The 57,671-nt window shown below is 60.5% G+C and carries 49 protein-coding genes and 1 pseudogene (1 of these 50 running past the window's edge); 18 read left to right on the top strand and 32 right to left on the bottom strand.

The genetic code is table 11. The features are described from left to right. The 4 genes from L6D82_RS22060 to L6D82_RS22045 all read left to right on the top strand — a co-directional run. A protein-coding gene (locus L6D82_RS22060; protein ID WP_085746866.1) for a type I restriction-modification system subunit M crosses the window boundary here: on the top strand, positions 1–1,209 show its 3' portion. The gene continues 261 nt to the left of window position 1, outside the view; 1,209 of the gene's 1,470 nt are visible here — the last part of the coding sequence; its start codon lies beyond the left edge, outside the window; the stop codon is at positions 1,207–1,209. Further along, positions 1,206–3,548: a restriction endonuclease subunit S gene (locus L6D82_RS22055; protein ID WP_236191638.1), complete on the top strand. Its 2,343-nt coding sequence runs from the start codon at positions 1,206–1,208 to the stop codon at positions 3,546–3,548. Before L6D82_RS22060 ends, L6D82_RS22055 begins: the two co-directional genes overlap by 4 nt. A gap of 245 nt (positions 3,549–3,793) precedes the next feature. Further along, the gene (locus L6D82_RS22050) at positions 3,794–4,264 is read left to right on the top strand and encodes a cysteine hydrolase family protein (RefSeq protein ID WP_236191682.1); all 471 of its coding nucleotides are present in this window, start codon (positions 3,794–3,796) and stop codon (positions 4,262–4,264) included. Positions 4,265–4,402: 138 nt separating this feature from the next. Continuing rightward, positions 4,403–4,771 (top strand): DUF6124 family protein, encoded by a 369-nt coding sequence (locus L6D82_RS22045; RefSeq protein WP_085746864.1) that lies wholly within the window; start codon positions 4,403–4,405, stop codon positions 4,769–4,771. Positions 4,772–4,866: 95 nt separating this feature from the next. On the opposite strand, the gene L6D82_RS22040 is transcribed toward L6D82_RS22045, so the two are convergent. Further along, on the bottom strand, positions 4,867–5,445 hold the full coding sequence (locus L6D82_RS22040) for a GNAT family N-acetyltransferase (protein ID WP_085746863.1): 579 nt from the start codon (positions 5,443–5,445) through the stop codon (positions 4,867–4,869). Positions 5,446–5,588: 143 nt separating this feature from the next. Here L6D82_RS22040 and rimJ point away from each other — a divergent pair, with 143 nt between their 5' ends. Both rimJ and L6D82_RS22030 read left to right on the top strand, forming a co-directional pair. Then, positions 5,589–6,176 carry a ribosomal protein S5-alanine N-acetyltransferase gene (rimJ, locus tag L6D82_RS22035; RefSeq protein WP_085746862.1) on the top strand — a complete coding sequence of 196 codons (588 nt, stop codon included), beginning with the start codon at positions 5,589–5,591 and terminating at the stop codon, positions 6,174–6,176. A gap of 67 nt (positions 6,177–6,243) precedes the next feature. Next, entirely contained in the window at positions 6,244–7,677 is a 1,434-nt protein-coding gene (locus L6D82_RS22030; protein WP_236191636.1) for an ArnT family glycosyltransferase, read from the top strand. A 64-nt stretch (positions 7,678–7,741) separates the two neighbouring features. Here the strand turns inward: L6D82_RS22030 and L6D82_RS22025 are convergent, their stop codons facing one another. Both L6D82_RS22025 and pmrG read right to left on the bottom strand, forming a co-directional pair. Then, positions 7,742–8,563, bottom strand: a complete 822-nt coding sequence (locus L6D82_RS22025; RefSeq protein ID WP_236191634.1) for a phosphatase PAP2 family protein — start codon at positions 8,561–8,563, stop codon at positions 7,742–7,744. Further along, positions 8,560–9,231, bottom strand: a complete 672-nt coding sequence (gene pmrG / locus L6D82_RS22020) for a lipopolysaccharide core heptose(II)-phosphate phosphatase PmrG (RefSeq protein WP_236191632.1) — start codon at positions 9,229–9,231, stop codon at positions 8,560–8,562. The genes L6D82_RS22025 and pmrG overlap by 4 nt, the downstream gene beginning before the upstream one ends. Before the next feature lie 244 nt (positions 9,232–9,475). Here pmrG and L6D82_RS28720 point away from each other — a divergent pair. Continuing rightward, positions 9,476–10,489, top strand: a pseudogene (locus L6D82_RS28720) (methyl-accepting chemotaxis protein); the annotation flags it as partial. Between the two features lie 42 nt (positions 10,490–10,531). Next, entirely contained in the window at positions 10,532–11,395 is an 864-nt protein-coding gene (locus L6D82_RS28715; RefSeq protein ID WP_371321019.1) for a methyl-accepting chemotaxis protein, read from the top strand. Between the two features lie 95 nt (positions 11,396–11,490). Here the strand turns inward: L6D82_RS28715 and L6D82_RS22010 are convergent, their stop codons facing one another. Next, positions 11,491–11,718 carry a FitA-like ribbon-helix-helix domain-containing protein gene (locus L6D82_RS22010; RefSeq protein WP_236191629.1) on the bottom strand — a complete coding sequence of 76 codons (228 nt, stop codon included), beginning with the start codon at positions 11,716–11,718 and terminating at the stop codon, positions 11,491–11,493. Positions 11,719–11,881: 163 nt separating this feature from the next. Between L6D82_RS22010 and gliR the strand changes: the two genes are divergently transcribed. Beyond that, on the top strand, positions 11,882–12,910 hold the full coding sequence (gene gliR, locus L6D82_RS22005; protein WP_236191627.1) for an AraC family transcriptional regulator GliR: 1,029 nt from the start codon (positions 11,882–11,884) through the stop codon (positions 12,908–12,910). Here gliR and L6D82_RS22000 read toward each other — a convergent pair. The 7 genes from L6D82_RS22000 to mdaB all read right to left on the bottom strand — a co-directional run bounded on the left by L6D82_RS22000 (position 12,907) and on the right by mdaB (position 19,886). Next, entirely contained in the window at positions 12,907–13,275 is a 369-nt protein-coding gene (locus tag L6D82_RS22000; RefSeq protein ID WP_007953815.1) for a glyoxalase superfamily protein, read from the bottom strand. The two genes, gliR and L6D82_RS22000, sit on opposite strands and share 4 nt — an antisense overlap. Positions 13,276–13,392: 117 nt before the next feature. Further along, the gene (locus L6D82_RS21995; RefSeq protein ID WP_236191625.1) at positions 13,393–14,850 is read right to left on the bottom strand and encodes an N-acyl-D-amino-acid deacylase family protein; all 1,458 of its coding nucleotides are present in this window, start codon (positions 14,848–14,850) and stop codon (positions 13,393–13,395) included. 1 nt (position 14,851) lies between these two features. Next, a complete protein-coding gene (locus L6D82_RS21990) occupies positions 14,852–15,712 on the bottom strand; it encodes a MurR/RpiR family transcriptional regulator (RefSeq protein WP_007953817.1) in 861 nt (286 codons plus the stop codon). 15 nt (positions 15,713–15,727) lie between these two features. Then, positions 15,728–17,077, bottom strand: a complete 1,350-nt coding sequence (locus L6D82_RS21985; protein WP_236191623.1) for a GntP family permease — start codon at positions 17,075–17,077, stop codon at positions 15,728–15,730. A 249-nt stretch (positions 17,078–17,326) separates the two neighbouring features. After that, complete coding sequence (locus tag L6D82_RS21980) at positions 17,327–18,220, bottom strand: NAD-dependent epimerase/dehydratase family protein (RefSeq protein WP_236191621.1); 894 nt, start codon at positions 18,218–18,220, stop codon at positions 17,327–17,329. A gap of 103 nt (positions 18,221–18,323) precedes the next feature. Further along, positions 18,324–19,235: a LysR family transcriptional regulator gene (locus tag L6D82_RS21975; RefSeq protein WP_236191619.1), complete on the bottom strand. Its 912-nt coding sequence runs from the start codon at positions 19,233–19,235 to the stop codon at positions 18,324–18,326. Between the two features lie 60 nt (positions 19,236–19,295). After that, positions 19,296–19,886 carry an NADPH:quinone oxidoreductase MdaB gene (mdaB, locus tag L6D82_RS21970; RefSeq protein ID WP_236191617.1) on the bottom strand — a complete coding sequence of 197 codons (591 nt, stop codon included), beginning with the start codon at positions 19,884–19,886 and terminating at the stop codon, positions 19,296–19,298. A gap of 203 nt (positions 19,887–20,089) precedes the next feature. On the opposite strand from mdaB, the gene L6D82_RS21965 reads away from it, so the two are divergent. Further along, on the top strand, positions 20,090–20,404 hold the full coding sequence (locus L6D82_RS21965; RefSeq protein WP_102718607.1) for a putative quinol monooxygenase: 315 nt from the start codon (positions 20,090–20,092) through the stop codon (positions 20,402–20,404). Here the strand turns inward: L6D82_RS21965 and L6D82_RS21960 are convergent. After that, a complete protein-coding gene (locus tag L6D82_RS21960) occupies positions 20,394–21,158 on the bottom strand; it encodes a sulfite exporter TauE/SafE family protein (RefSeq protein ID WP_236191615.1) in 765 nt (254 codons plus the stop codon). The genes L6D82_RS21965 and L6D82_RS21960 overlap by 11 nt on opposite strands. An 82-nt stretch (positions 21,159–21,240) precedes the next feature. On the opposite strand from L6D82_RS21960, the gene L6D82_RS21955 reads away from it, so the two are divergent. From L6D82_RS21955 to L6D82_RS21935, 5 genes are all read left to right on the top strand, one after another. Next, positions 21,241–22,122 (top strand): LysR substrate-binding domain-containing protein, encoded by an 882-nt coding sequence (locus L6D82_RS21955; protein ID WP_236191614.1) that lies wholly within the window; start codon positions 21,241–21,243, stop codon positions 22,120–22,122. Between the two features lie 45 nt (positions 22,123–22,167). Continuing rightward, positions 22,168–22,743: an NAD(P)H-dependent oxidoreductase gene (locus tag L6D82_RS21950; RefSeq protein ID WP_236191612.1), complete on the top strand. Its 576-nt coding sequence runs from the start codon at positions 22,168–22,170 to the stop codon at positions 22,741–22,743. 51 nt (positions 22,744–22,794) lie between these two features. Further along, positions 22,795–23,172, top strand: a complete 378-nt coding sequence (locus L6D82_RS21945) for a MerR family transcriptional regulator (RefSeq protein WP_134021789.1) — start codon at positions 22,795–22,797, stop codon at positions 23,170–23,172. 146 nt (positions 23,173–23,318) lie between these two features. Then, positions 23,319–23,828 (top strand): flavin reductase, encoded by a 510-nt coding sequence (locus tag L6D82_RS21940; RefSeq protein ID WP_129972413.1) that lies wholly within the window; start codon positions 23,319–23,321, stop codon positions 23,826–23,828. Positions 23,829–23,883: 55 nt separating this feature from the next. Then, complete coding sequence (locus tag L6D82_RS21935) at positions 23,884–24,159, top strand: helix-turn-helix domain-containing protein (RefSeq protein ID WP_236191610.1); 276 nt, start codon at positions 23,884–23,886, stop codon at positions 24,157–24,159. Between the two features lie 50 nt (positions 24,160–24,209). On the opposite strand, the gene L6D82_RS21930 is transcribed toward L6D82_RS21935, so the two are convergent. The 7 genes from L6D82_RS21930 to L6D82_RS21900 form a co-directional block, all read right to left on the bottom strand. Next, the gene (locus L6D82_RS21930) at positions 24,210–24,767 is read right to left on the bottom strand and encodes a chorismate--pyruvate lyase family protein (RefSeq protein WP_236191608.1); all 558 of its coding nucleotides are present in this window, start codon (positions 24,765–24,767) and stop codon (positions 24,210–24,212) included. A 74-nt stretch (positions 24,768–24,841) separates the two neighbouring features. Further along, the gene (locus L6D82_RS21925; protein WP_129972415.1) at positions 24,842–25,207 is read right to left on the bottom strand and encodes an ArsR/SmtB family transcription factor; all 366 of its coding nucleotides are present in this window, start codon (positions 25,205–25,207) and stop codon (positions 24,842–24,844) included. Positions 25,208–25,337: 130 nt separating this feature from the next. Then, entirely contained in the window at positions 25,338–26,789 is a 1,452-nt protein-coding gene (locus tag L6D82_RS21920) for an efflux transporter outer membrane subunit (protein ID WP_236191605.1), read from the bottom strand. Between the two features lie 9 nt (positions 26,790–26,798). Continuing rightward, positions 26,799–29,876, bottom strand: coding sequence for a MexW/MexI family multidrug efflux RND transporter permease subunit (locus tag L6D82_RS21915; RefSeq protein ID WP_064593301.1), 3,078 nt, complete (start codon positions 29,874–29,876; stop codon positions 26,799–26,801). After that, positions 29,873–30,973 carry an efflux RND transporter periplasmic adaptor subunit gene (locus L6D82_RS21910; protein ID WP_085607993.1) on the bottom strand — a complete coding sequence of 367 codons (1,101 nt, stop codon included), beginning with the start codon at positions 30,971–30,973 and terminating at the stop codon, positions 29,873–29,875. Before L6D82_RS21910 ends, L6D82_RS21915 begins: the two co-directional genes overlap by 4 nt. Positions 30,974–31,108: 135 nt before the next feature. Next, positions 31,109–32,266 carry an acyl-CoA dehydrogenase family protein gene (locus tag L6D82_RS21905; RefSeq protein WP_236191602.1) on the bottom strand — a complete coding sequence of 386 codons (1,158 nt, stop codon included), beginning with the start codon at positions 32,264–32,266 and terminating at the stop codon, positions 31,109–31,111. A gap of 230 nt (positions 32,267–32,496) precedes the next feature. Further along, on the bottom strand, positions 32,497–33,402 hold the full coding sequence (locus L6D82_RS21900; RefSeq protein ID WP_276574280.1) for an NAD(P)-dependent oxidoreductase: 906 nt from the start codon (positions 33,400–33,402) through the stop codon (positions 32,497–32,499). A gap of 125 nt (positions 33,403–33,527) precedes the next feature. Here L6D82_RS21900 and L6D82_RS21895 point away from each other — a divergent pair, with 125 nt between their 5' ends. Continuing rightward, a complete protein-coding gene (locus L6D82_RS21895; protein WP_011332342.1) occupies positions 33,528–34,664 on the top strand; it encodes an LLM class flavin-dependent oxidoreductase in 1,137 nt (378 codons plus the stop codon). A gap of 36 nt (positions 34,665–34,700) precedes the next feature. Here the strand turns inward: L6D82_RS21895 and rfbA are convergent, their stop codons facing one another. The 5 genes from rfbA to L6D82_RS21870 are packed head-to-tail and all read right to left on the bottom strand — an operon-like array spanning position 34,701 to position 41,081. Continuing rightward, on the bottom strand, positions 34,701–35,624 hold the full coding sequence (gene rfbA, locus L6D82_RS21890) for a glucose-1-phosphate thymidylyltransferase RfbA (protein ID WP_011332341.1): 924 nt from the start codon (positions 35,622–35,624) through the stop codon (positions 34,701–34,703). Positions 35,625–35,666: 42 nt separating this feature from the next. Continuing rightward, entirely contained in the window at positions 35,667–36,749 is a 1,083-nt protein-coding gene (gene rfbB / locus L6D82_RS21885; RefSeq protein WP_236191599.1) for a dTDP-glucose 4,6-dehydratase, read from the bottom strand. 54 nt (positions 36,750–36,803) lie between these two features. Next, a complete protein-coding gene (locus L6D82_RS21880; RefSeq protein ID WP_236191598.1) occupies positions 36,804–38,981 on the bottom strand; it encodes a prenyltransferase/squalene oxidase repeat-containing protein in 2,178 nt (725 codons plus the stop codon). 22 nt (positions 38,982–39,003) lie between these two features. Then, positions 39,004–40,254, bottom strand: a complete 1,251-nt coding sequence (locus tag L6D82_RS21875) for a glycosyltransferase family 28 protein (RefSeq protein ID WP_039772933.1) — start codon at positions 40,252–40,254, stop codon at positions 39,004–39,006. Beyond that, a complete protein-coding gene (locus L6D82_RS21870; RefSeq protein WP_236191597.1) occupies positions 40,251–41,081 on the bottom strand; it encodes a DapH/DapD/GlmU-related protein in 831 nt (276 codons plus the stop codon). Before L6D82_RS21870 ends, L6D82_RS21875 begins: the two co-directional genes overlap by 4 nt. Before the next feature lie 707 nt (positions 41,082–41,788). Between L6D82_RS21870 and L6D82_RS21865 the strand changes: the two genes are divergently transcribed. Then, on the top strand, positions 41,789–42,133 hold the full coding sequence (locus L6D82_RS21865) for a cupin domain-containing protein (protein ID WP_236191596.1): 345 nt from the start codon (positions 41,789–41,791) through the stop codon (positions 42,131–42,133). Between the two features lie 94 nt (positions 42,134–42,227). Here the strand turns inward: L6D82_RS21865 and mmsB are convergent, their stop codons facing one another. Then, positions 42,228–43,115 (bottom strand): 3-hydroxyisobutyrate dehydrogenase, encoded by an 888-nt coding sequence (gene mmsB, locus L6D82_RS21860; protein WP_236191594.1) that lies wholly within the window; start codon positions 43,113–43,115, stop codon positions 42,228–42,230. A 9-nt stretch (positions 43,116–43,124) separates the two neighbouring features. Next, positions 43,125–44,651, bottom strand: coding sequence for a CoA-acylating methylmalonate-semialdehyde dehydrogenase (locus L6D82_RS21855; RefSeq protein ID WP_011332335.1), 1,527 nt, complete (start codon positions 44,649–44,651; stop codon positions 43,125–43,127). Positions 44,652–44,800: 149 nt separating this feature from the next. On the opposite strand from L6D82_RS21855, the gene L6D82_RS21850 reads away from it, so the two are divergent. Further along, positions 44,801–45,748, top strand: a complete 948-nt coding sequence (locus tag L6D82_RS21850; RefSeq protein ID WP_039772937.1) for a LysR family transcriptional regulator — start codon at positions 44,801–44,803, stop codon at positions 45,746–45,748. Here L6D82_RS21850 and yfiB read toward each other — a convergent pair. The 6 genes from yfiB to recC form a co-directional block, all read right to left on the bottom strand. Beyond that, entirely contained in the window at positions 45,745–46,245 is a 501-nt protein-coding gene (gene yfiB, locus L6D82_RS21845; protein WP_170844893.1) for an outer membrane lipoprotein YfiB, read from the bottom strand. The genes L6D82_RS21850 and yfiB overlap by 4 nt on opposite strands. Further along, the gene (gene dgcN / locus L6D82_RS21840; RefSeq protein ID WP_236191592.1) at positions 46,245–47,513 is read right to left on the bottom strand and encodes a diguanylate cyclase DgcN/YfiN; all 1,269 of its coding nucleotides are present in this window, start codon (positions 47,511–47,513) and stop codon (positions 46,245–46,247) included. Before dgcN ends, yfiB begins: the two co-directional genes overlap by 1 nt. After that, entirely contained in the window at positions 47,510–48,085 is a 576-nt protein-coding gene (gene yfiR / locus L6D82_RS21835; RefSeq protein ID WP_134021779.1) for a regulatory sequestration protein YfiR, read from the bottom strand. The genes dgcN and yfiR overlap by 4 nt, the downstream gene beginning before the upstream one ends. A gap of 119 nt (positions 48,086–48,204) precedes the next feature. Continuing rightward, positions 48,205–50,313 (bottom strand): exodeoxyribonuclease V subunit alpha, encoded by a 2,109-nt coding sequence (gene recD / locus L6D82_RS21830; protein WP_236191590.1) that lies wholly within the window; start codon positions 50,311–50,313, stop codon positions 48,205–48,207. Then, positions 50,310–53,999 (bottom strand): exodeoxyribonuclease V subunit beta, encoded by a 3,690-nt coding sequence (gene recB / locus L6D82_RS21825; protein ID WP_236191589.1) that lies wholly within the window; start codon positions 53,997–53,999, stop codon positions 50,310–50,312. The genes recD and recB overlap by 4 nt, the downstream gene beginning before the upstream one ends. Continuing rightward, positions 53,996–57,448, bottom strand: a complete 3,453-nt coding sequence (gene recC, locus L6D82_RS21820; protein WP_236191588.1) for an exodeoxyribonuclease V subunit gamma — start codon at positions 57,446–57,448, stop codon at positions 53,996–53,998. The genes recB and recC overlap by 4 nt, the downstream gene beginning before the upstream one ends. Positions 57,449–57,671 lie beyond the last annotated feature (223 nt).

Here is a 57,671-nt window from a genome sequence, read left to right as displayed (position 1 = left end):
CCTCAGTTGCAGAACCTGCACGAGTACAGCAACACGCCCTCAGCCTTCGTGGTGCGCAGCGTGTTTGAAGACGCCTACAACTACATGAAGTCCGGGCAGTTGCTGCGCCAGGTGATCAACAAGATTCAGGAAGGCGTGGACTTCAACAAGGCCCAGGAACGTCACGAGTTCGGTAACCTCTACGAGCAACTACTGCGTGATCTACAGAACGCAGGTAACGCTGGTGAGTTCTACACACCCCGTCCGGTCACCGAGTTTATGGTGCGGATGGTCGATCCGAAGTTGGACGAAAAAGTTATGGACCCGGCCTGCGGCACCGGTGGTTTTCTCACCTGCGCCATCGAGCACAAGCGCAGCCGCTATGTAAATACCGCCGAGGACGAACGCATCCTGCAGGCCAGCATCTTCGGCGTGGAGAAAAAGCCGCTGCCGCACCTGCTGGCTACCACCAACATGATCCTGCACGGCATCGAGGTGCCCAGCCAGATCCGCCACGACAACACCCTAAGCAAACCGCTGATCAGCTGGGGCCCGAGTGAGCGCGTGCACTGCATCGTCGCCAACCCGCCGTTCGGCGGCATGGAAGAAGACGGCATCGAAACCAACTTCCCAGCCGCCTTCCGCACCCGCGAAACCGCCGACCTGTTTCTGGTGCTGATCATGCAACTGCTTAAAGACGGAGGCCGCGCCGCCGTGGTGCTGCCCGATGGCTTTCTGTTCGGCGAAGGCATCAAAAGCCGCATCAAGGAAAAGCTGCTGACCGAGTGCAACCTGCACACCATCGTTCGCCTGCCCAACGGCGTGTTCAGCCCCTACACCGGCATTAAGACCAACCTGTTGTTCTTCACTAAGGGCACGCCAACCAAACAGGTGTGGTTTTACGAACACCACTACCCGGCCGGCGTGAAGAACTACTCCAAGACTCGCCCCATGCGTATCGAAGAATTCGCCGTGGAAGAAGCCTGGTGGGGCAGCGAGGCCAATGGCTTTGCCGCTCGCGTGGAGAACGAATTCGCCTGGCAGGTCAGCGTCGAAGAGCTGCAAGCCCGCAACTGGAACCTGGACTGCAAGAACCCGCATATCGGCGAACAAATCAGCCACGACCCGGAGGAGTTGTTGCGTGATTACGCCAAGCTACAAGGCGAAATCAGCGACCTACGCGATCAGCTTAAGGCGGTGTTGGCCGAAGCCCTGGAGCGCCAGATATGACCGCGCTGCTCATCGACAACCTGCCGCTGCTGGCCGGTGCACCCAATGGCATCAAAAAGTTGCGCGAGCTAATTCTGGAACTGGCGGTGCGTGGCAAGTTGGTGCCGCAAGATCCTAGTGATGAGCCGGCCAGTGAGTTGCTCAAGCGCATTGCTGAGGAAAAGGCGCGGTTGGTAGCTGAGGGCAAGATCAAGAAGCAGAAGCCGCTGGCAGAGGTTGGCGAGGAAGCAGAAACGTTTGAATTGCCAGCAGGTTGGAAGTGGAGTTCATTAGCGCAAGTAGCATTTGTTAACCCTCGTAATGCTGCAGCAGACTCACTTGAAGTCTCGTTTGTGCCTATGACTTTTATTGGCACACGCTTCGATGATCAGCATGGGCAAGAACCTCGCCTCTGGGGTGAGGTGAAACAAGGTTTCACGCATTTTGCCGAAGGCGATATTGGTGTGGCGAAGATCACACCATGCTTTGAAAACAGCAAAGCATGCGTCTTTTCCAACCTAATGAATGGCTTGGGCGCGGGCACGACTGAGTTGCATATTGTTCGCCCTGCTAACGGAACCCTTGATCCTAGGTACGTACTGGCCTATCTGAAATCGCCACAGTTCTTGCTTGTTGGCGAAACCAAGATGACAGGGACAGCAGGTCAGAAACGATTGCCCAAAGACTTTGTTGAGGCAAATCCGTTTCCACTGCCCCCTCTCGCCGAACAACACCGCATCGTTGCCAAAGTCGATGAGCTGATGGCCCTGTGCGACCGGCTGGATGCCCAGCAGGCCGACGCCGGAAGCGCCCACGCCCAACTGGTAAAAGCGCTGCTCGACAGCCTGACCCAAGCCAGCGACGCTACCGACTTCGCCACCAACTGGCAACGCCTGGCCGAACACTTCCACACCCTGTTCACCACCGAACCCAGCATCGACGCTCTCAAACAAACGCTGTTGCAACTAGCCGTGATGGGCAAACTGGTGCCGCAAGTCTCTAGTGATGAACCGGCCGACGAGCTACTGGCGCATTTGGCTAAAGATCGAAGTGATTACGCAGCTGTACACAAGATTGCTGTGACGAAGCCAGAGCCAATATCCGAGTACGATCAGAGAGTCTCTCTACCCGCAGGATGGGCATGGACACGCCTCTGCTCTATGTTCAGGGTAATTACAGATGGCGACCATCAATCACCACCGAAATCCACTGACGGAATTGCATTTCTAACTATCGGAAACGTGACCAAAGGACATCTTGATTTCTCAAATTGCCGTTTCGTACCACAGGATTACTTCAATCAAATCGCGCTTTACCGTCGCCCAGAAATAGGCGACATCCTTTATACAGTTGTCGGGGCGACGTATGGCCGGCCCATAGCAGTTGATAGCCCACGGGATTTTTGCGTACAACGCCATATTGCGATCCTCAAAGGTAGCGAACTGCTTAACTCTGCATTTGCCTGTTATTTACTGTCCTCCCCGTGGGTATACGAGCAAGCAACTCAAAGCACGACCGGCACAGCACAACCTACAATCCCGTTGCGACCGTTACGCAACTTTCTCGTCATGCTGCCACCGCTTGCAGAACAACACCGCATCGTCGCCAAAGTTGATCAGCTCATGGCACTCTGCAATCAACTCAAAACCCGCCTAACCCAGGCTCGCCAGTTGAACGAACAGTTGGCCTGCACCCTAGTCGAACGAGCCCTTTCCGAAGACGGCCAACGGACTACCATTCCCACAGACCGTCAAGTAGCCCGTACCTTACTCGCAGCAGAAATTACTCATCGACTGCATAGTCAACGTACCTTCGGCCAACGCAAGCTGCAGAAAGTGATTTACCTAGCCGAGCACGTGGCCAGAATCGCAGCCATCCAAGGTGATTACCTGCGCGACGCCGCCGGCCCCCACGATCGCCAGTTGATGAATAAGGTTGAAGGAGAGCTGCAAAACAATCAGTGGTACGAACGCATCGAGCGCGAGACTGTTGGCCATGCTTACCGCCCGCTTTCGCAAGCAGGGCAGCATCGGCAGGCGTATAGCAGCGCCTGGTCGGCCGCTGAGCGCATCACGATTGAGCAGGTCATTGAGCTAATGCGGGACTGGGATACGGACCGTTGCGAAATGACTGTGACGCTCTATGCCGCCTGGAACGACTTCATCCTAGAGGGCCGACCGGTTACCGATAAAGACATCGTGAACGAAGTCATGCATAGCTGGAACGACACGAAACTGCGCTTTGGCAAAACCGAATGGTTGGCGATACTCGCAGAGATGAAAAAGCACAAAATCCTGATGCCCACCGGCTTTGGTAAGCGCACTAAGGGTGGCATGCTCAGCTTGCCCGGTTTCGAGTAAACAGATGATCCTTTTGAGCACCCTCTGCAAGATACGGGTACGAAGCATATTGCTCGATCCAACCTCTCGCGGCATTCCAATTGGTATTCCAAAGAAATTTACAAACTAACGTTAATTAATTAAATCAAATACCTAATAACCCAATTCAGATTACCCCGGCCCACCAACTCTCAACGACAAGGCCCGCCCAGTGCGGGCCTTGTCGCATCTGGAGATTCATCCCGGGAGACCTCATGCGCTAGGCACTGCTGATCATCGACGTCCAACCCTGCTTCTCCCCGCCCCAATGGCTGATCGACAGCATTCAATCACTGATCGGCAAACTGCCAAGCGTCGCCACGGTCGAGCGCCATGATGAAATCCGCACCCCCTTCCAGCGTCAGCTCGGCTGGCACCCGCCAGCGGATTACGACAGCCTGATCGCCGCAGACCGCATCTTCATCAAGTACGGCAACGCACCCTCCCCGGACACCCTCGACTACCTGAAAAGCCTGAATCTGGATCGCGTGCTGGTTTGCGGCTTGCAAACCGAAACCTGCTGCCTGGCTGCCGGGGTTGCGTTGTTCGATGCCGGTTTGCAGCCGACGTTGCTCACGGATCTGACGGTGGGTTCGTCGCTGGATCGCTCGGGCGGGCTGGGTGTGCGGTTGTGGGAACATCACTTCAAGCACACGCTGACGTCGAGTGAACTTCGCTCCTGTCTGCAGGCGTCCTAGGAAATTTCCCGCAACCCGCGTCGACTTCCATGAACTGGTTCAAGATGCTTCCAAACGCTAGTCTTCGCGCTCCGCTGCAACCCGGCAAATGGTTTACCAAAGGAATTCGCCGGGAGCCTGAAACCATGGAGCCTCGTCATGAAAAAAGACACCCGAAGCCTGCCTGATCAAACACCGCCTCACGAAACCGAATCGAAAGAACCGGCTGTGCTTGCCCAGCCTCAGGAATACGTGAGAAAGCCGCGTCGCACCCTGCCTTTCAACGAGATTTTCTCCGTGCGCACCGACGTGGACACGGCCACTCTGCTGACCCATGCCTGCGAAACCCTTGCGGCGCTGAACATGGTGACGGCCAACATCGCCGATGATTTCACGGGCTCTCAGCGCAGCCGGTTGCTGGCGATCCGGCAGTTGTCGATCATGACTGAAATGCTGGTCAATCGCGCCGTGGAGAACCTGGATCCGGTGAATCTGGTGCCCCGTACGACGGCGCCTGTCGTGCACTGAAAAACGACCGCTCGTCGATGACGCAAGTCGTTCATCGACATGAACTTTTCTTCACCCCAGCGGCGGTGATGGCCGTGTACATTGGCCTCGCTCATTCAAGAAACTACGGTTCGCCCGCGCTCCTGCGGGCTTTTTTTTGCCTGCGGTTTGCCTGGCAGGCGATAGACGCAGGTGTCTTGCTCGCCGTGCCGTTCCGATTGCCGGGCCCCGGGGTGGATCCTGACCAACACGAACCCGACAGCCTCGGCCAGACGCCGGCTTCTCGCATTGGCTGAGGAAGCGGTCAGGTAAAAGGTGAACTCAGGAAGGTTGTTGAGCAGATGTGTGAGGGCGGCGCGCATGTAGCCCTTGCCCGATTGCTCGGTGTTGGCCCAATAACCCACGACGTAGCGGTTGCGCGAGCGGGGCTTGAGTCCGATGCAACCGATCAGCGCTTGCCCGTCCTCGGTCACGATCAGCCATCGTCGCTCGCCGGTTTCACTGTTGAACTCTTTTTGGGCCTTCAGCAGAAACTCGAGCGCCTGCTCCGCGTTGGTGTACTCACGCGGCCAGGGCAGAAATTCCGAATGATCGAGGTAGCTGGCGTTCAGCGCCTGCTGAAACAACGAGTAAAACGCCGGATCCGCGGGTATCAGTCGCAGCGAGTGCTCCCCCGTCTTGAATGCCCATTCCATCATGTCCTCCTTGAACGACGAATCTCATAACCGGATGTGAAGTGAATCAGGGAAATTTATAGTGCTCTGCGTTCGGCGATCCAGTTGTGTTTTCCATCCGTCCGGACAATTCTGTCAATCATCCCCTGCTTCCGGAGCACCCGATGCCGCTGCTGACCCTACCCTGTCAACGCCTGACGCTCGCGGTACTCGACCCGGATCAAGCGCCGCTGGAAAGCGCGTTCTACCAGCGCAATCAACGCCACCTCGCTCCATGGTCGCCGATTCGTATCACCGATTACTTTTCTACTGAACAGATCCGCCGACGCCTGGAGATACAAGCCAGCGCCTTCGAAGCCGGGCTCGCGGTGCATATGGCGTTGCTGACCCCGGATGGTGAGCAGATGATCGGCGCCTGCAATTTCAGCGGGATCATTCGCGGTGCGTTTCAGGCGTGCTATCTGGGTTATCACATCGACGAGGCGCATCAGGGTAAGGGTTTGATGCAGGAAGCGCTGGAGGCGGCCATCGCCTATATGTTCGAGACCCAGAACCTGCACCGGATCATGGCCAACTACATTCCCGGCAATGAGCGCAGCGCCCGGTTGCTGGAGCGCCTCGGGTTCGAGCGTGAAGGCTATGCCAAGGCGTACCTGAACATTGCCGGGCGCTGGCAGGATCATGTGCTGACGGCGCGGGTCAATCCGCGTTTCGAAACGTCGGAGCAACGCTGGTCGCGACCGCTGTCGTGACGTTCACAAATTATTAAGGAATGGCCGCGTAAGCTCGGGTTTCCGCTCACTTCCGGTTGCCTGAACCATGTCGCGTGCCGCCTCTTCCCTGCTTCTGCTTGCCGCCCTGCTGTTCTTTTTCGCCCTTGGCAACCATCAACTGCAAGGCTCCACCGAGGCTCGGGTCGCGGGCATTGCGATGGAGATGCACCTGGACAACGACTGGGTGACACCGCGTCTGTTCGGCGAGCCCTTTCTGGAAAAACCGCCCCTGAGCCTGTGGCTGGACGCCGGCGCCCTGCGGGTTTTCGGTGTCTCGCCCTGGGCGGTGCGACTGGCGTCGGCGGTGGCCGGGTTGCTCAGCGTGATGCTGCTGTACGCCATGTTGCGCCGCTTCGAACGCCCGAAGGCCATCGCCTGGACGGCGGGGATTCTGCTGGCGACCATGGCCAGTTACTGGAGCAACGTGCGCGGCGTCGGCGAGGATGCTCTGCTTGCCCTTGGCGTGACCATAGCGTTGCTGGCCTTTTTTCAGGCGCAGCGAGCATCGAACCCGGGCAATTCGTTGCTGTTTGTAGTCGGGATTGCGATCGCTACGTTGAGCAAAGGCGTGCTCGGGCTGGCGATGCCGGGCGTGGTGATTTTCGCTTTTCTGCTGGCCGACAACCTGATGGACAAGCGCTTCAAGCTGACGGACTGGCTGCGTCCGGGTTTGCTGACACTGGTCGGCCTGATCCCGCTGATGATCTGGCTTGCCGTGCTCTATCAGCGCGGCGGCGTCCAGGCGGTCAGCGAAGTGTTGCTGACCAACAGCGTAGGACGTTTCAGCGGATCGTTCGTCGAAGCCGGGCACTATGAGCCGTTTTACTACTACCTCGCCAAGCTGCCGCAGGCGTTCCTGCCCTGGAACATTCTGGTGTATCTGGGGTTGTGGCACTTCCGTAAACAATTGAAGGCCAACCGTTACCTGCTGTTTTTCAGCCTGTGGATAATCGCGCAGTTCATCCTACTGACCCTGGCTTCGAGCAAACGCACGGTTTACCTGATGTCGATGACACCCGCAGCGGCAGTGATCGCAGCGGAATATGCGGGCGTGCTGTTCGACAGGTTGAAGGATCACAGGAATGGTTTTGTCGGACGAATCGCCCGTCATCGTCAGACAGTGGCGGTTGGCATATTGGCGCTGGTCATCGCCAGCTACCTTGGCGCCGCACAATGGGCACTGCCCAACGCCGATAAACACCTGTCGTTCCTGCCGCTGACCGAACACATTCAGGCCCTGCAGGCGAGCGGCAATCAGGTCGCGTTGTTTCAAGCCAACGAACGGGTCGGCGGCGCCAGCGTGTTCTACACCCAAAGTGTCCTGAAGGGTCTGGACACCGATGCACAGCTACGGGAATTTCTCAGCGCATCGCCCTCGCACATCGCCGTGATGTCGGGAGACAGCGAACCCGCCGCACCGCTGAAAGTCCACAAGACCATGATGGTCGGGCGCCAGGCGTATTACTTCGTCGGCTATTGATGCCACGACAGCACAAACGAAAAACCCGCCGGTGATGGGGGTTTCCCATTTCAGCGGCGAGGCCTCAGAGAGAAACCTCAGGCTGCGCAGCGAACACCCGTCGCTCACGCTTGCTCAACACCGGCAATTCCAGACAAGCCCGACCGTAGAACGCCAGCGCCGTCAGCAAACATGCCAGCCACACGAAGATCCCGGCCCAGAACGTGTGAGACATGTAGTGCCAACCCTGTAGGACCCGCGTAGTGCCGTAGACAAAACCGAGCAGCAGCGAGCCCCACAGCAACGCGCTGGAAAAGCGCCACTGATAACGACGCGCCACGAAATACAGCGCCAGCATGGTGAAGCCACCGGAAGCATGACCGCCCGGCCAGCAACGCCCTTCACCCGCTTCGTGGAACAGCTGGAAATTGTTGTACCACTCGATGTGCGGCATCTTTCCGCCGTACAGCGTGGTCTCGATCGGGCAGTAGACGCTGGTGTGTGCCTTGAGGAAATGGATCACCCCGGTGCAGACCGCGAAAGCCACCACCACAAACAGAAAATCTCTACGGTGCTCGGCGGCAAAGCGCAGCACCGGGGCGACTTTGCAGCGCTCGAGAAAACCGCCCAGACGCGGATGCTTTTGCGGTTTCACCAGCGGCCAGACAAACGACAGCATGGCGCCGATCAAGGCAATTTCCGCCGTCCAGTTCGGAATGATCCGCGCCCACTTGTGGGTCAGTTTTTCGAAGAAGTGAATCTTGTCGAGCGGGAACGATTGGCTCAGCGGATCGAACAGCAGATTGCTGAACGCGATGTCGATACGGGTCATGTCGAACATCAGGAATACCACCGCGGCACACAGCAGCGGGATGCCGAAGTTGTAAGCATAAAAGCGGGATTTCATCGGGTGGTCACCGTGCGCCAGTCGGAGGCTTCAATGAAGCCGAGCATCTTTGGGGCCGCCGGGCTGGCGTCGGAAACAAACAGCGATGCGCCGTACCCGAGAGTCGAGGCCGGCACCTTGAGGTCTTTTTCCAGCTGCGCCATGCATTCGCTGTGGGTCACCAGAATCAGGTTGCGTCCCGGGACTTTATGCGCGAGCGCGTCCTGCAACATCCGGCCCTTGCAACTGATCAGCCAGTCTTCGCCGGTCGCCGCCTTGTTGAACATGTAGCCGGCGGTCTGCACCGTGCGCATCATCGGGCTGTTGTAGACGTCGGCCTTATCCAGGCCCAACTGCTCGAACTGCGCGCCGACGCTCACCGCGACACTGCGCGAGCGATCCGTAATGCCATCGTGGCCGCTCAGGCAAGCGGCTTTCGAGTGGTCGCAGCGCTCGACGTGGCGCACCAGCACGATGATTTCGCCCTTGTTCCAGCCCTCTTTCAACGCCTGCGCCCCGGCCACATTGCCGTGGGCAAGATCAGGCACCGCCGCCGGGGCGAGCAGCCACAGGGTCAGCGGAATCACCAGCGCCGACGCTGCCAAGACCACCCAGGTGTTTCGAAAACAGGCCAGACCGCTCAGATCAATCGAGCGCTTGACGCCGAACAGACTCAGTCGCAATTCCACAAAAAGCCGCCATCACTTGTCATTCGATGCGGCGAGGTTAGAGAGCACGGCGTGGGCAGGCAGTGAAACCCATGTGAAAAAAGTCTTGGGGGCGCTTGTTACAAATTCCGTAGGACAAAAACCTTTCAGCTCTCGGATTTGCGGCCGATACAGTCCTGCTTACACCCTTGCTGGCGCAAAAAAACAACAATCTTCCAGCCTGACCGACGATCAAGACGCACAACGTTTTTCTGGAGGATTTTTGATGAATAGCTGGTTCGGCAACATCAGCGTGAACCTGAAACTGGGGCTCGGATTCGGCCTCGTCCTGGCCCTGACCTGCATCCTGGCGCTCACCGGCTGGACCAGCCTGGGCGGCCTGATTGACCGCAGCAACTGGATGAGCGACATCACCCAGCTCAACGCTGGCCTGACCAAACTGCGCGTGGTGCGCCTGCAATACATGCTGACCAACGGCGACGAAACCGCCGCGCAGAACGTGCAGACCACCCTCGACGGGTTCGCCGCCCAACAGCAGAAGCTGATCAGCAGCTTCAAGAGCCCCGAGAACGTCAAGCTGCTCAAGGAGCAGGCGGCGACCATCGCCGAATACCAGACGTCGCTGAACAAGATGCGTAATGCCTATCGCACTGGCAACACCGCGCGCGACTCGATGGCCTCCAGTGCCGCGACGGCCTACGGCCTGATCGAAGCGCTGAGCAACCGCGTCCAGCAAATGCCGCTGAGCGATGAGCGTTTCGAGCAGTTCCAGGCCGTCACAGCCGCCAAGGAAGCGTTCATCCTGGCGCGCTACGAAGTGCGCGGCTACACCGCCACCGCCAACGCCGAGACCGAGCAGAAAGCCGTCGGCCAGCTGGACGCCGCCATCGCCAGCCTCAAGCAACTGAACGTGCATTTCGCCAGTTCGCAGCAGGACGCCCTGCGTCAGCTGGAAACCGCACTGACCAACTACCGCAGCGCGTTGCAGGCCTTCAAGAACGCCAACACCGATGCGGTGCAGGCGCGTAAGGAAATGACCGATCAGGGCGCGACCATCGTGACCCTGAGCGAGCAGCTGTATCAGATCCAGCTCGACCGTCGTGACGTGGAAAGCGCCCAGGCTCGTACGCTGCAATTGATCAGCACCCTGTTGGCCTTGCTGGTGGGTGTCATCGCCGCGTTCATCATCACCCGTCAGATCACCCGTCCGCTGCAGGAAACCATGGCCGTGGTCGACCGCATCGCCAGCGGCGACCTGAGCCACAACGTGATCGTCACCCGCCGCGACGAACTTGGCGTGCTGCAACAAGGCATCGCGCGCATGGGCGTGACCCTGCGCGACCTGATCAGCGGCATCCGCGACGGCGTGACCCAGATCGCCAGCGCCGCCGAAGAACTGTCGGCCGTGACCGAACAGACCAGCGCTGGCGTGAACAGCCAGAAGGTCGAGACCGATCAGGTCGCCACCGCCATGCACGAGATGACCGCCACCGTGCAGGAAGTCGCGCGCAACGCCGAAGAAGCCTCGCAAGCCGCAGCCGCCGCTGACGGCGAAGCTCGCGAAGGCGACAAAGTGGTGAACGAAGCCATCGCCCAGATCGAGCGTCTGGCCAGCGAAGTGGTGCGTTCCACCGAAGCCATGAGCGTGCTGCAACAGGAAAGCGACAAGATCGGCAGCGTCATGGACGTGATCAAGGCCGTCGCCGAACAGACCAACCTGCTGGCCCTCAACGCCGCCATCGAAGCCGCCCGTGCCGGTGAAGCCGGTCGCGGTTTTGCCGTGGTCGCCGACGAAGTCCGTGGCCTGGCCCAGCGCACCCAGAAATCCACCGAGGAAATCGAAGGCCTGGTGGCCGGTCTGCAAAACGGCACTCAGCAAGTCTCGGCCGTGATGAACAACAGCCGCGCCCTGACTGACAGCAGCGTCGCCCTGACCCGCAAGGCCGGCGACTCCCTGGAAAACATCACCCGCACGGTGTCGAACATCCAGTCGATGAACCAGCAGATCGCCGCAGCCGCCGAACAGCAAAGCGCCGTGGCCGAAGAAATCAGCCGCAGCATCATCAACGTCCGCGACGTGTCGGAACAGACCGCTGCGGCGAGTGATGAGACCGCCAAGTCCAGCGTTGAACTGGCGCGGTTGGGTGGGCAGTTGCAGCAGATGGTGAGTCATTTCCGCGTGTAAACCCTGCACACGAAAGCCGATGTACAAAGAAGGGCAGCTGAAAAGCTGCCCTTCTTTTTTGTCCTGAAATTGCGGTTTTTTTTAACCGGTGTTTATCAACCGCTGAGGTTTTCTGAACGTGATGGCAGATCAAGTTCGACGCCACCCATGGCGCCGAATCGATTGCGTATCCGAGTACCTAATCCGCCGGCTCGATCAACGGTAGCCAACGCGTTCTCCAGAATCTGCCGCGCTTCGTCTTCCATGGAATGACAGTTTTGGGCGGCAGCGATACGCAATTGCTCTGTCACCTGCTCATCGAGTCGAATAGTGATGCTGGTCATAAGGCTTCCCCTGCAATCTTTGAAATGAGTGATCGCAGACTAACAAACCAGTTCGAAGATCTCTGCATGGTCCCAAGGCCAGCCATTTACTTTATTCGCGGATTCAAATTACCTTTCAGAGCGCTCATCCGCCCACGGCGGCCTCGATCAAGAGGATTCAGTCATGCAATCGCTCGGCTTCACCTCCGTTCCGCCGCTGCTCAAGTACCTGCGCCATGCCGAACATCTGGGCCTGGCCATCGAGCCTGCGTTGGCGGCGGCCGGGTTGCAGGCGCAGCAGTTGAGCGACAACAGCCTGCGCTTGCCGGGGGAAACCCATGAGCGGTTGCTCGATTACTTTTGCGAACACTCGGGCGATCCGCTGTTCGGCCTCAACGCGGCGAATTTCGTCCTGCCCAACTCGTGGAGCGTGCTGGGTTACATCACCATGAATTGCGCGACATTGGGCGATGCCATGAGCCGCATCATGCCGTTCGAAAAACTGGTGGGCGACATGGGCGTCAGCCGCGCCGAGGTACACGACAGCCACGTACACCTGATCTGGAGCTGTCGCTTTGAGCGCCCGCGGATTCGCCGGCATCTGGTGGAAAACGTACTCGGCTCCTGGCTGCAATACGCACGCTGGATCGCCGATACCCGACTGTCGCCGGCCGCCGTGTGGCTGGAACACTCACTCCCGGCGGGCACGACGCTGGCGCAGTACGAACAGTTTTTTGAATGCCCGGTGCTGTTCGATCAGGCGTATTCAGCGCTGATCGTGCCGTTGCCATATTTGCAGTTGCCGTTGCGCCAGGCCGATGCGCAATTGCTGCGCACGCTGGAAGAACACGCGCAGAGTTTGATGGCGACGCTGGAGGATGCGTCGCTGGAGCAGCGGGTCAAAAGCATCCTGCGCCAGTTGCTCAAGGAAGGCCTGCCGCGCAAGGAACAAGTGGCCGAACATCTCGCCGTGTCGGTGCGCACGCTACAACGCCAGTTGCATCAGGCCGGCACGTCGTATCAGCAGATCCTCGATGAACTGCGCCAGGAACTGGCCGAGCATTACCTGCTCAACAGCACTTTGCCGATTCAGGACATCGCCCAGTATCTGGGCTTCAGCGAATCACGCTCCTTTCACCGCGCCTTTAAGAGCCGACGCGGGATGCCGCCCGGTGAGTTTCGGCAGATTCACCGGGTGTCGAACGACGGCTAGAGGCTGATCGCGTTGGTGAACACCAGACGATTGCCGAACGGATCGGCGATGGTCATGTCCTGGCTGCCCCATGGCATGGCCTGAATGCCCGGGTGCGAGAACTTGTAGTTCTTGGCGACCAACTGCTGTTGGAACGCCTCCAGCTCATCGGTCTCGATCCGCAGGGCCGAACCCGGTGTTGCATCGCCGTGATGTTCGGACAAATGCAGCACGCACTCGCCGCGCGAGACTTGCAGGTACAACGGGAAACCGGGTTCGAAACGATGCTGCCAATCGATCTTGAAGCCGAGGAAGTCGACGTAGAATTCCACGGCCTTGGCTTCATCGAAAATCCGCAGGATCGGGGTGGTTTTGCCGAAGCTCATGGGTTGCTCCCTGACTGATTGGCCCCAGAGTGTAGCCGGGGTGGATGTCAGCAATTCGGCTTGGTGATGGCTTTCTTTAATTGCAATGTGCCATCACCGTGACGCAGTCAGCAAAATTCAACGAAAGCCGTCGCGCAGATCGCCCTGGCGCGCCAGGAAACGCCCTGGTCTTTGGCCATTGGCCTGACCGTCGCGGTAACTCAACACGCCATTGATCCACACGCCATCAATGCCTTGGGCGGCACGTTGCGGGTCGTTGAAGTCCGCCACGTCACGCACGGTCTCCGGATCGAACAACACCAGATCCGCCCAGTGCCCTTCACGAATCTCGCCCCTTTCCTTCAAGCCGAAACGCGCCGCCGACAGACCGGTCATCTTGTGCACGGCGGTGTGCAGCGGAAACAGGCCGACATCACGACTGAAATGTCCGAGCACCCGTGGGAAAGCACCCCACAAACGCGGGTGCGGGAACGGGTCTTCCGGCAGACCATCGGAGCCGACCATCGACAGCGGATGGGCGAGGATCCGGCGCACATCGTTCTCGTCCATCCCGTAATACACCGCGCCCGCCGGTTGCAGGCGTTTGGCGGCGTCGAGCAATGACAGGTTCCATTCGGCGGCGATGTCCATCAGGTCGCGACCGCCCATTTCCGGATGCGGCGTCGACCAGGTGATGGTGATGCGGTGGGCGTCGGTGACCTGCTTCAGATCCAGGGTCGAAGAACTCGCCGCATACGGGTAGCAATCGCAGCCGACCGGGTGGGTTTTCGCCGCCTCTTCCAGCGAGGCGAGCACCTGCGGACTGCGGCCCCAGTTACCGGCACCGGCGCATTTGAGGTGGGAAATGATTACCGGCGATTGAGCATGGCGGCCGATGCGGAAGGCCTCGTCCATTGCTTCCAGCACCGGTTCGAATTCACTGCGCAGGTGGGTGGTGTACACGGCGCCGAATGCTTTCAGTTCTTCAGTCAGTTGCATGACTTCATCGGTGGATGCCGAAAACGCACTCGCATACGCCAGCCCTGTGGATAAACCGAGGGCGCCCGCCTCCAGGCTTTCACGCAACTGCTCGCGCATCGCGCTGATTTCAGCGTCGGTCGCGGTGCGGAACAGATCATCAAGATGATTGCTGCGCAGCGCCGTATGCCCGACCAGCGCCGCCACGTTCAACGTGGTGTTGGCCGCTTCCACCGCTGCGCGGTAGTCGCTGAAACGCGGATAGACGAACGCCGCCGCCGAGCCGAGCAGGTTCATCGGATCCGGCGGATCGCCGCGCAAACTGACCGGCGCCGCACTGATCCCGCAGTTACCGACAATCACTGTGGTCACGCCCTGGCTGAGCTTGGGCAGCATCTGCGGCTGGCGGATCACCACGGTGTCGTCGTGGGTGTGCACGTCGATGAAACCTGGCGCCAGCACACGGCCAGCGGCGTCGATTTCATCGGTGGCGCGGGCATCGCCCAAGTCGCCAATGCGCGCGATGCGGCCAGCGAGGATCGCCACGTCGGCGGCGTAACCGGGGCTGTTGCTGCCGTCGATGACCAGGGCGTTGCGAATCAGGGTGTCGTACAGCATGTCAGTCTCCCAGCGGCAGGTGATCGTCGCCGCCACGGTATTCGTCGAGGGCGAGTTTGATCCGCCGCAGACGTTCTTGATTGTCTTCAGGATTGGCCAGCGCCAGCTCGGTGGCCAGCACGTCGATGGCGAGCAGCATGCCGTAGCGCGCCGCCGTCGGTTTGTAGATGAACGAGGTCTCGGCGCCTTGCAGCGGCAGGACGATATCGGCCAGTTCCGCCAGCGGCGAGTCGGCGCGGGTGATGGCGAGAATCCGGGCGCCGTAGTTGCGCGCGAGCGCTACGGTCTCCAGCAACTCCGGGGTGATGCCGGTCAGCGAACAGACGATCACCACCTGCTCGGCGCTGAGGCTGGCGGCGGTGACGCGCATCATCACCGCGTCGTGGCACACCGCAATCGGGTAGCCGAGGCGCACCAGCCGCACTTGCAACTCATCGCTGCACAGGGTCGAGCAACCGCCGATGCCGAAGGCGTGAATCATCCGCGCCTGGCCCAGCAGTTTCACCGCATCGGCGAAGCGCGATTCATCGAACGCCGCCAGATGCTGGCGCAGGGTGGTTTCGATATCGCCGACGATCTGCCCGTAAAACGCCGACTGCTCGGGCGTGCCCGCCGGGTCGAGGAAACGGCTGCCAACACCACTGGCCTGGGCCAGTTGCAGGCGCAGGTCGCGCAAGTCGCGGCAACCGACCGTGCGGGCAAAGCGCGACAGCGTGGCGGTGCTGACTTCGGCCCGCTGCGCCAGCTCTTCGAGGCTGGCGGAGGCGGCAAATCCTACGTCGTCGAGCATCAGACGGGCGATGCGTCCTTCACCGGCGCTGAAGGAATCCTGACGGGCGCGGATCTGATAAAGGATGTCCATGGCGGAAAGCTCCGACTACAGCAGGTAAGAAAGACCGACGGTCAGGGCGAAAGCGACAACCGAGATCAGGGTTTCCAGCACCGTCCAGGTATTGAACGTCTGGGCCACGGTCATGTTGAAGTATTCCTTGATCAACCAGAAGCCGCCGTCGTTGACGTGGGAAAAGATAACCGAGCCCGCGCCGGTCGCCAGCACCAGCAATTCCGGGTGTGGATAACCCAGACCGATGGCCACGGGCGCGACCACGCCGGAAGCCGTGGTCATCGCGACCGTGGCCGAACCGGTGGCGATGCGCATCAACGCGGCGAACAGCCAGCCCATGATCAGCGGCGACAGGTGAAATTCGTGAGCCAGGCCGACGATCTGATCGGTGACGCCGGCGTCCACCAGAATCCGGTTCAGACCGCCGCCGGCGCCCACCAGCAGGGTGATGCTGGCGGTCGGTGCCAGGCACTCGTTGGTGAATTTGAGGATCGATTCCCGGTTGAAACCCTGGGCAATGCCGAGGGTCCAGAAACTCAACAGCGTCGCCAGCAACAGCGCGATCACCGAGTTGCCGATGAACAACAGGAACTGGTTGAAAGCGCTGCCCGGGGTGGAAATCAGGTTGGCCCAGCCACCGATCAGCATCAGCACCACCGGCAACAGAATGGTCGCCATGGTGATGCCGAAACCCGGCAGGCTGTCGCGGGGTTCGCGTTCGAGGAATTGTTTTTCCAGCGGGTTATCCGCCGGCAACTGAATGCGCGGCACGATAAATTTGGCGTACAGGGGGCCGGCAATGATCGCCGTCGGAATGCCGATGGCAATTGCGTACAGCAAAGTCTGCCCGACCGACGCCTGATAAGCCTGCACCGCCAGCATCGCCGCCGGGTGCGGCGGCACCAGCGCATGCACCACCGACAGACCGGCGACCATCGGCAAACCGACCATCAGAATCGACACGCCGACCCGCCGCGCCACGGTAAAGGCAATCGGCACCAGCAACACGAAACCGACTTCGAAAAACAGCGGGAGCCCCACCAGAAACGCGATGCACACCATCGCCCAATGCGCGTTCTTCTCGCCAAAGCGCTCGATCAGCGTGCGCGCCATCTGCTCGGCCCCGCCGGACTCGGCCATCATCTTGCCGAGCATCGTCCCCAGCGCCACCACCAGCGCAATGTGCCCCAGCGTCTTGCCCACCCCGGCCTCGTACGCCCCCACCACGCCGGACGGCGGCATCCCCGCCACCAGCGCGAGGCCAATGGAAATCAGGGTGATGACAATGAACGGATTGAGCCGGTAACGGGCGATCAGAACGATCAGGGCGATGATGGCAACGGCGGCGTACACCAGCAGCCAATAGCCGAAGGACGGTGTCATGCGGTACTCCTCGAAAGGGTCACGTTCGAATGGGTTGTGAAACTCATAAATCATTTCGAGATCGAGTTTTCAAACGCCGTGAAAGTTATTTTCGTGGAGGGATAAGGGTTGTCGTTTTTGGATATGTCTTGTCGCGAATAATGAAAATCGAAGGGTGGGATTTTCATAATCCTCGGGCACAAAAAAAACGGTGAAAACAAGCAAGCTTGCTTCCACCGGTCTCGGGAACGTCACCTTTTCAGCGTGAACTCACACCATTTCGTTACGAATCCATTCAACCACCGAAGTACGCTTCGGCGCCCAACCCAGCAGCTCGCGGGCGTGTTTGCCGCGGACGCGACTGTTGGAGCCGAGGCCGTAGTTGGCCATTTCGTAACCCCACTCGGCTTCGGCGTCTTTCAGTGGCCAGTCCTGTGGCTCGCCGAGGTTCAGGGCCTGGGCCATGGCGGTGGTCATGTCGATGAACGACGCTTCGCCGCTTTCGACGAAGTAGAAGGTGCCCGGGACGTTTTTGGTCAGGGCCAGCAGGTACAACGACACCACGTCTTCGATGTGCACGTTGGACCAGATGTTCCGGCCGGCGCCGACGTGACGCACCACGCCGCTTTTGCGTGCCTGTTTGAGCAGGCGCGGCAGTTGCACGCTGTCGCGATTGACGCCCAGGCTGTGGCCGTAGATCAGGGTGTTGCAGATGACGGCCGAGTTCACGCCGTCCTTCGCTGCGGCGAGGATCAGATTGTCGATGGCCACGCGTGCGGCCTTGTCGACGGTCGGCTCCGGCAGGTTGTCTTCGAAGTAGATGACGTCGCTGGATTTGCCGCCGGACGCATCGCCGACGATGCTCGAACCGCTGGTGTGCAGGAATACTTTGTTCGAGCCGCGCAGGGCATCGAGCAAGGCTTCGACCGCGCCGCGATGGTCGCTGCTGGCGGCGTTGATCACGGCGTCGGCGGCGCGGGCCTGTTCGGCCAGCAGCGCTTGGTCGTCGAGGGTGCCGATGACCGGGGTGATGCCCAGTGCTTTCAGTTCATTGGCCTGTTCAGCGCTGCGCACCAGACCGGTGACGGTGTGGCCGGCCTGGACCAGGCCGGTGGCGATGGAGCCGCCGATAAAACCGGCAGCGCCGGTGACGAATACGTTCATGGAGAAACTCCCTGCGTGAGTAAGTGATGCAACGAGTATCGACCGCCGAGCCCGGTGGAAAAACCCGCCCACAACCAAATCACTGTTGCGCAGGGGTCACGAATCAGCCTTTGAAATCGGCGCTGGCGTAAGCCGCGAGTTTGCTCTGGATGAAGTCGAGGAAACACTGAATGCGCAGCGCCAACTGCGAGTTGCGGTAGTACACCGCGTTGATCGGCTGGCGATAACCGCTGTTGAATTCCGCCAGCAACACCTTGAGGCGACCTGCGCGAATGTCGTCGATGGTCATGAAATGCGAGAGGCAGGCGATGCCCTGGCCTTCCAGCGCCAGATGGCGAACCGTCTCGCCGCTGGAGGCGCTGATCGCCGGAGTGATCGGCCAGCGGTCGCCGTGCACGTAACGCAGCGGCCACTGGTTGAGGCCTTCGTTCTGGGTGAAGCCGAGCAAGGTGTGTTCGCTGAGATCGGCCACCTGGAGCGGTGCGCCATGTTTTTCCAGATACTCAGGACTGGCGACGATCAACAGCGGACTGCAGCCCAGCGAGCGGGCATGCAACGTCGAATCGGCGAGGGTGCCGATACGGATGGCGACGTCGGTGCTTTGTTCCAGCAGGTCAATGATCAGGTCATTGCTGTTGAGTTCGAGCTGGATGTCCGGGTACAGCCGGCGGAATTCGTCGATGTACGGCACGACGGCGTGGAGCATGAACGGCGACGCGGCGTTGATGCGCAGCCGTCCTGATGGCGTCTGCTGACGTGAAGAGAGGCGCTCTTCGAGTTGATCCATCTGGTCGAGGATCAGCTTGGCCTGTTCGAAGAAATACTTGCCCTCCTCGGTCAGGTCCATGCGCCGTGTGGTGCGGTTGATCAGCGTGGTGTCGAGCTTGGCTTCCAGCCGCGACAGCGTGCGGCTGACCGCCGACGGCGTCTGTCCGACCTGCTCGGCGGCGGCGGAGATCGAACCGCATTCGATCACGCAGACGAAAATCTGCAACTCATCGGATCTGGCTTTCACGGGTGTCCTCGAATCGAAAGGCCTGCTGCGCAAGCTCAGGCCTTCGATAGTAGCCGAGCGTCAGGCCTTGAGGCCAAACACCTCGCTCAGATGCTGCTCGTAACGCGCCACATCCGCTTCGATGTTCGGGCGTTTCATCACGTCCACACAGAGGAAGGTCGGCAGGCCGGTCATGCCGAGGAACTCGTTGGCCTTGTGGAACGGGAAGTACACCGCGTCCACGCCTTTGGCTTCGAAGAAGTCGGTCGGGTCATCGAACGCCTGTTGCGGTGCGTTCCAGGTCAGCGACAGCATGTACTGCTTGCCGTGGATCAGACCGCCGCTGCCGTACTTCTGCGAAGCATCCGAACGGGTGCGGCCGTCGCTGGCGTAGAGACTGCCGTGGCCTTCGGTGAAGACTTCGTCGATGTACTTTTTCACGGTCCACGGTGCGCCCATCCACCAGCCCGGCATCTGATAAATGATCACGTCGGCCCAGAGGAATTTCGCGACCTCTTCGGCGACGTCGTAGCCCTCGTCGATGAAGGTGGTCTTGACGTCGACCCCGCCGCGATCCAGCACGCTCAACGCCGCTTCGTGCAGGGTGGTGTTGTAACGACCGTCGGAGTGGGCGAATTTTTTACCGCCATTGAGCAACAGCACTTTTTTCATGGGAGAGCCTCGATCGGATTCCGATACGCAGCGCAGAGCGCTGGATGGAGAAGGGGAAAAATTGAATGGCGGCAGATTAGCGATCCGCCTCGCGCGGAATAAGCAACGGTTGCGCAAAATTCATTTGAGTAAAACGCACGAATCGAATGCCGATTGTTGCCGTAGGATTGGCCGCCATCTGAATCTGAATGGAGTTTTTTGCGATGAGCGAACGCCAGGGTTTCATCCTGCACGCCAAGACCCGCCCGGAAAAAGCCGAGGCCTTCGAAGCGTTTTTCCGCGCCTACGTCGAACCGAGCCGCGCCGAACCCGGCTGCATCGAGTACCACATGCTGCGCGACAAGGAAGACCCGAGCCTGTTCATTTTCTACGAGATCTGGGAAAGCCAGGCGCATCTGGACGTGCACTCGAACCTGCCGCACATGCAGCAGTTTCTGGCTCAGCGCATGGAATACCTGGAGCGTGATTTCGATATCCGCCCGATCGACATGCTCAGCGATTCGTCCGCTAGCCGCTGATCAGCAGATGGGCGCCGAGTGCGCCCAGACCGATGAAGAACACCCGCTTGAACAGAACGGCACTGATGCGCTGACGCAGCCATTGGCCGAGCAACATCCCGAGCACCGCCGGGATCAGCGCCAGCAGCGAGGCGCTCAGCTCCGCGCCGCCGAGCGACCCGCGCCAGAGCAATCCAGCGGCTAGCGCCAGGGTCGACACGGTGAAGGACAGGCCCAGCGCCTGCACCAGTTCATCGCGGCTCAAGCCCAGGGCCTGCATGTACGGAACGGCGGGAATCACGAACACACCCGTCGCCGAAGTGATGACGCCGGTGATCACACCACAAAGCGGACCAAGCCACGGTTCATGGCGGCGACTGACACTCAGCGTCGGCAGGAACAATCCACTCAGCGCATAGAGCAACAGCGCCGCGCCAAGCCCGCGCACTACCCAATGCCCGCCCGCCATGCCGATCCACAAAGTGCCGACCGCCGTGCCGAAGAAGATCGCCAGCAGCATCGGCCACAAGCGTTTCACCAGCCCTCGCAAATGCCCGCCGAACGCTAGTTGCCAGACGTTGGTGAGGGTCGCCGGAATGATCAGCAACGCCGCAGCCTGCGACGGTGCCATAGCCAGACCGAGCAAACCCATGGCCACGGTAGGCAGGCCGAGACCGATCACGCCCTTGATCATGCCGGCAACGACAAACGTCGCAATTACCAGCAATGAAAGGGCCAGACCGAGGTTTTGATAGAAATCTGCGAGTGCGTTCATGGCGATACTGTGCGCCTGCGCGGATGAACTGAAAATCTGTCATACACTGAGGCAGCCTCTCTCTCAGCAAGAGCCACGCGTCATGCACTTCGACCTCACCGACCTGCGCCTCTATTTGCACATCATCGACAGCGGCAACATCACCGCCGGCGCCGCGCGCAGCCATCTTTCGCTGGCGGCGGCCAGTGCGCGGATCCGGGCGATGGAAGCGTCGTTGGGCACCGAGTTCTTGGAGCGCGGGCGCCGTGGTGTCACGCCGACGCCGGCCGGCAAAGCCCTGGCGCAACATGCGCGGGTGTTGCTGCAACAGGCGGAACGCCTGCAACAGGATCTGGCCGAGTACGCGCGCGGCGTCAAAGGTCAGGTGCGGTTGCTGTGCAACACCACGGCACTCAGCGAGTACCTGCCAGAGGTGCTGGCGGATTTCCTGCGGGAGCATCCCAACCTCGACATCGATCTGCAGGAACTGCCCAGCGCCCGCATCACCCACGCCTTGCGTCAGGGCGCGGCAGATCTGGGCATTGTGTCCGACGCGATCGACACCAGCAACTTGCAGACCCGAGCCTTTCGCGATGATCCGCTGGTGCTGATTCTGCCGCTGGAACATCCGCTGTCTGACGCGACCGAAGTCAGTTTCAGCGACGCCCTGCGCCACGATTTCGTTGGTCTGCACGTCAACAGCGCACTGGCGGTGTATCTGGAAGAACAGGCCCTGCACAGCGGCTCGCGGATGCAGATCCGCATCCGCGCCGATGGCTTCGACGGGGTGATGCGCATGGTGGCCCGAGGTGTCGGTCTGGGCATCGTGCCGCTGGCGGCGGTTCAGCGCGCTGCGCCGCAAGCCTTCAAGACCTTGCCGATGAATGAAGGCTGGGCCAGGCGCAAACTGTTGCTGTGCGCCCGGGACTTCTCCGCCCTCCCCGCTTATGCCCGCGCCTTGCTCGACGCCTTGACTCTGCCCTGAGGGGCAGACTTTACCCTTGGGGTTTCTTCTTCAAGGACAGTGATTATGGGCAAGCGGATTCTGCTGATTCTCGGCCATCCATCCAGCGAAAGTTTTTGCGCGGCACTGGCCGGACGCTATTTGGAATCGGCCCGCGAGGTCGGGCATGAGGTGCGACAACTGCCCCTCGGCCAGCTCGATTTCGACCCGGTCCTGCGCGACGGCTACAGCCGAGCCCAGACACTTGAACCGGATCTGCTCCAGGCTCAGGCCGACCTGCTGTGGGCCGAACATCTGACGCTGGTGTACCCGATCTGGTGGGGTGGAATTCCGGCGCTGCTCAAAGGTTTTTTCGACCGGGTCCTGCTCCCCGGCTTCGCGTTCAAATATCGCGAGGGCAAAGCGTTTCCCGACAAACTCCTGCACGGTCGCAGCGCCCATTTGCTGGTCACCATGGACACGCCGCCCTGGTATTACCGCTGGATCTATCGCATGCCCGGCCTGCACGAAGTGCGCAAGAACACATTGGCGTTCTGCGGGATCGAACCGCGCCGGACGCTGACCTTCGGGCCAGTGCTCGGCGCCAGCGACCATCAACGCGAAACCTGGCTGAAGCAGGCCGGATCGATTGCCCGCCAGTGAGTTTTCCGCTATTGGTGCGCATGCCCGCTGACGGAGAAAAGGGATTTGCACATGTACATCGGCCAGGCCGCACAGCGTTCGGGAACCACGATCAAGACCATCCGCCATTACGAGTCGATCGGCCTGCTGCCCGAGGCCCGGCGCCAGGGCAAATACCGGGTTTACGACCCGCAGACGGTCGAACTGCTGAGCTTTATCAAATGCGCGCAGGCGCTGGGTTTTCGCCTCAGGGAATTGCAGGCGATCTTTGCCGGCCAGCCCGAACTGACGCCTTATGAAAAAGCCCGCCGCGCGATTGCCGGCAAGCAACAGGAGATCGCGGCGCAGCTGTTGAAACTCAGCCGACAGCAAGAGGAATTGAGCGCGCTGGAGGCCAGTCTTGAACACGCGCAACAGCAATGCCTGTCGAGCGTATCGACCGCAAAATAAGCACAAGGAATAGCTTGCAAGGTACGCATACATACGTACTATATCGCCAGAGCGAACGTGTTGCCCGATACCCGTTTTCGCACAACGACGACGGACAAGGAAGAACGGATCGGCTCCATTAAACCTACATGGAATGAGGTGACGCGATGGTTGATTCAACGGAGTTTCGTAATGCAATGGCGATGCTGGGGAGTGCCGTCACCATCGTCACGACCGATGGCCCTGCGGGGCGATTCGGCTTTACTGCATCGGCGGTGTGCAGCGTGACGGATTCACCGCCCACGCTGCTGGTGTGCGTCAATCGCTCGTCGTCCAATCACGAGCATTTCAAGACCAATGGCGTGCTGTGCGTGAACGTCCTGACCGGCGATCACCAGTCGACGTCGGGGGCGTTCGCCAATCGGCAGTTGAGCATGCAGGAGCGTTTTTCCAGCGTGAATTGCCGGACCCTGAAAACCGGTTCACCGGTGATCGAAGAAGCGCTGGTCAGCCTCGATTGCCGGGTCAGCAAGGTCGACGAGGTCGGCACCCACAGCATCTTCTACTGTGAAATCCTCGAACTGCAGCAGCACAGCGAGGCCACGGAAGGCTTGGTCTATTTCAACCGCAGTTACTACCGTCTGAACGACGAACTGCGCCTGGCACCCGAGCAGTGATCCAGACACCCGCTGGCCTCGGCTGACGCCGGCGGGTCATGACAGGGATGTAACCATGCTATTCAATGAAGACAACTTCGCGGATATCGACCTGAACCTGATCATCATTTTCCTGGTGCTGTTCCGCGAACGCAGCGTGTCACGCACGGCCGAGCGCCTGCACGTCAAACAACCCGCCATCAGCGGATCGCTGGCACGGCTGCGCAAGCGCTTCGATGATCCGTTGTTTCTGCGCTCGTCGCGAACCATGCGCCCGACCACGAAAGCCGAGCAACTGGCGCAAGCGCTGACGCCGGCCATCAAGCAGATCGAAGCGGTGATCCGGTTCTGAAAAACCGGTGAAAAAAACCTGCGAGGGGTCGCTTCCGCAGGTTTTTTTCATCAGGCCGACTTGAGCGCCTGAGCGTACTCGACCCGAGCCCAGAACGCCGGCAAAAAGCACTCGCTGACCAGCAGCGCCGAACCATTGCGGGTGAAACGCGAACGCCGGGCCAACAGACGTTTGGCCTGTGGCGCGAAGCGATAGGACAGCGCCGCCAACGGTGCGCCGGGCGGCAGCAAGGCACATTGGAAAGGCTCGCGCAGGGTCTGCTCCGAGGTGTAGAGAATCTCGGCCAGAGGTCGACGGCCATAACCGTTCAGATCCGCCCAGTCGCCATTCAGTGCCGGCACGCTGGTCAGGCTGCGCGCGGTGACGCAGGCCTCGCCGTCGAGCTTCATCACCACTTCGCGCACCCAACCAATGGTGTTTGGCGACACGTTCAGCGCTTGCGCTTCTTCAGGATTGAGCGGGCCATGGGACTGCTCGACGACTTCGATTGAATAATCGCCCATGGCTTTCAGACGTGGGGTCAGTGCCCCGGGCAAAAACAGCCAGTGATGCTCGGAGCCGGTCAATTCCGACAGCGGTCGCGATGACCAGTAATGACTTGTATCCATACCCGCTCACACCTTCCTGGTGATGGTGAATTGTTGGTTGCCGTGGAAGGCCAACCCTTCACCGGCGGTGTCTGTCACTCGGCTCCGACTTCTTCGGTCACTTCGTGTTTGCTGATGACGCTGATGGTCTGTTCATCGGTCTTGACCGCCGCCAGCAGCGAGTCGAGCAATCCCGGAAAACGCACGTCCATGTCTTCACGACGCAGGGACAGCAGGTTTTCCCGACCGTAAGGGCGCTGCCAAATCAGACCGCTGTCGCGCAGAACCCGCCAGTGGTGGGTCATGGTCGACTTCGATGCGCCCTTGAGGATCCGGCCGCACGGATGTTCCTGGCCATCGGACAACACTTTCAACACGGTCAGGCGTAGCGGGCTTCCCAATGCGTTCAGCACATTTTCCAGAAGGATCTGATCCTGATTGGGATGATTCGGGACGTTCATAGGTAGGTACCCTTGATGATATAGGCGGGAAAAATCCGGCTTGTATTCGTCTATACGAGAACAGTAAGACTATACACAAGATGTTTTTTCCCCGCGACAGCCGCCCCGGAGGCGGCGTCCCGCAAAACAACTACAAATCGCTGCTCTGCGCTGTCTCCAGCGCGGGCGCCTGGAACCCGCCGCCCAGCGCTGCCATCAACGAAACCGAACTGTCGATGTGCTTGCTGTTGAGGAAGGCCAGGCGCATTTCGTCCTGAATCAATTGTTGCTCGATGTTAAGCGCATCGAGGAACGTGTCCTCGCCGGCCTTGTAGCGCGACTGCGACAGATCGTAAGACGACTGGGCAATCGCACAGGCATCGCGCTGCACGACGATTTGCTGCTCGAACGAACGCAACTGCGTCACCGAAATCGCCACCTCATGCAGCGCCGAATTCAACACCCGGTTGTACTGCGCGATGGCGCTGTCGAGTTCGGCATTGCCAGCCTTGAGATCCGAGCGCAGGCGCCCGGCATCGAAGATCGGCAGCGACACCGTCGGCGCCACATTCCAGAACTTGCTGACCCCGGCGAACAGCGCATCTCCCGTCAGTGCATGAGAACCCGCCGCCGCCACCAGATTGATGTTCGGGTAGAACGTGGTCTTCACCGCCTCGACGTTTTTAGTCTCGGCCTCCACGCGCCAACGTGCGGCGACGATGTCCGGACGACGGCCCAACAACTGGGCTGGCAACTGCGCCGGCAAGGCCACCACACTGGCTTGCAGATTCGATGGGCGCTCGAGCGTGTGCGCACGATCAACGCCTTTGCCGATCAGCGCCGACAACTGGAGACGAGCAATTTCAATGTCTTCGTTGGCGCCGATCAGGGTCGATTCCGAACGCGCCTTGAGGCTCTGCACCTGCTTGAGTTGCGACAGGTTGTCGAGGCCCGAGCCGTAACGTGAATCCGTCAGGTCAACCAGTTTGCTCAAGCGTTCGAGATCGCGCTGGTTGAGCTCCGACACCTGCCACGCATACGCCAACTGGTTGTAAGCCTTGACCACATTGGTCGCGAGAATCAGCCGCGACGATTGCAGGTCGACTTCCGCCGCCCTTGCGCTGTTGAGCGCCGACTCCCACGCGGCACGCTGGCCACCCCAGAGGTCGAAGGTGTAGCCGAAATTGACCGCCAGATTGCGTGCGGTGAAATACTTGTGGCCCTCGCCGCTGTAGTCCTCAAAGCGCGACAGCCGACCGCGAGTGACACCCGCCGACGCGTCCATTTCCGGATAACGCTCGGCGTCGCGCAGGTCGAGAAATGCGTTGGCTTTCGCGACCCGGGCAGCGACTTCCTGCAAGTCCGGGTTGCTGGCGTAAGCCTCTTCGATAAGAGCACCCAGACGTGGATCGCCCAGCGATGTCCACCAGTCCGCACGCGGCCATTGGGCCGGTGGCAGTTTGTCTTTCAGGCTGTCGGACGGCGCATCGCCGACCGCCAGCAATTTGCCCTGATGATCGATCCCGGCGTAGTTCACACAACCCGCCGCCAACAGAATGGACGCCGCCAGCGGCGCCAGCATCAAACGTGTAATCGAATGCATGTCACGTCCTCACAGGATGGGTTGCGGCACACCGGCCGGTTCGGCTTCGGGTGCGTGGCTCGGTTGCTTGATCGAACTGAGCAGCGTGTACACCGACGGCAGAATGAACAGGGTGAACAAGGTGCCGATCAGCATCCCCACCACAATCACCAGCCCCAGGCCGAAGCGGCTGTTGGCGCCGGCCCCGCTGGCGAACAACAGCGGCGCGAGGCCGACCACCATGGCAGCGGTGGTCATCAGGATCGGTCGCAGCCGCACCTGCGCGGCGTGCTGGATCGCTTGCACGCGGTCCATGCCTTGCTGGCGCTGCAACTCGTTGGCGAACGCGACCATCAGGATCCCGTGCTTACTGATCAGACCGATCAGCGTGATCAGGCCGATCTGGGTGTAGATGTTCATCGAGGTCATGCCCAGCGCCAGGGGCACCAAAGCCCCGCAGATCGACAACGGCACGCTGATCAAAATGATGAACGGGTCGCGGAAGCTCTCGTATTGCACGCTCAGCACCAGATAGATGATCACCAGGGCCAGGCCGAAGGTGAACGCCAGGCTGTTGCCTTCCTGCACGTATTGGCGGGCGTCGGACTGCCAGTCGAAACTGAAGCCGGCGGGGAAACCTTCCGATTGTTTTTGCAGGAAGCCCACCGCATCGCCCAGGGTCACGCCCGGCGCCGGAATGGCCTGGAACGTGGCGGAGTTCTGCTGGTTGAACTGGGTCAGGCGATTTGGCTCGACCTTGACGCTGAGAGTGGCCAGTGTCGACAGCGGCACCGGATTGCCCTTCTGGTCCTTCACGTAATACAGCTTCAGGGTTTCCGGAGTCAGGCGATCCGCCGACACCGACTGCGGGATCACGTCGTAGGAGCGACCATGGAACGAGAACCGGTTGACGTACTTCTCGCCGATCAGGCTGTTGAGCGTTTCGCCGATGTCCTGCATGCGGATGCCCAGAGCGTTGGCCTTGGCCCGGTCAACCTGGATTTCCACCACCGGGTTGTTGAAGTCCAGATCACTGTCGACCACCGCGAACAGACCGCTGGCCTGCGCCGCCTGTTTAAGCTGATCCATCACGTTGTACAGCGCCAGGTATTCCTGATCGCTGCGGATCACCATCTGCACCGGCAGACCACCGGTAGAGCCCGGCAACGGCGGCATCTGGAACACGAAAATGCTCGTGCCTTCGATCTGGTTCACCCGCGCCTGCAAGTCGGGCTGGATGGTGTTGGCATCGCGGCCGCGTTTTTCCCAGTCCACCAGGTTGATCCCGCCGACGCTGTTGGACAGACCGTCGGAACCGTTCGCCACCCAGTTGCTGTAACCCTCGGGGATTTCGTTGAAGGTCTTGTACAGCTCGTGGGCGTAGGCCTCGAGGTAATTGAGGTTGGCGTGCTGCGGCGCCTTGATTGCGGTCAGCAGGATGTTCTGGTCTTCCAGCGGTGCCAGTTCGGTCTGCGCCGAGCGATAGAGGAACGGCAGGCTGAAGAAGATCACCAGCGCCACGCTCAGGCTGATCCAGCGACGTGCCAGCGAACCGCCGAGCAGCGCGCCATAACGACGGGACAGATACTGGAAGAATCGATCCGCCTTGACCGCCATGAAGCCTTCGCTGGTTTTCGCGTCCAGCAAGCGGGTACTCATGATCGGCGACAGGGTCAGGGCGACGATGCCGGAAATCACCACGGCGCCGGCCAGGGTCAGCGCGAACTCCTTGAACAGCGTGCCGGTGAGGCCGCCCATCAGACCGATCGGCGCGTACACCGCCGCCAGGGTGAAGGTCATCGCCACCACCGGCCCGGCCACTTCACGGGCGCCGATCAGTGCCGCGTCGAACGGGGTCTTGCCCTCTTCGATGTGACGGTGGACGTTTTCCACCACGACGATGGCGTCGTCCACCACCAGCCCGATGGCGAGCACCATGGCGAGCAGGGTCAGCAGGTTGAGGCTGAAGCCGAACATCTGCATCAGCATCGCCGCGCCGAGCATCGACAGCGGAATCGTCACCAGCGGAATCAGCACGGTGCGGAACGTACCGAGGCACAGGTAGATCACCAGCACCACGATCACCAGCGCTTCGAGCAGGGTGTAGCTCACCTCGTCGATCGACGACTGAATGAAGTGCGCCACTTCGAACGGGATCTGCACGGTCACGCCCGGTGGCAGGGTTTCCTGGATCTGCGGCAGCAATTCACGCACACGTTTGACGATCACCAACGGGTTGCCGGTCGGTGCGGCGTCCAGACCGAGGAACAGCGCCGGTACGTCGCTCATCGCGCCGCTGGTGTCGGTGGAGGCGGCGTTGAGTTCCACAGTGCCAACGTCACGCACACGGATAATGTGGCCGTTGTCGTTGCGCAGCACCATGTCGCGGAAATCTTCGACGCTGTTCAGGTCGGTGTTGACCCGCAGGTTGCTGACCACGTACAGGCCTTTGACCTGACCGGGAGCCGCCTGGAAGTTGTTGCCCTCGATGGCCGCCGAAACGTCCTGCCCGGTCATGCCGTAGCCGGCCAGACGCTGCGGGTCGAGCCACAGGCGCATGGACAGTTTCTGCTCGCCCATGATGTTGATCTTGGCCACCCCTTCGATGCCGGCGAACATCGGTTCGACGACGCGGGAGATGTAATCCGACATCTCCGGAATGGTCAGGTTGGAACTGGCAAACGCGACGTAGGCCACGCTGGTGAAGCCGCCGGAAGTGCGTTCCACCACCGGGTCGTAGGCGTCCTTCGGCAAGCGGTATTTGATCTGGTTGACCTTGGCCATGACCTCCGTGAGCGCCGCGATGGAATCACTGTTCAGTGCCATGCGGATCGTCACCTGGCTGCGGCCCTGGGTCGAGGCCGACGACAGATAGTCGATGCCCTCGACCGAGGCCACGGCCTGGCTGATCGGCTGCGTGACGAAGCCTTGCATCAGTTCCGAAGAGGCGCCGGGATACTGCGTCGTGACCGTGATGGTCGACGTTTCCAGCATCGGGTACTGGCGGATCGGCAGGTTCATCAGCGCGCGCACCCCGAACAGCAGGATCAACGTGCTGACCACCACGGCCAGCACCGGGCGGCGAAGAAAGAGGTCGGTGAAATTCATTTTTCCAGCCCACTGAGTTTAAGAGCAATCGTGTCCGGCACGCCTTCCACCGCCACGCCGTCGTGGAGCTTGAGCTGACCGGACGTCACCACTTGCACGCCTTCGGTCAGGCCCTTGTCGACCACCGCCCAGCCATCGCGGCGCTCGCCGACCTTGATGCTTTCACGCTTGACCTTCTGCACGCCGGCCTCGTCGGTGTAGACCGAAAACACGCTTTCGCCGTAGGCGTTGTAGGTGATCGCGGTTTCCGGAATCAGCAGCTCGGCGGTCTGCGGCAGGGTCACCGAGACCCGTGCGTACATGCCGGGACGCAGGCGTTTTTGCGTGTCGGTAATGACCGCTTGCACGTTGATGGTGTGGGACTGGTTGATCTGCGGATCGACCGCGACGATCTTGCCGGCGAAGGTCACATCACCCCAGGCATCGACCTTGGCCTGCACGGTCTGGCCCAGTTGCACTTGCGAGCCATCGCGCTCGGCGAGGGTGAAGTTGACGCGCAGCACGCCCGGATCGGTCAGGGTTGCCACCGCGCTGCCGGCCTGCAGGTATTGGCCCAGGTGCGCCTGGCGAATGCCGAGGGTGCCGGCGAACGGCGCGCGGATATGCCGTTGAGCGATCTGCGCCTGCATGCGCTCCATGTCGCCTTTGGCCGCGTCGTATTGAGCGCGGGCACTGTCGAAGGCGCGACGGCTTTCGGCGCCGGTCTTGGCCAGTTCCTGGACCCGGGCGAACTGGGCCTTGGCCGATTCGTACTCGCCTTTCAGGCGAACCAGTTCGCCTTGCTCCGGCGCATCGTTGAGCTTGAGCAGCACTTGCCCCGCCTTCACTTCATCGCCGGACTCGAAATCGATGTCCACCACTTTGCCGCTGACTTCAGCCGACACCAGCACCTGACGCTGGGCTTCGAGTTTGCCGATGGCTTCGAGGTAGTAGGTGTACGGTTGTTTCTTGACCACGGCCAGACCGACCCGGGTGCTGGGAATCCGTTGCTCGGCCGCCGCCGGTGGCGGCGACCAGAAACGCCAGCCCAGTGCAGCAGACAACACCACCACAAGAATAATAAAGATCAGCGACTTGATAATGTTTCGAGCAAGCATGTGGCACTCCCTTGACTCTTTGCTGCGAGCACAAAAGTTTGAGTTTTAAGAAAATAAAGGTGCAACTTAAGGCGGGCGCGTTATCGATCCTTGTGAACTTTCACTTGTAAACGCGCCCGCTTTATTTATCCGTTGTTACGCCGCGGCCAGTACGTTGGTTTTATCCAGGTAATACTTGCCGATACCGTGCAAGTTCAAAGGCGAAAGGGTGAAGTGTTTCGAACCGGTGTGGATATCGCGGAAGCAACGCTCCAGGAAGTGCGACTTGTAGACGGCTTTGGAACCGGCCATCGAGTAGATCTGGTTGACCGCATTGACCGAGTTCTCGGTCAGCACCGAGGCTGCCAGGCCGACGCGGGCGCTGACCGGTTCGCCGATGGTTTCACCCCGGTTGATCACCTGATGGATAGCATCTTCCAGCAGCAGTTGTGCGGTATGCACCGAGGAGATGGCGCGACCGGTCTTCTCGAAGATCACCCCTTCCAGACCCGGATCGGTGTTCACGGCGCGGTCATTGCGGAAATGGTCGACCGCAGCGCGGGCCACGCCCAGTACGGTGGACATCGCCGCCAGGGTGCCGAACTCGTAGTAACCGGTGGCGTAGGCCCGGGAGCTGCGCGCTTCGGGGGATTGCTTGAGGGTTTCGACATCCAGCGAGAAAGACTTGTGGACGATCACGCTGGAGCACTGGAAGTGATGGCTGCCGGTGCCGCGCATGCCCAGGGTGTCCCAGGTCGGCAGGATGGTGCATTGGCTGGCGGGCACGAAGAACATCCGCACTTCGGGAGTGGTGTTGTTTTCAGTGCCCTTGACTGTGGCGGTGCAGACCAGCCAGTCGGCGTGGGCCGAGCCGCTGGCGAACGCCCATTTGCCGCTCAGCAGGTACTCGTCGCCCATCGGCAGCGCTTCGCCACCGGAGTGGATGGCGCCGATCACGAAACCGTCGCAGTGGTTGTAGATCGCTTCGGAAGTGGCTTCCGGCAGGTAGTCCGACAGGCGCCCCATCGCCACTTGCACCGCCAGCTGCCAGGACAGCGAGGCGTCAAACCGGGCGAATTCCAGCAGCAGGGCCGAGGTGGTCTGGATATCGACCTGGGACCCGCCGAACGCCTTGGACACCGAGGTTCGGCCAAAACCTTCCTTGAAGAATCGGGACATCACATCCTTGTGCGTCGCATTGGTCTGCTCGCTGTAATCGCGGTGCTGAATAATCAGCGGATTCAGTGCACGCACCTTCTCGAGCCATTCATTGGATTCGGAGGGAAGGCTGTTCCATTGCATTAGATTTTTCATAACGGCTCCTAGCTATTATTTATTTACGATCAGCAGACGAAAAAACAGACAGAACTTTTTATTGTTGTTTAACCCCGATAAAAATGTACGTCTACAGTCGTACATTTGACAAGCACTATTATCAGACTTCTTTCATTTCCCAAATAAAAGAGCAATTACTGTCCGACAATAACGCGAGGCGCAAGAGACCACGTAACTTGCGAACAAGTTACGTTGCTTGAATCTTTTGATTACTTCACGCCGGCACGCCGGTCACTGACTTTCGACAGTGAGGCCCAGTCCTGATCGGCCTGACCATGGGCCATGCCGTCCAGCAGGTTGTCCCTCAACACGCTGGCAAACGGCAGGGGCACCTGGGCCGCTTCACCGGCCTCCAGCGCCAGGCGTACATCCTTGAGACCCAGCGACAATTTGAAACCGGCCGGCTCGAATTTCTCATCGACCATCAGCTTGCCGTAGCCCTGATAGACCGGCATGGCGAACAGGGTCGAGGTGATCATCTCGATGAACGCCTCGCGACTGATACCGTAGCCGCCGGCCAGGGTCGAGGCTTCGGCCATGGATTCGATTGCCGAGGCGATCATCAGATTGGCCGACAGTTTGGCGGCGCAAGCCACTTCAGCCGTGTCGCCGAGCGTCCAGGTCTTGCGCCCCAGCACATCGAACAGCGGCTGCACCCGGGCCAGTGCTTCGGCGGGCCCGGAGGCGAGAATGTTCAGATTGCCGGCAGCCGCCACATCGACCCGCCCCAGCACCGGTGCCGACACGTAACCGACGCCGCGTGCTTCATGCACGGTCGCCAGTTCTCTGGCCAGCGACACGGACACCGTGGACATGTTGACGTGCACGCTGCCGGCCCGCAGACCGTCCAGCGCCTTGGCGTCGAAGAACACCGAGCGGATTGCCGTGTCATCGCCGAGCATGGAAATCAGCACCTCGGCCTTCGCCGCCAGCGCCGGTGTCTCGACAGGTTCGGCGCCGGCCTTGGCCAGTGCTTCCAGCGGTGCCGACGAACGATTCCACACGCGGACCCGATGCCCGGCTTTCAGCAGGTTCAGCACCATCGGTGCGCCCATCGTGCCCAGACCGATAAATCCCAGTTCCATATCGCGTTCCTCTCTCGATGAGGTGTTCAAAGCCGTTCAGACGATGATGCAGAATTGCGATTGTACGTGTACAGGCGTACATTTCAAGTGCCGCGACGATTCATTCTTCGCGGCAAGGGTTTCAAACACACCTTTACCCAAGGCAAGGAGGCTTTATGCAATTCGGGATCTACACCGTTGGCGACGTCACACAAGACCCTACCAACGCCCGTACCCCCAGCGAATCCGAGCGCATCCAGGCCACCCTGCAAATTGCGCAGAAGGCCGAAGACATCGGGCTGGACGTGTTCGCCACCGGCGAGCACCACAATCCCCCGTTCATCACCTCCTCTCCCACCACGCTGCTGGCCTACATCGCAGCCAAGACCCAACGCATCATTCTCTCGACGTCTACCACCCTGATCAGCACCAACGATCCGGTGCGTCTGGCCGAAGAATATTCGCTGCTGCAAAACCTCTGCGGCGGCCGTATGGACCTGATGCTCGGCCGGGGCAACACCGCGCCGGTCTATCCCTGGTTCGGCAAGAGCATCGCCGACGGTCTGCCACTGGCGATGGAAAACTATCGCCTGCTGCACCGGCTCTGGCGCGAAGAAGACCTCAACTGGAGTGGACGCTTTCGCACTCCGCTGAAAAACTTCACCTCGATCCCGAGGCCCCTCGATGACCTGCCGCCCTTCGTCTGGCACGGCTCGATCCGCACCCCGGAAATCGCCGAGCAGGCCGCGTATTACGGCGACGGTTTTTTCGCCAGCCACATCCTCTGGCCCCGTGAGCATTTCATGGCGCTGGTCGAGTTCTACCGCGCGCGGTTTGCCCATTACGGTCACGGCACGCCGGAGCAGGCGATCGTCGGTCTCGGCGGGCATATTTTCATGCGTCGCAACTCGCAGGATGCACGCCGTGAATTCCGCCCCTACTTCGACAACGCCCCGGTGTATGGCCACGGTCCATCCTTGGAAGAGTTCATGGAGATGACCCCGCTGGCGGTTGGCAGCCCCCAGGAAATCATCGACAAGACCCTGACCTTCCGCGAGTACTTCGGCGACTATCAGCGCCAGCTGTTCCTGTTCGACCATGGCGGCATTCCGCTGAAGACCGTGCTGGAACAACTCGACATGTTCGGCAAGGAAGTCTTGCCGGTGCTGCGTGAAGAAACCCGCAAACGCCGCTCGCCGCTGGCGGCCGAAGCGCCGACCCACGCCAATCGCCTGGCCCGTTTGCAAATTCCGTCGGCCGATCCACGCGCTACGGTCAAAGCTGCCGAACTCGACAGCGTGACCGGCCACTGACCCTGTGGGAGCGAGCAGGCTCGCTCCCACACTTGATCAGGCAGCGCCTTTCAACGGGCGCTGCGCATCCATCGCCACCACCACATCATCGTGGATCAAACGCGCCAGGTACTGACCGTAACCGGTCTTGCTCATGCTGCCCGCATGCACCAGCAATTGCGCGTCGTCGATCCAGCCCTTGTGGTAGGCGATCTCTTCGAGGCAGGCGATTTTCAGGCCCTGGCGTTTCTCGATGGCCTGGACGAAATTGCCCGCTTCCATCAACGCGTCGTGAGTGCCGGTGTCGAGCCAGGCCATGCCACGGCCCATCACCGACACATTCAATTTGCCGCGTTGCAGGTAGACGTTGTTGACGTCGGTGATCTCCAGCTCGCCGCGCGGCGACGGCTTGATGTCGGCGGCAATCTGCAGCACTTCGTTGTCGTAGAAATACAGGCCGGTGACGGCGTAGTTGGACTTTGGATCGCTCGGTTTTTCGCAGATGCTCAAGGCCTTGCCGGCAGCATCGAATTCCACCACGCCAAAGCGCTCGGGATCGGCCACGTAATAGCCGAACACTGTCGCGCCTTCATCACGCGCCGCCGCTTGCAGCAGGGTTTCACCGAAGCCGGCGCCGTAGAAAATGTTGTCACCGAGCACCAGGCAGACGTTGTCTTCACCGACGAATTCACGACCGATGATGAACGCCTGAGCGAGGCCGTCCGGACTCGGTTGCACCGCGTAACTCAAGCTCAGGCCCAACTGACTGCCGTCGCCGAGCATGCGCTGGAAACCCGGCAGATCTTCCGGGGTGGAGATGATCAGGATCTCGCGGATTTCCGCCAGCATCAGCACCGACAGCGGGTAATAGATCATCGGTTTGTCATACACCGGCAGCGACTGTTTCGAGACGCCCAGGGTGATCGGGTGCAGACGCGAACCGGCGCCGCCCGCCAGCAGAATTCCTTTGTACTTGGCCATGCTTTTTTCCTTTCAAGCAGTGAGATTTGAATGACTGAACGTTCAGGCCACAAGGGCTTTGTCGCTTTGCTCGCCGAGGCGCTCCAGCGCGTAGGCACCGGACATCACCCGCACCCACCAGGCGCGGTTATCCAGATACCAGTCGACGGTTTTCTGCATGCCGCTTTCGAAGGTTTCCTGCGGCGTCCAGCCCAGCGTCGCGTGAATTTTTCCGGCATCGACGGCGTAGCGTTTGTCGTGGCCCGGACGATCCTTGACGAAGGTGATCAGGTCGCGGAAGTGCGCGACGCCCGCCGGTTTTTCCGCACCGCGTGCTTCGAGCAGATCGCACAGGGTGTGCACCACTTCCAGGTTGGTCTTCTCGTTGTGGCCGCCGATGTTGTAGGTCTGCCCGACCTCACCGCGCGTAACCACCGCATACAGTGCGCGGGCGTGATCTTCGACGAACAGCCAGTCGCGAATCTGCGCGCCATCGCCATACACCGGCAGCAGCTTGCCTTGCAGCGCATTGAGGATGACGTGAGGAATCAGTTTTTCCGGGAAGTGATACGGCCCGTAATTGTTCGAGCAGTTACTCATGACCACCGGCAGGCCAAAGGTGCGATGCCAGGCGCGAACCAGATGATCGGAACCGGCCTTGGTTGCCGAGTACGGCGAACTCGGCGCATACGGCGTGCGCTCGGTAAATGCCGGATCTTCGGGTTCCAGGTCGCCGTACACTTCATCGGTGGAAATGTGATGGAAACGGAACGCCGCCTGACGCGCCGCGTCCAGTCGGTTCCAGTAACCACGCGCCGCTTCGAGCATCGTGTAGGTGCCGACGATGTTGGTTTCGATGAAGGCTTGCGGGCCATCGATCGAGCGGTCCACGTGGGACTCGGCGGCCAGGTGCATCACCGCATCCGGTTGCAGGCGCGCGAACAGTTCGTCCAGCGCCGGCTTGTCGCAGATGTCGACCTGGCAGAAACGGTAACGCGGCGAATCGGACACATCGGCCAGCGATTCAAGGTTGCCGGCGTAGGTCAGTTTGTCGACGTTGATCACTTCACATTCGGTCTCTTCAATCAGAAACCGCACCACGGCCGAGCCAATGAAGCCCGCGCCCCCTGTCACTAAAATTTTCATCAGCGCCTCCCCTGGCAAAATGATGACTTAACGTCCTTCGATGCTGTGTGCGGGTCAGTTCAACAACGCAACCCAGTATGGCGACAGCCCTTGTTCGAGAATCAGCAGTGTCTGGATGCAGACGAAGCTTTCGTCAGTGGTTGCCGAGGTTGCGTTGAGCGGGCCGAAACCACCGTCCTGCTTCTGATGGGCAGCGATCCAGTCTTTCGATTCCTGCAAATACGTCGGCTGCGCGTCGAGCAGATACATCGCCGCGATGGCCATGTAAGTGCCCACCAGGCTGACCGCTTTGCCCGGCCGGTAGTGGAACGAGCCGTTGGCCAGTTGCAGCTTTTGCAGCCAGGCGATGGTCTGTTCGGCATCGACGATGCGTCGGTTGAGAATGAATAGCGTCGACACCACGCGGTACACCGAAAACGCATCCGGCGGGTAACCCGGCTTGTTGGCGAAACCGCCATCGACCGAGCGGCAGCGCAAGGCAAACGCCATCACACCCTGCTCGTCCGGCGCCTTGGCTTCAAGGGCATGCAGCGACAGCACCGCCAGGTTGGTGTGCCAGATGTCGGAGCCGAAACCCGGCACATCGCCGAACCCGCCATCGGGGTTCTGACACGCTTGCAGGTAACGCACGCAACCGCCGATATCGTTCGGCAACGCGCCCAGCACTCGCAGCGACAGCACCGCGCAGTAGGTCGCGAACACATCGCTCAGATGCCCCGGTTGCTCGGCAAATCCACCGTCGGTGTTTTGTGAAGCCCTGATGCAATCGATCAGGCTGGCCTTGTTTTCGATTTGCAGACCCAGCGCATGCAAGTCCGAGATCACGTGCAACCCGGAGAATACCTGCCAGGTCTTGTCGGCACGGAACCCCAGTGGCGCGGTTTCGGCAGTCAGCCCGTAAGGCGTTTCATTCGATGCCCGAGCCTTGGCCAGCCAAGCCAGATAACGCTGCAGATCGACATTGATGGTCGGCACGCCATTCGGATGAATGCGCTGCACATCACCACCGCCATCGATCACTTGCAGCTCACGGTTTACCAACGCCGCATCGTCATGATGAGTGACGGCAGCGGCCGGTTCGATGGACTGCAAGGCGTGGGCGGCGGCGAGCTGGGTTTTCAGGCTTTTCAGGTGCAACGGCAGGTACGTCAGGTTGCCGATGCTGAAGATCCCCGGCTGACGCGGCGGCGCCCAGAACTGCCGAATGAATGGCACGGTCGGGTCATCCGGCGTCGACCAGAAATAGCCCTTGCCCATGAACAGCCCGCCATTGCGGGCGTCGTGAAACTCCAGCAACGCTGCCGTCACCGAAGCCCGGTCGGCTTCGCTCGCGCCGGACGGCAAGGCTTGAATCGCCTGCAACAGCAACGCCACGTCGTAGGCAGTCTTGATCGGAAATGGCGACTCGTGATGTTTGTACGAAGTGTGCCAGTCGCAACGCACTTTGCCGTTGATCCCGACCCGATCCCAATACCCGCCGTACGCCGGATCGCGGAACAGCGCCAGGGTTTGCAGCAGGAACGAACGGGCCAGATTCGACAGCGCATTGTCGTCCCGCGTATCAGCCAGTTGCGCCAGCACCAGGCTTACCTGAGCCCGCACACCGCAACGGGTCAGCGCCACATCGACACAGGATTGGCTGTCGCTGCCGGCCACCCGGCCGATCAGGTTTTCTGCATGAATCTGCAAGTGCCCGACCAAGCCGAGACCCAACGGCTGATTGTCGATACGCGCCAGCAAGGCCGTGGCGCTGATGTCGAGATCGATCGAGGTCGCGAGCTCCAGCGGCGTCGACCAGTCGCTGCTGTACAGACCGGCGAGCGTGGAACGGGCGTAGAGCGCTTCGACCTTTTCCAGCAGGCCGTGGATCGCGGCATTGTTTGCTGCGTCCTGCGGCACCCTCCGTTGATAGGCAATCAATGCCGCCAGTGCGTCCAGTTGCAGCGCCAGCGTGCGGCAACGTCCGGAGCCGTGCGGCGTCCAGTAGCGGTCGGCCAGTTCGTGGAAACCGCCATTCGAAGCATCATGCAAACGCATCAGCCCGTCATGGGCAAAACGCAGTTCGACATCGTCGCCGTGCTCGGCCTGGTAGAGCGTCGCCGCGACCTGATCCTGCAACTGCTTGTCGCTGGAAATCGCAACCTCGCCACTGGCATCGGTCACGGCGAAAAAGCCGCCGTGCTCGATGTCCTTGAGGCCTTGATCAAATAGAAACTGCGGATGCAGTGACATGGTGAATCCCTCTTCCTTGAGGTTAAGCGGCTTTGCTTTCGGTCAGCGACACAACGCTGCCCTGGCACAACTCGATGATGCGCGTCGCGGCGCGGGCGGCACCTTCGCCATCCGGCGCGGCGACTTGCTGATGCGGCGCGTAGTAGGCCGAAGCATCGGTGTCTTTTTCCAGCTCGCCCTGGATCAGCTCGACGATCGCATCGCGGTCGTGGCCCAGATGCGTCGGGAAACCCAGCAGCTCCAGACGGCGCAGCGCCTCGAGTTCGTGGTACTCGGATTTGGACGGCAGCACGAACAGCGTCGGAATCTGGAGTGCGGCGATTTCCGTTACGGTGATCCAGCCCGGCGCCGAAATCAGCAGGCTGGCTTCACGCAGCAGGCCCATCCAGTCCGGGTAGTACGGCACGCAGACGACGCCGTCCTGAGCCTGGATATCCTGACGGCCGAGCAACACCAGTTTCAGTTCCGGATTGCGCTCGCGCAGGATCTTGAAGCTGTCCAGATACGCAGCGAGCAGCGCATCCTTGTTCTGGGCAAACATTGTGGTGCCGCTGATCGAAGCCACAATGAACGGCGAGTCGCCGAGGTTCAGTTGCTCGCGCACGTTCAAGCCGGTCTGCACATTGATGTCGCGGATCATCGGGCCGACAAAATGCGCCTTGCCACTGACCAGCGCTTCGGCCACCGGCGTGCCCTGATCGAGGGAAGCCACGTACGGTTTGTCGGTCAGCACCAGTTGGCTCTGATTGATCATCCAGTTGAACTGGCTGTGCAGCGCGGTGCGGGCCCGGGCCATTTCCAGCGCGTTGACTTCGAAACCGCCGTCGGCCAGATCATGGTCTTCGAGCTGGCACAGGGTGAAGTCGTAGCGCTCGGTGACGAACACCAGCGGCGTACCGCTGAAAATCGCGGCCAGGCAGGCGGCCATGTTGTAGTCCGACACCAGAGCGGTCGGTTTGTACTCGGCGATCAGGGCCAGGTAAGACAGAATCCGCTCGCCGGACAAGAAGGTATTGGCGATATATCCGCCGATGTAATTATTCCAGTCGAGTTCTTTCGACAAGTTGCTCTTTTTCGAGTAATCGACCAAACGTCCGGCAATATCCACAACTTCTACGCCAGACTTTTCGAACATCGGCGTGAAGGTTGGCTGCAAGGAAGCCAGTGCCACAGTCAGTGGCATGTCCGGACGCTGTTTCTTGATCGCCTGAGCGATGGACAGCGCGCGCATGTTGTGACCGGAACCGGTTGGATTGGGGGCAAATAAAATCATTCTTGAATCTCCATTAGTTGAACAACGCCATGAACCACAGTGTTTTCCAATACATCCCTTATAACCACCGAATACGGTTTGATAACGGCACCGTCACCAATATTCAGTGGACCTACCAAGATGGCGCCCTCGCCAATAACGCAACGACTTCCAATGCGCACCGGTGCCTCCTCCCAAGGCAGTGAGCGAAATGAATGATCATGGGTGGAGGCCACGATCGTGGCCCCCTCGGACAACTCGCTGAAGGCACCGACGGATACACCGCCGGCCGCCTCGATAACCACACCGGCAGCCAGTCGCGCGCCGGTGCCCAGTTCGATGCCGCCCAGTTGCGACATGCCGCCCTGACGGCTGCTGCGCCCGATCAGGATGCAGTCCCGGGCGATTTCCACCAACGCCCCGCCGCGCAATTCGGCATCGATCAGGGCCTCGTCGCTGATGTCCCAGGTCTGGGTGTCGGGGTTCAGCGACTTGAGCCGCGCGACCGACTGCGTGGACCGATCGAGCATCGACGGCAAGCCCTGGCGCGCCCGCTCCCGGACTTTGGCCAGCACCGGTTCCGGGCTCGGTCGGCCGTCCTCGACCACGGTGCGCCAGGCAATGACCCGCGCCGGGCGGCCGACGACGATCGCATCCGGCGGCACATCCGCTGTCACCAACGCGCCAGCCGCCACCACGGCCCCGGCACCGATGGAGACACCGGCAGCCACGGTGGACTTGGCGCCCAGCCAGACGTTTTCGGCAATCCGAACCGGCGACTGCGCCGTCCCCAGGCATTGGGCACCGGTGGCGAACATGCTGGATTTACCGATGGACGCGTGCTGCAAATCGCACCTGAAGCCGATGAAGCAGTCATCGCTTATCTGCACATTTGTCAGGCGACTGCCGACACGCACCCAGACGTGCCGACCAAGTTCACTCGCACTATCAACAATTGTCGAAACTTCAATTACGTTTATGTCGTCCACAATAAAGCCTCATTCCATTGATGCCGGGCACATAAAAATTCGATAGGCGTGCGTATCCCGCAGATATAAATCCGCCAGTGCACAAATAATAATTAACTGTTTATTTAAGGCTTCTACTCAAAGCACGCGAGACATTGCGTCCGCGCCGCTTATTAACTGTCCGGTTCATTCAACTGTCATTATTCATTAACAACAGGTAGAAGTTCACACTTGAGCCAAAAGCCAAGTCAGTTTCGAGATGAGAAAAAGCCGATTCAAGTCTGTCCGTGACTCAGGTTAAGCTCCCTTTGGAGGAATAGTTCTTTAGTACGAATGTTATAGTACAGACGATTTTGTTTTGCAATAGGTGTCAGAATGGTTATCTCGTTTTAGTCTAAAAATTGATTGAACTTTTATGGTGCACGCTTGTACCAAAACCTCCTTATATGCACGGCGCTGGTGCAAATCAGGGAGGAGTGCAGATTTGCTCCAGCGCTTACAGACATCTGGAGGTCGACCCCAGACACTTCGACAGCCCCCACGAACGCTACGGTGACGGCTCTATTTCCCTCTGGCCTGGAGCCGTCATGCCCGCACCTATCACCGTTCTGCGCGACACCCATCCCCTGCCCGTACTCGACGCCTGCAAATGGGAAAAGCTCGATGGCGACCCGCACACCGTCAACCTCAACGCCTACACCAGCGAAGACGGCAGCAAGATCATGGGCACCTGGATCTGCACACCGGGCAAGTGGCGAGTGGATTACGTGAAGTGGGAGTACTGCCATTTCCAGGAAGGCTACTGCGTGATTACCCCGGACGGCATGGAGCCGATTCACCTGCGCGCCGGCGACATCTTCGTGGTCGAGCCAGGCATGAAGGGCACCTGGGAAGTGGTCGAAACCGTGCGCAAATATTTCGTGTTCGCCTGATACAAAAAAGCCGGGAAACCACCCGACGTGATTTCCCGGCAACACCTACTGCATCTGAATTGCAGACCTGCGACGAGCGCAGGCCTGACGACGATTACTGCGGCTTGCGATAGCTGTTGATGATCGCCGAGAAGTCCTTACCCCCTTCCCCGCGCTGACTCATCGCCTGATACAACTGCTGCGCCACCGCGCCCAGCACCACCGGCTGACGGGCCTGACGCGCCGCTTCGGTGGCCAGCCCCAGATCCTTGAGCATCAGCTCGGCGCCGAAGCCACCGGTGTAACCACGAGAGGCCGGCGCCGTTTCGACGATCCCCGGCCACGGGTTGTACATTTCCGAACTCCAGCAACGCCCGGTCGAGCTGTTGATGATTCCGGCGAGCACCGAGGTGTCGATGCCCAGCGCATCGCCCAGCGCCATTGCCTCGCTGACGCCGACCATCGAAATGGCGAGCAACAGGTTGTTGCAGATCTTGGCGATCTGCCCGGTGCCGACCTCACCGCAATGCACGATGTTGCGGCCCATCTGCGCCAGCACCGGTTGCAGGGTTGCGAACAGTTCCGGGGTGGCGCCGACCATGAAGGTCAGCGTCCCGGCCGTGGCGCCACCAGTACCACCGGACACCGGTGCATCGGCCATGGCCACGCCTTGTTTGGCGGCCGCCGCCGCCACATCGCGCGCAGTCTGCGGGTCGATGGTGCTGCAATCCACTGCCGGCACGCCTTTACCGATCCCAGCGAGAACACCGTCTTCACCGAGCCAGACGCTGCGTACATGCACGGCAGCGGGTAGCATGGTGATCACCAGTTCTGCATCTTCAGCGGCTTCGCGAGCCGAAGCGCGGATAGTACCGCCCAGTTGCTCGAGTTCCGCCAGCACGGTTTTGTTCAGGTCCACCAGATTCAGCGAATGCCCGGCCTTGATCAGGTTGCGCGCCATCGGTGCGCCCATGTTGCCCAGACCGATAAATGCGATTTTCATGGCCATTCCTCAGCGCAGGTTGATGGTGGTGTTCACGCCGTCGTTGACGCTGTCGTCATCGAACCAGCGCGCCGTGACCGTTTTGGTCTGGGTGTAGAACTGCACCACTTGCTTGCCGTACGGGCCGAGGTCGCCGAGTTTCGAACCGCGCGAACCGGTGAAGCTGAAGAACGGTACCGGCACCGGAATCGGGATGTTGATGCCGACCTGGCCGACGTCGATTTCAGTCTGGAACTTACGCGCCGCCGCACCGCTCTGGGTGAACAGGCCGGTGCCGTTGCCGAATGGGTTGGCGTTGACCAGCGCGATGGCCTGATCGAGGGTGTCGACTTCCAGCACCACCAGCACCGGGCCGAAGATTTCCTGGGTGTAGATCTGCATGTCAGTGGTGACACCGGAGAACAGGGTCGGGCCGACAAAGTTGCCTTTCTCGTAGCCCGGCACGCTGATGTCGCGACCGTCCAGCTCGAGTTTGGCGCCTTCCTTGATGCCGCTTTCGATCAGATCGAGAATCCGCGCCTTGGCCTTTTTCGAAATGACCGGACCGACATCGGTGCCCGGCTCGTTGCCGGCGTTGACCTTGAGTTTCTGCGCCAGCGCTTTCAGATCCGGCAGCCACTGTTTGGCCGCGCCCACCAGCACCACCACCGAGGTGGCCATGCAACGCTGACCGGCCGCACCGAAACCGGCGCCGACCAGCGCATTGAGCGCTTGTTCACGATTGGCATCCGGCAGCACCACCGCGTGGTTCTTCGCGCCCATCATCGATTGCACGCGCTTGCCGTGCTTACCGGCCAGGTCATACACGTGGGTGCCGACGGCGGTCGAACCGACGAACGAAACGGCCTTGATGTCCTTGTGGGTGCACAAGCCGTCCACCACGTCCTTGCCACCATGGACGACGTTGAGCACGCCAGCCGGAATGCCGGCCTCGATGGCCAGTTCCACCAGCAGCATGGTCGACAGCGGATCCTGTTCGGACGGCTTGAGGACGAAGGTGTTGCCGCAGGCAATGGCCATCGGGAACATCCACAGCGGAATCATTGCCGGAAAGTTGAACGGGGTGATGCCGGCGCAAACGCCGATCGGCTGGCGCAGGGTGTAGGTGTCGACGCCGCCGGCCACGTTCTCGGCGAACTCGCCCATTTGCAGGCTGCCGATGGAGCAGGCGTGCTCGACCACTTCCAGGCCACGGAAAATGTCGCCTTCGGCATCGGCAATGGTCTTGCCCTGCTCGGCGCTCAGCACCACGGCGATGCGTTTGGAATGCTCGCGGATCAGCGCTTGCAGCTTGAGCATGATGCGCATGCGCGCGCCGATCGGGGTCAGTTTCCAGGTCTGGAAGGCGCGCTGTGCGGCGCTGACGGCGGCGTCGACTTCAGCGGCGGTGGCGAACGGAACCTTGGCCAGAACCTGCTGGGTCGCCGGGTTGACGATGTCGTGCCACTCGGTGGTCTGCGACTCGACCCACTCGCCGTCGATCAGCAGCTTGACCTTCTGGATCGTGGTTTCGTTGGGCGTAAGCGATGCGTTCATGCTGGTCTCCAGAACTTGTTTTTATCTTAGGAGCCAAGGCGAAAGGTTCGCCTTGAGATGAGGCGTGTGTCACGAATTGGTTGTCGGACTGTTTTTGGAGTATAGATGTGCAAACTTCTAATAAGAACGCACATATAAGCCCGTCCATCATGCAAAAAAACATCACGTCTTTAGGCTCGCTGAACTGGGACGACCTCAAGTTTTTCCTCGAAGTCGCCCGTACCCGCAAGGCCAGCACCGCGGCCAAACGCCTGGCGGTCGACTACACCACCGTGTCGCGGCGGATCAGTTCGCTGGAAGCGGCGCTCGGCACTTTGCTGTTCGAAAAGTCGCGTACCAGCGGTTTCGTACTGACTGCCGAAGGCCAGCGCCTGCTGAGTTACGCCGAGTCGATTGAAAGCACGCTGCACATGGCCTGCGAGCAGGTGTCAGGCTCCGGCGTCGCGCTGTCCGGGCATGTGCGCATGGGCTGCACCGAAGGTTTCGGCAGCTTCTTCATCACCCCGCAACTGAGCCACTTCGTCGACGCCTACCCGGCGATCTCGGTGGACATCCTGCCGCTGCCGCACTTCATCAGCCTGTCCAAACGCGAGGCCGACATCGTCATCGCCCTCGAACGCCCGGAACACGGGCCGTACGTGTGCTGCAAACTCTGCGACTACCGCTTGCAGCTCTACGCAACCCAGGAATACCTGGACAAGCACCCGCCGATCCGCCGCCCCGCCGACCTGGGCAAGCATCAATTCATCAGTTATGTGGATGATCTGGCGTTCAGCTCGGAGCTGCTGTATCTGGCGAACGTGTTGCCCGGCGCCAGCGCCAATCTGCGCAGCACCAGCGTGATTGCGCAGTTCGTCGCAGCGCAGCAGGGGCGCTCGCTGGCGATTCTGCCGTGCTTCCTCGCGGCACAGGATCCGCGCCTGCTGCCGGTGTTGCCGGAGGAAATCGACATCACCCGGCAGTTCTGGATGTACTGCCGGGAGGATCTGCGCAAGCTCAAGCGGATCACGCTGTTGTGGGATTACATCCGTGAGGTGACAGAGCGCAATCAGGCGCTGTTGATGGGTGAGACCCGCGAAATGCAATTCGCCGATTAATCGGCGCTGACCACAATCGACACCCGGCGGTTTTCGGTGCGGCCGGCGGCGGTGTCGTTCGAGGCGACCGGTTCGCGGCTGCCGAGTCCTTGCAGCTGGATGTTCTCTTCTTTCATGCCGACCGAGGTCAGCACTTTACCGACGCTTTTCGCGCGGCGCAGTGACAGCTGCTGGTTGTAGGTTTCCTTGCCCGAGGCATCGGTGTGGCCATCGACCCGCACCCGCTCGATGCCGACACCCAGCAACGCCTTGCCGATACGCTCGACGATTTCGGTACTTTGCTGGTTCAGGCTTTCGACATCGCTGCCAAACAGCACTTTGCCCGACAGGCCGAACTCCCAGCCATCATCGGTCAACTCGAAGCCTTGCTGCTTGAGGACCGCAACCTGGGCTGGCGTCAGGCCTTTTTGCGGGGCGGTCTGGCAACCGGTCAGGGCCAGCATGGCCGTCAGCAACAGGGTGGAAAACAGTCGAAAGGAAAGTGAGAACACGGGCATCAGCTCCTGGTTTGAACGGGATCGACCGGGTGCTCCGACCCGGCCGTGGATTGGGCGCCGCGCGACAAACGCTTGGCTTGATACATCGCGGCATCGGCCGCATCAAGCAAGGTGCCGGGCGTGACGCCATGATCGGGGTAAACGGCGATGCCGATACTGAGCGACGTCACGACACTGCTGTCGCCCGGCAGCGCAATCGGGGTGTCCATGCTGGCGAGGATCTTGTCGGCAATGCGCTCGGCGTCTTCGGTCTTGTGCAAGGGCGTGAGCAGAACGGCGAACTCGTCACCGCCCAGACGCGCCACCAGATCCTCTTCACGCAACTGCGCCCGCACCCGATTCGCCACCGCCACCAGCACCGCGTCACCGGCGGCATGACCGAAGTTGTCGTTGATGTCCTTGAAGCGGTCGCTGTCGAGAAACAGCACCGCCACGCGCTCGTTCAGTTTGTGGGCGCTGCGTAGCGCACGAATCAGGCGGCCTTCGAAAAAGGCCCGGTTCGGCAATCCGGTGAGACTGTCGTGGCTGGCCTGGTGGGCGAGGGTTTCGTTCTCGCTTTGCAGGTGGGTTTGCCAGTCTTCGAGTTCATCGAGCAAGGCATTGAAGTCATTGCCGAGGTTGTCCAGTTCGGCAATCTTCGCCCGTGGCACCCGTCGATCCAGTGCCCGCTCGCTGCGGGCCGCATGCGCCACCGCCGCCAGGCTGTGCAACGGGCCGATGATCCTGCGCAACTGACGCTGCGCCAGGTACAGCGCGACCCAGGCGCTGATCGCCGTGCAGAGAATGATCCCCGCCAGACCGCTCAACAGAAAGCGCATCAGGCTGCCGCCGTGGCCGATCAGCAAAATGCGCCCGATCTCGCGATCCTGATGCTGAATCGGCAGGTTGATGGGTTTTTCCAGAATCACTCGCGCGACCTGCATCTCCAGCTCGGAAATCAGGCCGTTCTCCGGACGCTGCCAGCGCGCGAGCAATTGGCCCTGATTGTCCAGCACCTGGGCATCGGCCACTTCTTCGGTCGAGGCGATCAACGCCAGCGCTTCGGTCGCGGCGACCTTGTCGTTGAACACCACGGCGGCTTCCACGGTGTAACTGATCGAGCGGGCGATCAAGTGCAGGTTGTGATCGGCATAGACCCGCAGCGCCAGCACCCCAAGCAGCGTCAGCGACACGCTGGCCATTGCCACGGCGACCAGCGCCACAATCAGGTTGCCACGGCCGATGACCGAGCCGAGGGTCGGGCGCCCTGTGGATTTGTCGCGTCTCATGGCACCGCCGGTTTGCGGCGCGACAACTGCAGCACGCTGGGATGAATGCGCACGCCGCTGCGGGCGACGGAGTCGAGATTGACCTCGAACGACACTTGTTCATCGCCGACCCGCAGGCAGAAAAGGCTGCCGACCGTGCATTGATCGCCGCCTTCGCTGATGCTCAGCACCGGATGGCCGATCAGGGACGCGAACAGCCGGCTGCGTTCGTCGGTCGTAAGCTTACCGATGTAGACTGCGTCGCACTCGCTGACGATGGCCGGATTGTCGGCCAACAGTCGACGCACGATGACCGGACGCCCCGTGGCCTGCGTCGTGCCCTTGACCAGGTCATCGGTGTATTCGGTCGGGCCGACGATGCACAGGCGTAACTGCGCCGGCTCCACCGGCCAGCGCGCATAACTGAGGATACCGAGGACAACCTGGGTGACGGATTTGGCCCGCTGTTCGGCCATGCCCGTCGAGGGTTGAGCCTGGGCAGCGGCCACACCCGTGAGCAAACAGAGCACACCGGCAAGCAACGCCTGCTTGCAGCCAACTACGCGCTCTGTCGCCCAGACAGCCACCTTCATGCAGGGATTCTCTTGGATCGTTACGAAATGATGCCGCAACGATAGCACAGGGTTGGAACACCAGCGATACAGCGACCTCTGACCGGTCGGTCAATTATCGGCGGCAATCGAAGGCACCTTCATCCTTTATGCGGCGCCCCTTCTTCCAGTTCCAGCATCAGTCCACTCAGGCGCTTCACCTTGCGCTGCACCGCTTCTTCAAACACGCCGCTCCGAGGTTCGATCAAGGTGAACCAGTCCTTGGCCCGGGTAATTCCGGTGTAGATCAGCTCCTTGGTCAACACGGGATTCAGGGCGTCCGGCAGGATCAACGCGGTATGGGCAAACTCCGAGCCCTGCGACTTGTGCACGGTCATCGCATAGACGGTCTCGACATCGTTGAGCCGGCTCGGCAGCACGAAACGCACCCCGCCGCGCCCGTCGTTACGCGGGAACGCCACTCGCAACACCGACTTGCCGGCATCCGGGCCATCACGCTCGGGCAATTTCAGGGCGATACCGATGTCACCGTTCATCAGCCCCAGACCGTAGTCATTTCGGGTCATCAGCACCGGCCGGCCTTCGTACCATTGCTGATCGCTTTCGATCAGCCGCGCTTTGAGTAACGCGTCGGTGATGCGCTGGTTCAGCCCCTCGACACCCCACGGCCCTTTGCGCACTGCGCACAACAACTGGAAGGTATCGAAGGCCCGCAGGACGTCACGCGCCCAGTCGACCCAGCCTGAATGTTCGAGCGGCGTTCCCATCGCCGGACGTCGATCGCGCAAAACGCTCAGATAATGTCGATAACCGTGAGGGCCTTCGCCGTGTCCATCGAGCACCAGGTGCTCAAGTTTCCGGTCGTGCTCGTTCTGAAGCGGCAACGAAAACACATCTCCATGAGTCTTGGCTTCCAGCAACTGCCGAGCCTCGTCCGGGAGTTGCTGATTCACCCGCCGCGCCAGTTGGCCGATGCCGCTGCCCTCGCCGAAACGCCGCGAGTGACGCAACATCACCACTTGCTGGGCCAGCGGATGCGAGCCGTCAGAGCCTTCGTGCAAGCCGCTGTCCTGCAGGGATTCGCCGCTCACCTGTTCCAGCCACTGGCGAGTCTGCGGACTGTACCAACCGGCTTCGGCATCGCGGCACAAATCTCCCAGCACCGCCCCCGCCTCCACAGAGGCCAGTTGATCCTTGTCGCCCAGCAACACCAATCGGGCATGAGGCGGCAAGGCATCGAGCAGGTTGGCCATCATTTCCAGGTCGATCATGGACGCTTCATCGACCACCAGAACGTCCAGGGGCAGACGGTTACCGGCATGGTGGCGAAAGTGCCGCGTGCCGGGACGACTGCCGAGCAGGCGGTGCACCGTGGTCACCTCGGTCGGGATTTTTCCCCGAACGCTGTCAGCGACCTTCAGCGATTGCACCTGCTGACTGATGGACTCGGTCAGCCGCGCCGCCGCTTTACCGGTAGGCGCCGCGAGCCGAATGCGCAATGGTTGATGCGCCTCGACCGCAGGTGCCTGGAGCAACGCCAGCAAACGGACCACCGTCGTCGTCTTGCCGGTACCTGGACCGCCCGTGATGATGCTGAAGGCACTTCGGGTGGCCAGGGCGCAGGCGAGTTTCTGCCAGTCGATGACATCCGCACGCTGCGCTGGATCGAACAGCTCGTCCAGCCGCCGTGCAAGATCGGATGGTGTCGCTTCCTGCTCCGCGAGCCGCTGACGCAATGCGCTGTCGATACGCCGCTCGTAGGCCCAATAGCGCCGCAAGTACAAGCGCTTGCCGGACAACACCAGCGGGCGTTCCTGCGACGACGCACTTTCGTCGGCGGCCAGTGCCACCAGCGAACTGCCGGCCAGTACCTTGCACCAGTGCGCTCCGTCGAGGGTTTCGAGCAGTTGCGATGGCAGCAGCAACACGCCGGGTTGTGCATCCCCCTCTGGCGGTAGGGACAAAGCGAAATCCGGCGCCTTGAGGGTTTCGAACAGATCCAGACAGACATGACCATGGCCGAGCTGGTGACTGGTCAATGCGGCGGCGAGCAACACCAGCGGATCGACATCGGGTGCCAACTCATGAAGAAAGGCCACGAATGCCTTGTCCAGTGCCCGCAACCAGCCACGCTCGACCCATTGGGTCAGCAACAGCAACAGATCATCGGCACGGGTCAGGGGCGTCAGTTGCGCGAGGCTGTCGGCGGTCAGCGGCGTTGGCAGCAGGTCGGCGAATGTCCGGTTCATAGCAATACTCCCTGTTCCCACGCGGGCTCGGCCTTGGGTTGCGGTTTGCCCTGGAACATCAAGTCCAGACGCTCGATCAGCGCCCTTGGTGGTCGCGCGAAGTAAACGCCACCGCCAGGGGCCCGTGTCCCGCGCAGGAACAGATACAACGCGCCGCCGATATGCCGGTCGTAGTCGTAATCGGCAAGCCGCGCCTTGAGCTGACGATGCAGTGCCAACAGGTACAACACGTATTGCAGGTCGTAACGGTTGTCGAGAATTGACTGCTCCATGGCCCGTTCGGTGTACGCAGCGTCATCGACACCCAGCCAGTTGGATTTGTAATCCGCCACGTAGTAACGACCTTCGTGCTCGAACGTCAGGTCGATAAAGCCTTTGAACATGCCATTGAGCTGCACCGCTTCGGCGCCGACCCGGGCCACACCGTTGTGAGTGAATTGACGCACCTGTTCGTCGAGCTTGAGCACGTCGACTTTGTGGCTGGCGAACCAGAACTCCATCTCGACCCGATATTGCTTCAATTGCTCAAGCACCACTGGCGGTTGGTCGAAGCCCGCAGGCAGTGGCAGTTTGAGCAAGTGCTGCAACCAGTCGCCGAGGGTGGTGATCCAGCCCTCCCAACCCCGTCGATTGCAACGCCGGGCGATCGCATCATCGAGCGACTCGCGGGTGACCGCGAAGCCCTCCTCACCCGCCCACTCGAGCAAACCGTGAAGAAACGTTCCCGGATTCGGTCCGCGAGGGAAGCGATGAATGTCAGCTCCGCCGGCGATGATCTCGCGCGGAGCTTCAGGATCGAGGCGTTCGTCGTCGAACAGCTTTTGCGCTTGCGGACTGTCGGGAGCTTCGTCATTGCCGACGCTCAGCACGTCACTGATGCGCAAGGCGCTGTACGATGCGATCCACCAGTTTTCGCTGGCCCTGCGGCTCGGTAAAAGGGTGGCACGTAGCGTGGCTTCGTTACGCGGAGGCTGGTACTCCTCGCTGGTGGCTGCCGGCATTTCAACAACGCTCAGCGCCGAACAATCCTGTTGCAGATCGTCCAGCCAGCGGGCCAATCCGCTGGATTCACCCAACGTTGCGCCACCGCCCAACAGATAGCCCAGTGCAGAAAGATGCAGCACCGAGCTGCTGTGATTGCCGCGTTTGAGATCCGTCACCCCGAGCCAGCACGCATGTTGTGCGCGAGTCAGCGCGACGTAGAGCAAACGCAGATCCTCCGCCAGGCGCTCGTTGTCCGCCAGGGCGATCAGTTCGGCGTCGGGCTTCAGACTGATGCGGGCCTTGCCGGACTCATCGTGGTAATGCAGCGGCAATCGACTGCCATCCACGGGTTTGGCCGAGCAGATGAAAGGCAGGAACACCAACGGGTATTCAAGCCCTTTGGACTTGTGAATGGTCACGACCTTGACCAGTTGTTCGTCGCTTTCAAGACGCAGGATCTGCTCTTCACCTGCCTGCCCTGACAGCGCCAGATGCTCGGCCAGATGACGGATCAGTGCCTGCTCGCCATCGAGTTCCGACGCGGCCTGTTGCAACAACTCCGACAGGTGCAACAGGTTGGTCAGCACCCGCTCGCCATCACTGCGGGCGATGAGCATCTGCGGCAGTTGAAAGTCGTGCAGCAGGCGCCGCAACATCGGCAGCACCCCTTGCTTGCGCCAGAGCTCACGATAACCTCGGAACTGCATGACCCGGGTTTCCCAGAGCAACTCGTCCTGATTCAGACGTTCCAGCTCAGCCAGCGGCAGGTTCAGCGTGATGCACGCCAGCGCCGCTTTCAGGGAGCGTTCGACATCCGGCTCGGCGCACGCCTTGAGCCACGACAACAGGTCATGGGCTTCCTGTGCGGCAAAGACCGAGTCCTTGTCCGACAGATAAACGCTGCGGACTCCGCGCGCTGCAAGCTCACCGCGTACCGCCTGCGCCTCTTTACCATCGCGCACCAGGATCGCAATGTCCGCTGGCCGCAGCCCACGCCAATCCTTGCCGTCCTGCGCAAACCCGGCACGACCGGTTTGCCCGCCATTGAGCAGAGTCGTGATCTCACTGGCGCAGGCCGCCGCCAACTGCTGGCGATAAACCGCCCCGGACAGTGGTTTGTCGGTGGATAAATGCCAGATGTTCAGCGCCGGTACGTCCAGCCCGGATACCTGCAAATGTTCTTTACGACCCTGAGCCTCCACAGGCTGGAACGGCACCGGGTTATCGCCACTTTTCTCTCGGAACAGAAATGCTCCGCACCCTTGCTCACGGGACTCGGCACGTTCGAAAACATGGTTGACCGCACTGACCATCCCGTGACTGGAACGGAAGTTGGTGCCCAGGGTATGCAGGCGTCCGGTTGTGGCCTGGCGGGCTCGCAGGTAGGTGTAGATGTCCGCGCCACGGAAGGCATAGATCGCCTGCTTGGGGTCGCCAATCAGGAACAGCCCGGTCTCGGGGTTATTCTCTTCAATGCGATAGATGCTTTCGAAGATCCGGTACTGCACCGGGTCCGTGTCCTGGAACTCATCGATCAGGGCGACCGGGAACTGCTCGCGGATGAGCGTGGCGAGCCGCTCCCCACCGTCGGATTGCAAGGCCGAGTCCAGACGCAATAGCATGTCGTCGAAACCCATTTCGGCTCGACGGCGCTTCTCGTCTTCAAAGCGGGCACCGACCCATTTGGCAGCATGCTGCAGCACGGCCGCATCGGGCGTCGGCAAATTGTCGAGGCTCGACTTGAGCACAGGCATGGCATCCAGGCCCGGGTGACTCGGCGGCTCGCCCTTCCAGGCTTCAGCCATGCCCTCCGGCGTGAGCCTGGCGAACCCGGTGCCGATATCCAGTTGCTCGAACGACTCGTCCTCGGCCCAGGCCTTGAGCTTTTCGAACCAGGGTTCGAAATAGCGGGCTTGCATCTTGCGCCCGTCCACGGTTTTGTTGGCGACGCCCTGATGACAGATCGCGAGCAACTCATCGGCCCACTGCCGCCATGGTCCCTTCAACTCCACCAATGCCGCACGGCGTTCCTGCAGGCATTCTTCGATCAGCTCGGAGGGGGTCTTGTCAGAGTCCGCTTCGCGCTCGGTGCCAAACAGCCCACGCACTCGCGGTAACAGGGCCGCCGGACCTCCCCAGTGACTGCGGACCCAGCTCAATGCATCGCCCTGCATCGGATAGCAGAACAGCCGCCAATAATCGCGCAGCACTTCGCCGAGCAGGTCGCTGTGATCGGTTTCCAGGGTCTGGGTAAACAGACTGCCGCTGTCGAACGCATGCTCGCGCAACATTCGCTGACACCAACTGTGGATCGTCGAAACGGCGGCTTCGTCCATCCATTGCGCGGCGATATCCAGGCGGTTCGCGCAACCGGGCCATTGTTGCGGATCGAACTGTGCACGCAGTTCATCGATCAGCGTATCAGGGGGAGGCGTCTCGTCACGAAAGAAACGGGCGGCCTCGGCCAGACGCGTGCGTATACGTTCGCGCAGTTCTTTGGTGGCCGCGTCGGTGAAGGTCACCACGAGAATCTGCGGGGGCAACAGCTCACGACCGAAACCGCTCGCCTCGCCTCCGTGGCCGAGGATCAACCGCAGATACAACGCCGAAATGGTGAACGTCTTGCCAGTGCCCGCACTGGCTTCGATTAGTTGACTGCCTCTTAACGGGAATGCCAGGGCGAGCGGCTGTTGGTTGCTCATGCGCCTGCCTCCTCTTGGGTCCATGAACGCCACGGTGCCTCAAGCAAAGGGCGATACAGTGCATCACACCAACCGGAGAATGTTTCATCCGCCTGCAGTGCATCGAAGTCGACGAATTGTCGGGATAGAGCCGGACTTTCACGCCGCTCGCCTTCGCTGGTCTGACCATCGCCCTCATAGGCTTTACGGGCAGCCGCTTCAGCCTTGACCGGATCGGTCTGGGCCAGCCATGCAAAAGCCGTTTTCACCGCGACCGGAAGTGGCTGGCACATGCCCGTCTGCCAGGCGAGCAGCAGATCCTCGAGAATTCGCCCCGCTCGAGTCCGCTCAAGAGGTTCAAGAAGGAGCGTGTCATCACTGGCCACCAGTGCGGTCGTCAGGGAGAGTCCACTGGCGCACGCGACGAGATGGCTGACCCAGGGCTTGGTCATGCGATGCCATTTGCGGCTCTTGATCGAGCCTATGCTGTTGGGGATTGTTGTGACAGACAGTACGCCGCCATCGGCGCGCCGGTGCAAACCGCCTAGCCATCCTTCAAGGCGCAGTTCCTGCCATTCAAAATTGATCGGTAGCGCGTTGGTTAGCGGTGTCGGCCATAACGCCAACAGCTGTTGATATCGTTGCAACAAGTCTGGCAAAGGCTCGATCAACTCTCGTTGAAGGCATTCACCGAACCCGGCCATGGGCAGCAGTCCGCTGTTCTGCAGGCGTCGGGCTTGAGACTCGAGCGCCTGATCAACATTGTCCGGGTGTCTCAAGGCTGCCCCGAGCAAGCTGTCGCTGAGCATGTATCGCTGCAACGCATCCAGCACAAAGGGTTCCTCGTCAGCCTGAGGTACCTGCGCCGCTTCAAAGTAAACCTTGAGTCGCTGAGTGAAAAAGTGTCGAACCGGATTGCGCAGGAAGTCCTGCAGCAGCTCCAGACTCAACGGTTCCTCCTGAACATGGGGGGCAAGCATTGTTGCGATGTCATTCTGTTCGTGAGGTTGATGCAGCACCTGCCATTCGCTGGCATAGCTGAACAGTTTGTCTTCCTCATGGAAGTAGCGCGAACTGAATGGCTGCAACGGATGCTCCTGAGTCATGGCAATCAGAAGATCTTCGTTGTCGTCGACCGATCGCCATCCATTGGCGAGATGATCGCGCAACTGGCCGATCAACACAGAGGCTGGCCGCTCGCTGTTGTCGCGAATGCTGCGGCCCACCCAACTGATGTAAAGCTGATGACGGGCGGACAAGAGCGCTTCGAGCAGAAGATAGCGATCATCCTCCCGACGGGATCGATCTCCCGGCCGGTAGTCGCTGCCCATGAGATCGAAGTCCAGCGGCGGTTGAGCGCGTGGATAATCGCCATCGTTCATTCCCAACAGGCAAACCAGCTTGAACGGGATCGCGCGCATCGGCATCAGTGTGCAAAAGTTCACGGCACCGGCCAGGAAGCGCTGCGACAGACGCCCCTGATCCAGTCCCGCCAGCCAGGCCTCGCGGACGACGGTCAGTGGCAGCTCGTCCAGCAGACCGACGGCCTCGCAGGTTTCCAGCCAGGTTTCGCGCAACTCCTCGAGTTGAGCCAGCAGGTAGTCGTCATGCTCATCTTCGGGCTTGAAAAACAGTTGCATCAATGCCTGAAGCCGATGCCCCCATTCCTGTGGTTGCGCGGGTTTCATCAGTTGCTGATGCGAGAGTTCCAGTGCATCCAGCAACGCTACCAACGGGCCGATCAACGCGGCATCGAGACCGCCGATTTCATCGTAGGGCTCGATATCTCCACAGGCTCCGGAACTGCCGACCGCATAACCGAGCAACATCCGACGCAGGCCGAAACGCCAACTGTTTTGCTCCAGCTCATCGGGTAATCCCAGCTCTGCCCGTTGCCCCGCATCGATGCCCCAACGCACGCCGGCACCTTCGATCCAGCGATGCAGAGTCGGCAAGTCTCGCTCCTGCACACCAAACCTGGCGCGTAACGCAGGAACGTCGAGCAGGTCGAGAATTTCACTGACGGGGAAACGACTGTCCGGCAGCTTGAGCAGATGCTCGACAGCGATCAGTAATGGATCCCGTCCGCGCTGCCCCTGATCGGCCATGGTGAAAGGAATGAAGCGTGGATCCTGACGATCCAGTTGGCCAAATACGGCGCGGATATGCGGCGCATAACTATCAATGTCAGGCACCATCACGATCACATCGCGAGGGCGTAATTGACGGTTGGCACTGAAACGGGCCAAGAGCTGGTCGTGAAGAATCTCCACTTCGCGCTGGGCGCTATGGGCAATGTGAAAGCGGATCGAATCGTCTTGAGTCAGATCGACTGCCGGCCAGAGCGCTCGAGTCTCGCTGAGCGGCCGCAGCTCCAGAATGTCGTCCTGTAACTGATTGAGCATGTTCTTCGGCTGGTTTTCGCTGAACAGATCGATACGTCCGTTGCGAAATGCTGCGCGATAGCTGTCCGGCTCGTCGTGGCTGTCGAGTAGGTTGATGTAATCGCGACCTTGCTTGCCCCACGCTGCGAGGAGCGGGTGAGCATGTTGGTGGAGCGATTCCGAATCCAGCACCACAGGCATGCCGTTTTTTCGGGCCTGCCGCTTGTACTGATGACGCAAGAGATCCTTGTCGGCAACGATATCGGCCCAGTGATAACGACAGGGGTTATGGACGCACAATAAAACCTGGCTGAAACGAGACAACCCGGCCAATGCTTCCAGTACCTGGGCGGGCAACGAGGAAATTCCGAAAACGATCACTCGCTGTGGAAGTCCGGTCGGTGCGCGTTCAAGACTGTTGATGCGCTCCATGAACCGCTGGTGCACGCCCGCGCGACTCTGGGCCATGCCTTGCTCGCCCACATCGTCCAGCAGAGCGCGCCACAATTCTGCCTGCCAGCAACTGGTCGGCGAGAGCGGCTTCGCTTCACCTCTTACATTTCGGAGTTGATGATGCCCCTCTGCCCAGTCCTCAAGCCAATCAGCGCGGTAAACCTGGTATTGGTCGAAGAGGTCTGCCAGACGTTCGGACAACTGGTAGCGTTTGCGCAGATCACTGTCATGGGTGAGAAAGCGTTGTAGCGGTTCGAAATGCGGACGGGTGATGACCTGTGGCAACAGGCGCATCAGACGCCAGGTCAACGGTGCCTTGTCGAGCAGCGACTTTGCCGGAATTTCCTCTCGTCCCAGAACCATCCGGTAAAGCTGCCACATGAAACTGCCCGGCAGTTGCACATCAATAGCGGCGGCGATACCACAGCCGCCGGAGTCGTCCTCTTCAGGGTCCTCAGCCAGTGCCAGCTTGAGCCATTGAGCGATGCCGTTGCTCTGTACGAGCGCGATTTCGTTCTCCAGGGGAGCCAGTGGATAGCGCCGCATGATGCTGATCACAAGGCTGCGCAGTTCATCCAGGCTGTTGCTCTGAACGACCATGAATGCAGCGTTGAGGGACTGGGTGTCCGGCATGAAGGCTTCCTTGGAAAAGTACAAAAGCTAGGGCTGAACCTTAGCATTGTCGGCCGGCGGCGACAGCCGCAAGGCGGCTGAGAATGCTGTAAGAACTTTCCTGCGGGCAAAACAAAACCCCAACTGCTTTCGCAATTGGGGTTTCGGAATTTAATCTTGACGATGACCTACTCTCACATGGGGAAACCCCACACTACCATCGGCGATGCATCGTTTCACTTCT

The sequence above is a fragment of the Pseudomonas paraglycinae genome, assembly GCF_021601625.1.
Classification (GTDB): domain Bacteria; phylum Pseudomonadota; class Gammaproteobacteria; order Pseudomonadales; family Pseudomonadaceae; genus Aquipseudomonas; species Aquipseudomonas paraglycinae.
This window is presented reverse-complemented; position numbering and strand designations above follow the sequence as displayed.

What these genes read in the sequence shown, in the direction of transcription:
- L6D82_RS22055 (WP_236191638.1), top strand. Translation starts at nt 1,206, where the DNA reads ATGACCGCGCTGCTCATCGACAACCTGCCGCTGCTGGCCGGTGCACCC.
- L6D82_RS22045 (WP_085746864.1), top strand. Translation starts at nt 4,403, where the DNA reads ATGAAAAAAGACACCCGAAGCCTGCCTGATCAAACACCGCCTCACGAA.
- L6D82_RS22040 (WP_085746863.1), bottom strand. Translation starts at nt 5,445, where the DNA reads ATGGAATGGGCATTCAAGACGGGGGAGCACTCGCTGCGACTGATACCC.
- rimJ (WP_085746862.1), top strand. Translation starts at nt 5,589, where the DNA reads ATGCCGCTGCTGACCCTACCCTGTCAACGCCTGACGCTCGCGGTACTC.
- L6D82_RS22030 (WP_236191636.1), top strand. Translation starts at nt 6,244, where the DNA reads ATGTCGCGTGCCGCCTCTTCCCTGCTTCTGCTTGCCGCCCTGCTGTTC.
- L6D82_RS22025 (WP_236191634.1), bottom strand. Translation starts at nt 8,563, where the DNA reads ATGAAATCCCGCTTTTATGCTTACAACTTCGGCATCCCGCTGCTGTGT.
- L6D82_RS28715 (WP_371321019.1), top strand. Translation starts at nt 10,532, where the DNA reads ATGGGCGTGACCCTGCGCGACCTGATCAGCGGCATCCGCGACGGCGTG.
- L6D82_RS22010 (WP_236191629.1), bottom strand. Translation starts at nt 11,718, where the DNA reads ATGACCAGCATCACTATTCGACTCGATGAGCAGGTGACAGAGCAATTG.
- gliR (WP_236191627.1), top strand. Translation starts at nt 11,882, where the DNA reads ATGCAATCGCTCGGCTTCACCTCCGTTCCGCCGCTGCTCAAGTACCTG.
- L6D82_RS22000 (WP_007953815.1), bottom strand. Translation starts at nt 13,275, where the DNA reads ATGAGCTTCGGCAAAACCACCCCGATCCTGCGGATTTTCGATGAAGCC.
- L6D82_RS21995 (WP_236191625.1), bottom strand. Translation starts at nt 14,850, where the DNA reads ATGCTGTACGACACCCTGATTCGCAACGCCCTGGTCATCGACGGCAGC.
- L6D82_RS21990 (WP_007953817.1), bottom strand. Translation starts at nt 15,712, where the DNA reads ATGGACATCCTTTATCAGATCCGCGCCCGTCAGGATTCCTTCAGCGCC.
- L6D82_RS21985 (WP_236191623.1), bottom strand. Translation starts at nt 17,077, where the DNA reads ATGACACCGTCCTTCGGCTATTGGCTGCTGGTGTACGCCGCCGTTGCC.
- L6D82_RS21980 (WP_236191621.1), bottom strand. Translation starts at nt 18,220, where the DNA reads ATGAACGTATTCGTCACCGGCGCTGCCGGTTTTATCGGCGGCTCCATC.
- mdaB (WP_236191617.1), bottom strand. Translation starts at nt 19,886, where the DNA reads ATGAAAAAAGTGCTGTTGCTCAATGGCGGTAAAAAATTCGCCCACTCC.
- L6D82_RS21965 (WP_102718607.1), top strand. Translation starts at nt 20,090, where the DNA reads ATGAGCGAACGCCAGGGTTTCATCCTGCACGCCAAGACCCGCCCGGAA.
- L6D82_RS21960 (WP_236191615.1), bottom strand. Translation starts at nt 21,158, where the DNA reads ATGAACGCACTCGCAGATTTCTATCAAAACCTCGGTCTGGCCCTTTCA.
- L6D82_RS21955 (WP_236191614.1), top strand. Translation starts at nt 21,241, where the DNA reads ATGCACTTCGACCTCACCGACCTGCGCCTCTATTTGCACATCATCGAC.
- L6D82_RS21950 (WP_236191612.1), top strand. Translation starts at nt 22,168, where the DNA reads ATGGGCAAGCGGATTCTGCTGATTCTCGGCCATCCATCCAGCGAAAGT.
- L6D82_RS21945 (WP_134021789.1), top strand. Translation starts at nt 22,795, where the DNA reads ATGTACATCGGCCAGGCCGCACAGCGTTCGGGAACCACGATCAAGACC.
- L6D82_RS21940 (WP_129972413.1), top strand. Translation starts at nt 23,319, where the DNA reads ATGGTTGATTCAACGGAGTTTCGTAATGCAATGGCGATGCTGGGGAGT.
- L6D82_RS21935 (WP_236191610.1), top strand. Translation starts at nt 23,884, where the DNA reads ATGCTATTCAATGAAGACAACTTCGCGGATATCGACCTGAACCTGATC.
- L6D82_RS21930 (WP_236191608.1), bottom strand. Translation starts at nt 24,767, where the DNA reads ATGGATACAAGTCATTACTGGTCATCGCGACCGCTGTCGGAATTGACC.
- L6D82_RS21925 (WP_129972415.1), bottom strand. Translation starts at nt 25,207, where the DNA reads ATGAACGTCCCGAATCATCCCAATCAGGATCAGATCCTTCTGGAAAAT.
- L6D82_RS21920 (WP_236191605.1), bottom strand. Translation starts at nt 26,789, where the DNA reads ATGCATTCGATTACACGTTTGATGCTGGCGCCGCTGGCGGCGTCCATT.
- L6D82_RS21915 (WP_064593301.1), bottom strand. Translation starts at nt 29,876, where the DNA reads ATGAATTTCACCGACCTCTTTCTTCGCCGCCCGGTGCTGGCCGTGGTG.
- L6D82_RS21910 (WP_085607993.1), bottom strand. Translation starts at nt 30,973, where the DNA reads ATGCTTGCTCGAAACATTATCAAGTCGCTGATCTTTATTATTCTTGTG.
- L6D82_RS21905 (WP_236191602.1), bottom strand. Translation starts at nt 32,266, where the DNA reads ATGAAAAATCTAATGCAATGGAACAGCCTTCCCTCCGAATCCAATGAA.
- L6D82_RS21895 (WP_011332342.1), top strand. Translation starts at nt 33,528, where the DNA reads ATGCAATTCGGGATCTACACCGTTGGCGACGTCACACAAGACCCTACC.
- rfbA (WP_011332341.1), bottom strand. Translation starts at nt 35,624, where the DNA reads ATGGCCAAGTACAAAGGAATTCTGCTGGCGGGCGGCGCCGGTTCGCGT.
- rfbB (WP_236191599.1), bottom strand. Translation starts at nt 36,749, where the DNA reads ATGAAAATTTTAGTGACAGGGGGCGCGGGCTTCATTGGCTCGGCCGTG.
- L6D82_RS21880 (WP_236191598.1), bottom strand. Translation starts at nt 38,981, where the DNA reads ATGTCACTGCATCCGCAGTTTCTATTTGATCAAGGCCTCAAGGACATC.
- L6D82_RS21875 (WP_039772933.1), bottom strand. Translation starts at nt 40,254, where the DNA reads ATGATTTTATTTGCCCCCAATCCAACCGGTTCCGGTCACAACATGCGC.
- L6D82_RS21865 (WP_236191596.1), top strand. Translation starts at nt 41,789, where the DNA reads ATGCCCGCACCTATCACCGTTCTGCGCGACACCCATCCCCTGCCCGTA.
- mmsB (WP_236191594.1), bottom strand. Translation starts at nt 43,115, where the DNA reads ATGAAAATCGCATTTATCGGTCTGGGCAACATGGGCGCACCGATGGCG.
- L6D82_RS21855 (WP_011332335.1), bottom strand. Translation starts at nt 44,651, where the DNA reads ATGAACGCATCGCTTACGCCCAACGAAACCACGATCCAGAAGGTCAAG.
- L6D82_RS21850 (WP_039772937.1), top strand. Translation starts at nt 44,801, where the DNA reads ATGCAAAAAAACATCACGTCTTTAGGCTCGCTGAACTGGGACGACCTC.
- yfiB (WP_170844893.1), bottom strand. Translation starts at nt 46,245, where the DNA reads ATGCCCGTGTTCTCACTTTCCTTTCGACTGTTTTCCACCCTGTTGCTG.
- dgcN (WP_236191592.1), bottom strand. Translation starts at nt 47,513, where the DNA reads ATGAGACGCGACAAATCCACAGGGCGCCCGACCCTCGGCTCGGTCATC.
- yfiR (WP_134021779.1), bottom strand. Translation starts at nt 48,085, where the DNA reads ATGAAGGTGGCTGTCTGGGCGACAGAGCGCGTAGTTGGCTGCAAGCAG.
- recD (WP_236191590.1), bottom strand. Translation starts at nt 50,313, where the DNA reads ATGAACCGGACATTCGCCGACCTGCTGCCAACGCCGCTGACCGCCGAC.
- recB (WP_236191589.1), bottom strand. Translation starts at nt 53,999, where the DNA reads ATGAGCAACCAACAGCCGCTCGCCCTGGCATTCCCGTTAAGAGGCAGT.
- recC (WP_236191588.1), bottom strand. Translation starts at nt 57,448, where the DNA reads ATGCCGGACACCCAGTCCCTCAACGCTGCATTCATGGTCGTTCAGAGC.